This is a genomic window from Roseobacter sp. TSBP12 (assembly GCF_009129705.1).
Lineage (GTDB): Bacteria > Pseudomonadota > Alphaproteobacteria > Rhodobacterales > Rhodobacteraceae > Celeribacter > Celeribacter baekdonensis_A.
On record NZ_PYIB01000001.1, the window covers coordinates 1 to 57671 of the forward strand.

Sequence of the window (57671 nt, forward strand, 5' to 3'; positions counted from 1 at the left end):
GGTGGTAGCTCCACGAAAAAGGGCGGGTGATACCAGCGGCCACGTTTTGGACCGGATCCGTACGATAAAGCGCCTGCCCGCACCAATCCGCGACCAACCGCTCGGCCCCACCGCGGGCCTCGATCACATCCGGCAGCGCAAACTTGGCCGGATCAGAGGAAAACGGCGTCGCCGCATAATCATAGATTAGACCCAGTGCGCCCTCGGGACAGGCCGCAAAGGCCGCATCGACAAGCTGTGGGATCGACGCCATCACTTAGTCCTCCGAGAGCATGTGGCTGTCCACGATGGCGCTGGCCCCGGAGAGATCACCAATCCGCTGTCCCGCCTCAACGCCGGAAATCGTACGTTTGGTCAGCGCCAAAAGGGCGTCTGCCCGTGTCAAACTGTGTTCCAACTCCGTAGCGTGGATCGCCACGACCCCCAAAGCATCGGCGAGGATCGCGTCGCCTGCAAGAATCGGAACACCGCCGACAGACACGGGGCGATTAAGGGCGCCCCCTTGCCCTTGGAGCCGCGTGGTCAGAACCGAGGCCCCGCGACTAAAGACGGGTAAACCTATGGCGGCAAGTTCGTCCGTATCCGTGTGACAACCGTCGATGATCACAGCGGCGGCCCCCGCATTCAGGATCGCCCGTGCCACACCGCCGCCGAGGCAGGCCGCCGAGCGGTCCCCCCGGCGGTCGATCACCAGAATATCGCCGGGACGCAAAAGCCCGGTGGCGTGGTGCAACAAAGTTGAATCCAGCCCCGGCAGGCTCAGGGTGACAGCCGTCCCTGTGACGGTGCCCACGGGGAGCGCAGGTACCACGCCGGGATCAAGCACCCCCCGATCCAAGAAGTGTCCAAAGAGGACAGTCTCAAAGCGTGCGAGCCGCGACAAGAGCGGGCCGGAGACGGGAGTGGGCATGGGGTCGAGAGCATAGGTCATATCAGATTCCAGTTGATTTTTTCTATTACGCAATCGGATAGCCTTGCTCGTCCACCTGATTTACTTGATCATTGTGATAGAAAATCTTAATCACCGGAAACGCACATGCAAACCCACAGCCTTGAGACCTTCTTTTGGGTGTCCCGCCTGTCCAGCTTTCGGCGGGCCGCCGAGAGGCTCAATATTTCGCAACCGACCGTGTCTGCACGCATTCAGGGACTGGAGGAAGAACTGGGCGTGACGCTGCTTCACAGAGACCGAAGCCTGACGCTCACCGAGCAGGGGCACGAACTCTTGGATTATGCCCGCAAGGTTTTGCGTCTGACCGAGGACCTCTCCTTTCACAAAGGGGCGCTGCCTGTTGAGACGCGGCTGAGGATCGGGGCAAACGGGCCCGTGGCCGCGACGTGGTTGATGACGCTGGCGACGCGTCTTGAGCATGCCCAACCGAGCCTGCGCCTCGAAATTGAGGTCAATCAGTCGGCCACGCTGCTGCAACACCTCGCGACAGATCAGCTCGACCTTGCGTTCCTGTCCGAAGACCCGCAAGACCCGCGCCTTCGGCTCGAACGTATCGGCGCGTATAAAATGGTTTGGGTGGCAAAACCGGGTCTGTCGACCACTCGGCTGTCAGACACCGAACTCGGCACCTGTCCCATCATCAGCTATGGATGGCAATCGCCGATCCACGACCACACTCACGCGCCCGCCTTTGGCACCGCGCGGCATCGGCGTTTTCTGCACACCGACAGCCTGTTCATGATGATCCGTCTCGCCATAGAGGGGGCGGGCCTAGCCCTTTTGCCCCACGCTGCGATCTTACGCGAGCTGGCGGAGGGTCAGTTGGTCATCGTAGAGGTGGAAACCAAGGCGATCGACCTGCCCCTCCTCGCCGCCCGCCCCCGATCAAAGCGCAGCGCTCTTGCCGATCAGGCGTTGGCACTGGCCAAGACCCTGATGCCGCTGAATGTGAAAAACTAGGTCGCCACATTCGGCGTCAGCGCTTGTACGGTGACATCAATGCGCGCCGGGCACCGCGTCAAGCAAGGCCCGCGTGTAGGGGTGCGACGGCGCTGAAAACAGATCTCGCGGCTCGGTCTCCTCTACAATCCTACCTGTCTGCACAACACAAATCGAAACGATGTAGGCATGTAAAGGCCATCGTTGATCGCCATGTAGATATTGATGCGCAAGACGCGCTTGGTCGGACCGCATTGCATTCAGCAGCCAAGGTCGGAGCTGATCGATGCTTTGAAGTTCTTCTTGCCGCTGGTGCAAACCCTACACTCCAGATCTTCGCCGGTAAGACGCCAGCTATTTTTGCCGCCGAGTTTGGTTGGGCCACAATCTTCAAGATGTGAGTGGCATGCGCGGCATATGAAATGAACCGAGATGAGCTAACGGGAGCACACAAACTGGCGCAGGACTCAGCAGGAAATTTCAAGGCAAAGCGCAAAGCGCTTTATGCCTCTTGATATCGACGCGCGGCTTTTAACCATTTGGCGTTTATGCCTAATCGTACTTGGGTGGTAGGTTGAAGAGCGAGATGAACGTGCGAACCATATCCGGGGCACCCGTGATCTGCACGCCCACCGTTTCGGGGGCAGCTCCACCATAGAAGACCGCCGCAAGGGGGGGAGCAGCGGGAGCTTCGAACCGCAAGTCGGGTTCTCTCGCATTACCACGCATTACAGGCATCGCACCGTTGGCGAGCCGGGCGGTGAATTGCGCGGTCCCGATGGTGAAGAGCACCTCCGCCTCCATGTCCCGCGCCGCCTCGGCATCGAGCATCGTTCGCAGCGACAGCATGAAGGAAGCCGGTGACAGGGGAAGTGTCGGATCGTGCAACGGTGAGGCGGCGGCCCACCGGCCCAGTTCCTGAATGACCGGTTCCGCTGCATAGCCCCATTCGGTCAGGCCATAGAGCTGTGCAGGTGCAGGCTCGGGCGCGGTTGAACGCAGGACCACGTCGTTTGCCTCGAGCCCGGCAAGCCGTTCGGTCAGCACCTTGGCACTGATCCCCGGCAGGTTTGTGCGAATGTCGCTGAAGCGCCGCGGCCCGAACATCAATTCGCGCACGATCAGAAGCGACCAGCGTTCTCCCAGAAGCTCAAGGCCGAAAGCCGTGCCGCAGGCATCGCCGTACCAGCGGCCATGGGGGCTTTTCGCCGATTTGGTTTCATTTTGTAACGTCATGGTTGCTTTTTGTAATCTCATTCTCATAGCCTGTCCATATCGACGACGCGACTCAGGAGGAAACGCGATGTCACAGATAATCTTCATAAACCTGCCGGTGGCAGACCTTGAACGTTCCATGGCGTTCTACGAGGCGATCGGTTTCACCAAGGACACCAGGTTTACCAATCACCTCGCTGCGAGCATGGCTTTATCCGACGAGATCCGGGTGATGTTGCTGACCCATGAGTTATGGTCGAGCTTCACCGACCGGCGCCGGGTGGACCCCGCGTCCGAAGCGCAGGTGTTGCTTTGCATCAGCCGTACGGATCGTGAGGCGGTGGATGCCATTACCGCCGCCGCCGTGGCTGCGGGCGGTGCGGGCGATCCCTGCCCGGCGCAGGATCACGGGTTCATGTACGGGCGCAGCTTTGCCGATCCCGACGGTCACATCTGGGAGCCCATGTGGATGAGCGCCGAGGCGGTCGAAAAAGGGCCGGCCGAGATGTCCCATGCCGGTTAAGGCGGACGCCCCGATCACGATCACCGCCTTCGACTGGGTGCCGGATTTCGCCAGGGGGCAGGTGCGTGACCTGCGTGTTCGCTGGGCGCTGGAAGAGGTCGGTCAGGATTACGCCGTTCGCTGTCTTCCGCAGGGGCAGCAGAAGGAGGCAGCACACCGTGCCCTGCAACCGTTCGGGCAGGTGCCAACCTACGAAGAGGGCGACCTGACGCTGTTCGAAAGCGGCGCCATTGTCTGGCATATCGCCGGGCGGTTTCCCGGCCTCATGCCCGAGGACCCCGCCGGTAGGGCGCGGGCGCTCGAATGGCTTTTCGCCGCGTTGAACACGTTGGAGCCGCCAATCATGGATCGCTCCATGGCGACGATCTTCGAGGCCACCGAACCCTGGTCGGCACCGCGTTTGCCGGGGATCGACACGCGGATCGAAGAACGGTTGCAGGAGGCGTCGGATCGGCTCGGGGCGGCGGAGTGGTTCACGGGTCGCTTCAGCGCGGGTGACCTGATGATGGTTAGCGTTCTTCGGATCATCGAAGGCGAAGGGTTGATCGAAACCTTCCCCAATCTCGCCGACTATGTCGCGCGGGGCACCGAACGGCCCGCCTTTCAGAGAGCATTAGCCGCGCAGATGGCGGGTTTCACGGGTAATCCGCCGCCCGGTTTCGACGCATGGATGGCGGAGTTTCAAGCCATACAAGGAGAGACGACATGACCTATATTGCCGGATTCCTCACCCCCGTCCCGAACGGGAACAAGGAGGCTTATATCGAAAGCGCCCGCAAGGCCTGGCCGCTTTTCAGGGAGTACGGAGCCTTGCAGATCATGGAAACCTGGGGCGATCAGATCCCCGAAGGCAAACACACTGATTTCAATCGCGCGGTGGCCCTGAAGGACGGTGAATCGGTCTGCTTTTCGTGGATGATCTGGCCGGACAAGGAAACGCATGACAAATGCGGCGCCAGCATGCAGACCGACCCGCGCTGGCAGGACATGGACATGCCCTTCGATGGCAAGCGCATGATGTGGGGCGGCTTTACCCCGATATTCGAGGACACCGCCTGAACCGTGATCGATGCAAGGGCTGGCGAATTGATGGGCTGGAGTTCTGACAGGGTGTAAAACGGGTCTCGCAGATAGCTGCGTGACACTCCGATGCACTGTCCCGACCGCCCTTTGAAAGGAGAAAGACGATGACGAAACGAAAGGCTGCCGTGTTCCTCTGGTTCGATACCGAGGCCGAAGCGGCGGCGGAGTTCTACGCCGCCACCTTCCGGGACAGCCATGTGGACAATGTGATCCGCGCGCCCGAAGGGACGCCGAGCACGCCAGCCGGGACCGTTCAGGTGGTCGAGATGACCCTTCTCGGCCTGCCTTATGCGCTGCTCAATGCCGGTCCGCATGTGCAGCCCAACGATGCCTATTCGCTGCAGGTCTATACCGAGGACCAGGCCGAGACGGACCGGCTCTGGGATGCCATCGTGGGTAACGGCGGAGAGCCCATCATGTGTGGCTGGTGCAAGGATCGCTGGGGCTATCGTTGGCAGATCACTCCGAGAGTCCTGATGGAGGCGCTGTCGCACCCGGACCGGGCCGCTTCGGCCCGCGCACAGGCCGCGATGATGGAGATGCAGAAGATTGACATCGCGGGCATCGAGGCAGCGTTGCAGGGCGCGACCTGAGAAATGAGGTCACAAATGCCCCGAATTATCCGCAGCCCGGATTGCGGGAACTCTCCGAAGAATGGCTTCGTTGAAGATATCGCGATCGCCCTGGAAACCGGCATATGCGACCCAGAAACCTTCGATCCAGCGGTAACCTGGGAGAGCACATCCACCCGGCAGATCGTGGGGAGAACAGCCGTTCTGGAGGCCCTGTCAACTGAACATGCGCCGGCGAAGGTTATCGTCGAATATGCGATCTCCCACGGTAGGGTTGGCGCTGCGAGCGGAGAGGTGATCCGGGCGAATGGCGAGACGTCCCGCTTCTGTCACGTACTCGAGTTCACGAGCCTCCGAGCCAATCATGTCGCGAGAGTAAAAAGCTATGATTGATTGTCCAGATCTTTGCTTTGTCCCACACGCGGACCTTGGCACTTCCAGTGCATGCTGCACGAGGTCACGGACAACCGCTTCAGGGAAGCCGCATCGCAGCGTTGACCATCCCGGCTAAGGTCAGCTCTGGGTCGATCTCGCCGGAGTTGAGGAGGATGTCGTAAATGGACAGTAGTCTAAGCCAACAGGGTTTCTCAAAACTTCGAAGGATGCCGATGAACTCGTCGCGTGTGCCGAATAGGGCTACCAAGCTTTCGTAGTCCGCCGCGGAGAAGTGGACCAACTGGCCCCGAAGCCAGAGGTCCGGCGTTCCACCGAGAAAATGGTGCCAGCAGCAGCCTTTGGACGCAGCATCGGCCTGCGGGGAGGTGGGACTTTTCTGGCTTTCGTCGAGGATGGTCAAACTCCAGCGCAACTGAGCGCGCATCCACGGACAGGGCAGATGCGCTTCTATCTCTCTCCCGAGAATATCGCCTCATTCCACGCACGTTTCTTGACGACTCAGAGCATCGCTTTGGAAACGGGCCAGCGTCTTAACAGTGTGCTTGCAGCGCTGAAGGCCGTTGGCGTCATACGGAAAAAATGGCGATCCCGGGAGGACTCGAACCCCCAACATCCTGATTAGAAGTCAGGTGCTCTATCCAGTTGAGCTACGGGACCGTGGCTCTTTGATAACGGTTCGAAAAATGGTTCGCAAGCCTGAGCCATCTTCCTATTCAACTGTTATCGTTCGTCTTTTCAAAAGATCAGTGCGACCAAGGCTCGCGGCGGTTGGTTGCGAAGTTTTCGCCATAGCCGCCGGGACGCACCACGGGGGCGCGGGTTTTGGGCTCTTGCACGACATAATCGAGACCATGATGATCGGCATAGGCGACGGCGGCCTCTTTGCTGTCAAAACTCATGCGCACCTGGGCCTGAGTATCATTGGAAGACGTCCAGCCCATCAACGGGTCGATGTCGCGCGCCGATGCGGGCGCGTAGTCGAGAAGCCAATGTTTGGTCTTACCCTGCCCGGATTGCATAGCATTTCGGGCGGGCTGATAGATACGAGCGCGCATCGGGAGACTCCTTTTTGCCTTGCTGCCTTATCCCCGTTTCCGTGCGCCGTTTCAAGCCCTTCGCACATCTGCCGCCACGGGAACGAATAGGTAGCGCGGCTCAGGCGAGAGCGGTTGCACACAAACCAAGCAAAACCCGCCCACTTAAAGACAAGAGGGCGGGCTTGGAGGGGGTGACTGCCCAGCCAAGGGTGGAGAGCGAGGGGTGGGGTGGGTGGTGCACCCAAGGCCGGGACAGTCTGTTCTGCTGCTTGCACAATCAGACTAGGAGCCACACCGGCCATACGCAAGGACTAATATCCTTAGGGTTGTTTTTAATCTCATAAAAATCTCCTTAAAGTGGTAACTTTTTTATTAACCCTTCCGTAGTGCCCCCACGGAGCCGCACAAAACCCACCGTTCTGCCGAGCGAGGCTTGAAAGGTGAACAAAAAGGGATCATTTATGCACCTTAACGCATCTCGAAAACGCATCTCGAAAGAGGCCTTGCCGCAGCTTGCTTTTGAAATGCTCACGAAACGGAATGGACGCCAAGGAGTTCCGCCCAATGCCAATGGACACGCCAATCCTGCACAGCCCGAACCCGGAACTAAAACTGCGCCCGAAATTGGAAGGCGGCAAACGGTTTGTGTTGCACAGCGATTTTGAGCCCTCGGGGGACCAACCGACGGCAATCAAAGAGCTGTCAAACGGGTTGGATGCGGGCGACCGTGATCAGGTGCTGTTGGGCGCGACGGGCACGGGCAAGACCTTTACCATGGCAAAGGTGATCGAGGCAACGCAACGCCCGGCGATCATCCTGGCCCCGAACAAAACCCTCGCCGCCCAGCTTTATGGCGAATTCAAAGGGTTTTTCCCGGAAAATGCCGTCGAATATTTCGTCTCCTACTATGACTATTACCAACCCGAAGCCTATGTCGCGCGCTCCGATACGTTCATCGAAAAAGAAAGCCAGATCAACGAACAGATCGACCGGATGCGCCACGCCGCAACGCGCGCGCTTTTGGAGCGCGACGACGTGATCATCGTGGCCTCCGTGTCCTGCATTTACGGTCTGGGGTCGCCCGAGCTTTACATGGCGATGACGATGGATTTGGAGGTCGGCAAGGAGTACGACCAGCGTCAGATCATGGGCGATTTGGTCGAACAACAATACCGCCGCAACGATCAGGCGTTTGAGCGTGGCTCGTTTCGGGTGCGTGGTGACAGTCTTGAGATTTGGCCCGCTCACCTGGATGACCGGGCGTGGAAACTATCGTTTTTTGGCGAAGAATTGGAGGCGATCACCGAATTTGATCCGCTCACCGGCAAGAAAACCGACACATTCGACCAAATCCGCGTCTATGCCAATTCGCATTATGTGACGCCGAAAAAGACGATCAAACAGGCGATCCAAGGCATCAAGAAAGAGCTGCGGCTGCGGCTCGACCAGTTCAACAATGAGGGCAAACTTTTGGAAGCGCAGCGGTTGGAGCAGCGTACCAATTTCGATCTTGAAATGTTGGAGGCCTCGGGGTTTTGCAACGGGATCGAGAACTATTCACGTTATCTGACGGGCCGCGCGCCGGGTGAGCCGCCCCCGACCCTGTTCGAATTTATCCCCGACAACGCCATTGTGTTTGCTGATGAGTCCCATGTCTCCGTGCCGCAAATCGGCGGCATGTATCGCGGTGACTATCGACGCAAATTTACGCTTGCGGAACATGGGTTTCGCTTGCCGTCCTGTATGGACAACCGGCCCTTGAAATTCGAGGAATGGGACGCGATGCGACCTCAATCGGTGTTTGTGTCCGCAACCCCGAAAGACTGGGAATTGGAACAGTCGGGCGGCGTGTTTGTCGAACAAATCATCCGCCCCACCGGGCTTTTGGACCCGGTGATCGAAATCCGTCCGGTGGACACGCAGGTCGATGATCTGATGCATGAGGCCAAACGCCAAGCGGCCAAGGGCAACCGGGTTTTGGTCACGACGCTGACCAAACGCATGGCCGAAGACCTGACCGAATACCTCCACGAACAGGGCGTGCGGGTGCGCTATATGCACTCCGATATTGATACGATCGAGCGGATCGAAATCCTGCGCGATCTGCGGCTTGGGGCGTTTGACGTGCTCGTCGGGATCAACCTGTTGCGCGAGGGGTTGGACATCCCGGAATGCGGGCTTGTGGCGATTTTGGACGCCGACAAAGAGGGCTTTTTGCGCTCTGAAACCTCGCTGATCCAAACCATCGGCCGCGCCGCGCGCAACGTCGAGGGCCGGGTGATTTTATACGCCGATAAAATCACCGGCTCGATGGAACGCGCCATGGGGGAAACCGAACGGCGCCGCGACAAACAGATCGCCTATAACAAGGCCCACGGCATCACCCCCGCGACGGTCAAAAAGAACGTAGAGGATATTTTGGCCGGTCTGTACAAAGGCGACGTGGACATGAACCGCGTCACCGCGACGGTCGACAAAGCGCAGGCCGGACAGAATTTGCAAGCCGTGTTGGACGGGCTGAAATCCGACATGCGCAAGGCGGCGGAGAATTTGGAATTCGAAGAAGCGGCCCGCCTGCGCGACGAAATCAAACGACTGGAAACTGTCGATCTGGTGCTGCACGACGACCCCATGGCGCGGCAAACTGCAGTGGACCAAGCGGTCGAAGGCGCGAAGGCCGCGAGTGGTCGGAGTACCGCTGGTCGTGGCGGGATGCGTGGGGGGAATGCTGGACGGCGGGGGAAGAGGTGAGAGACTAAGTTGCAAAGCTTGCGCGTTTAACGCAAATATACCCGCATTTGATGAAACGGGGGCTTTATGCGTTATCTACCTATTCTCGCTCTAACAATACTCACCGCCTGTAGTGGTACAATGACTGGCCAAGTGCGCGGCACTGGGGAGAAAGTTCAAATAAACTTCGAAGAGACATGGGTTTTACCAGTTACACCACTCAAATCGGTACTGAAAACTTCTCTGGGAAAGCTGTTCCAGATGGAGCCACTACGTATACTGCATGGGGCCCAGATATGACTCCGATTTACGGCAGCGGCGGCACGAATAAAGTCATAGCAGTATTACTTGGCGACCAAGGTAGCTCATTGAATTGTCAGATGCGCTACGCAGATTCTATGCTCATCACAGCATCAGGGGGCGTCGGCGTGTGCAAGCACTCTAACGGTCAAACCATAGATATCGTCTGGTAAACCAAAGCACCCGGCCCGAGGGCTGGTGCGTGAAACGCGCCCACCGTCACGCCAAGGCGTGCTTTCAGCACTAAGGGGCGGGTCGGGCGCGTTCGGACACGCCAAAGCATGTCCGATTGGCCGAACTCTACAGGTAGCACTTACCCGCCCGTCACCGTCAGCCCGAGCATCCGCCAGACCTGCATGCCGCCGCGGTAGTAGAAAATCTTCTCCGCCGGGAAACCTGCTTCGATCATGCGGCGTGCGGCGGTGGGCGACTGGCCGCACCATGGGCCGTTGCAATAGAGCGCAACGGTTTTGACCTGATCGCCCTCGCAGATGAAGCCTTCGAAATCCGGTTCACAGCCCAACTCGCCCAGCCGATCCGCCGCCTCCGTGTAGGGCATATGCACTGCGCCCGGAATGGCGCCGCCGTCGAAATCCGGTTTGACCCGGCTGTCGAGCACCATGGCATTCGGGTCCTGCAACATCGCCATGAGTTCCAATTCGCCAATGGTGGTCACACCCGGCGCTGGATTCATCGGTTGAATGCAGAAATTCGGACAAGGCCGGGAGGTCTGCGCCCATGTGCCGGAGAGTTCATTGGCATTGTCCTGAATGCGCGAAATCTCCATTGGACCGGAGGGGGTTTCGACCGTGATCGCCATCGTGTCGGGGGTGATCCCGACAGGCTCCGCGAACGCTGCCCCAGCCATGAGGCTCATAATGATCGCCAAACGCATTAATACACTCCTTCTACTTCATACATGACGGGTTCAAATGTCTTGCACATGCCATTGATCACCCGGTTGCGTTTGCGCATCTCGTCGGTGCGCAACATCGCCTGATAATCCTCGCGCTTGGTCCATTGTGAATAATTGGCGATCCGGGTTTGGGCGTCATTGATATGAAGCGCCGCCGAAATGAACCCCGGCTGTTTGGAAATCACCTCCGCATAGGCGGATTGAAGCGCTTCCATCAGGTCATGCGCTGAACCGGGCGTGGTTTCAAATGTGGTTATGACGGTTTGACAGGCGTTGTCTTTGGAAATCGTTGGCATTGGATCCTCCCTGATCTGTCGCTGCGATCTGATATAGCCTAACACGAATATATCAGGTTTTAGCAACAGAGCTGTGGAGAATCATGACGCACAGGGGCGAAACTGAAACTGCGGGCATGGCATTTTGCGACGCCAGTTAGGCCCGGTTAACCACGGTTTTTGGACCATTCTCCCCATAGCTTCCCCCCTCTCGCCCCACCTCTGCCGCATTCCATGATATGCGCCGTGTTTTTTCGGATTTTCTTTTCTTTTCAGTCATTAACCATAACAAATCCTTGCCAAAGCCCCATCCAAATTAGCTAAAATTCAATCAACCTCACAACAGCGCGGCCAAAAGCCCGCGACAGTCGTCCAGAACGGACCCATCTGCGCCCCCGAATGCCAAAGGGCGGCGAACAACAAAAGGGTCGAATATGCGTGTACTTCTCTCTGAAACGAACTGGAATTCCATGGCGGCCGCAGCTGGTCTCGTTGACGCCGGTCTTTTGGTGACGCGGGTCAATGACGGGCGCGAAATGATAGATTTTGCCGAATTTGGCGAACAAAGCGCCATCGTGCTTGATCTCGACATGCCGGACATGGACGGGTGCAAATTGATCGAACATATGCGTCAGCGCAACTCTTTGATCCCGATTTATGTTTTGAGCGAAACCGAGCGTTGGGACGTACGCAAAAAGGCCTATGCCATGGGGGCCGACGATGTGATTTACGGCCCGGTCAATGCCGCGGCCCTTGCCGCACAAATCAAAGCCGCCGTACGCCGCACGGCGGGCTATTCAAGCAAAGACCTGACCATTGGGCCGCTGATCCTCGACACCCATCACGGCATCGCAACCCTGAATGGGCGGGCGCTGCATTTGACGCGCAAGGAGTATGAAATCCTTGAAATGCTGTCGCTGCATCGCGAACGGTTGGTGACGCGTGAGGCCTTTATGAACCACCTCTATGCTTGGGATGATGAACCCGATGCGCGGATCATCAACGTCTATCTCAGCCGCATTCGCCAACAGATTGAGCTGAGCGGCGGCGAACCGGATATGGTGCAAACGGTTTGGGGGCTGGGGTACCGGATCGTCTCGGAACCTGCCACTCGACAGGCCGCCTAGGGGCTGACATCTCCCTCTTGAGAACAACCGCCGCGCCGCCATATTCAAGATTGGCGGCGCGGCGGTTAGAGGCTAGACAGGGGTATGACACAAGATGCCCCCTCCCCTTTTCGTGACACAGATGATGCGGCCCGGCGCTTGGCACAGGACGTGATTGGCGCGGCACGGCTCGCCGCCCTGGCTGTGCTTGACCCAACCACCGGTGCGCCGCATGTCACGCGCATCGCCTTTGGCTTGGCGCAGGATGGCACTTGGATGACATTGATCTCGGAGTTGTCGGCTCACACCCAGGCGCTCAGGACCGACATCCGCGCCGGGCTTTTGCTTGGCGAAGCGCCGAGCAAAGGCGATCCTTTGGCCTTCCCGCGTCTTTCTGTCTGTGTCGATGCTCATTTTGTGTCCCGAGACGATCTGCGTCATCGCGACCTGCGCGCTGCCTGGCTTGGCCATCACCCAAAGTCAGCGCTCTATGTCGATTTTGCCGATTTTTCCTTTGTCACCTTCACACCGCTCTCTGCGGATTTGAATGGCGGTTTTGGCAAAGCATATCGGTTGAGCGCCGCCGATCTCACACCGGTTCAAACATAAAATACCGGGCAGCCACAACCGCCCGGTCCATTTCTTTATACCACACACTGCTGGAATCGGGACTTAAACCGGGGCTTAAATCGGGCGATCCATACGTGAAATCATGTTCACCGTGCCCTTCGTCGCCTCAGGGAAGGTCAGGCGGATCTGATTTGACGACGCGCCATAATTGACCGTCACATAGGGGGTGTGGAACACGGTTTCGCCCGTCGCATTCGTCACCGCATTGCGGAACACAAGGCTTTCCACCCCGCGCGCCCAGCCATCAAATGGCAAATAGGCAGACGGGTCCAAAACCCAATTGGTTGCTGCTGTGCCTTGCGTAAACTCAAGCGCCGCCGGGTTGATGGTGTTCTGGCTGACGCCGTTGAAGGTGTTGGCCTCAAAGGTGATGTTGCGCATCATGTTATAGTCCAAAGTCGCAAAGGTCGTATCGACTTTATCCACCCGGTCGATATAGCCATTGATCGACTTGAAACTGTTGTTCTGAACCGACAGGCCCTGGATGAAATGCCCCGGACCATAGGGTTTGACCACGATCCACGAGAACCAGCTTGCACAGTCGCTCGCGGTGAAAATATTGCCCGTGATCGTCAAGCCACCAAAGGAGAACTCGGAATTGAAATCCGGGGTTGCATCATGCTCGTTGGTCATTTCGATAAACGAGTTATCAACGTAGTTGCCGGTGACGATCGAGTTCACATTCGGATAGGTAAAAACCAAGCCGGCCTTGCGTGGGCTGTCTGAGTCATTGTCGCCTTGGAACCAATGGTTGCCGACAAACATATGACCAGTGCCGTAACAAATCGCGGTATGGCCAAAGCGCTGAAACCGGCTGTCGCGAATTTTCGAGTCATTGGCATTTACGTTGAAGGCAATCGACTGACGATCCTCTGCGCGCAGCGCTTGTTCGTTAGACACAAAGGAACAGCGGTCAATATGCAAATCCTGACAGCCCTCCCCAATCGAGGTCACGCCCCGGTTCAGCGGCGATTTGACATGGCAATCTTTGAGTTGGAAATTGTTGCCCGACGGCGCCAGCATCACCGCAGAAGAATGACCGTTGCACAGGAATTCCACATCAGAAATCTGAAACTGGGACAGTTTCGACAGACCGGAAAAATCCAGCGCATATTTGAACCGCGTGAACGTATAGGTCTGGGTCGCATTCGGCGCATAAAGCGGTTGGCTCAAGGTCAAGGTCTGCGCCCCAACATTGACCGCTTGAACGTAAACTTCGCGGCCAACCCCTGTCCCGGTCACAAGGCTGCCGACCTTGATGTTGGCGATGTTTGTCACATTGGACATCTGGCGCGGCGAGGCGGCATTGTAGCTGCCCGCTGAGGTCATCACCTCAACGTCCCAATTGCTTGAGGCTTGGATGTTGATTTGACCGTTGCGGATCACCCGGCGCACCTCCAAAGTGCTCGCCCCGGAAACCACGGCCACATCAATCGGTTCGTCGATTTCAATCCGACGACCGCACAGATCGAGGCTGTCGTGATCCGAGTAGTAAAACAGTGCCTGAATCGCCTTTTTAAACCCCAAAACTTCGTCGCCAAACGCATCAATATAGGTGTTGAGGTGAAACCCATGGCGCAGCGTCAAACGTGCTGTGTCTGGCATCGTGACCGTGCCATCAAACACCACTTCATTGATCATGGAAACCGTATCGGAGATGTAATACACCCCCTCCGGCACAAGAATCTGACGCCCATCCGCCGCCGCATTCGCCGCATTAAAGGCGGCTTTGCAATCGGTCACACCGTCGCCCACCGCGCCAAAATCGCGAATGTCGATGCGCCCGGAACTGTCGCCGAGGAAATAGGAGGTGACATCCTCGATCACGATGTCCTCGATCCGAACTGTGCCGCCATTGGCCCCCGTCAAATCCAAACCAAAATGACCGTAAACCGCATCAAGCCCCCAAGGCATGTCTACGCCGCCACGCGCACCAGAGCCGACAATGGCCGTCACTTCGACCACCTCACCATAGGCCGTCAGCGCCACAGTGGACCCGACCTCCGTCAGTCCCGCCACATGGGCAAAGCTGCTGTCCCCGGCCCAGCCCGCAATCCGCACAGAGGGCAAATTGCCCGAAATCGCCTTCACTTTTGCGGTGATCTGTAGATACATCCCCGGCAAAAGCGGCGTTTCGCCCATAAAACGCAATTTCGTCGTCGTGGTGTTTTTGACGATTTCCAGACAGCCGCCGAAATCCGCATCCGCTGCGACCAGAGCCGCGTTTGCAGCCCCGTCATAGGTCGCCGAGCCCGGCGTGCCGTTCTCGCTGGACCAAACGTTTAAACCGTTCGCAAAAGCTGGCGGCATCAGCGCCAGCCCGTCAGTAATGGCCTTGTTCATCCGAACCCCTTTCACATCATTCAATACATGCGCGACCGGTGCCCGCCGCACCCTCACGGTGCGCCACGCCTCTCATGGTCTCTCGTCATGGAAAGTCCGGGCGCATGACCCGAGATGTGAAAGCTCTACAGCAGCGAAGTTAACCCCGCTGTTAACCCTGCGCACGGCTCAATTTGCCCCCGCGCAACGCACGTCCTCTCTCAAACGGCAACATCGGCCACGTCAATCGGGCGCACCCCGTTCACCTTCCAACCGGCGTCCGTTTCAATCATGTCGTATTCATAGCCCTGCGTTTGACCCGTCTGATCGGTGACAATCACCGTCTGAATCACCCGCCCGTCTTGCACCATGTTCATGCCAAACCGCACCGTGGCGTTGTTCCAAATCGGGCCGTAGCCCTGTTCTACGATATGGGCAAAACTGCGCGGGTCGACAAACTGGCCTTGGATCATTGGGCTGGCATACTCCCACGCCGTCCCGACATCGCGCTTTTGAAACGCCTGTAGTTGATCCGAAATCACATCCGTCATTTCGTCGGCCACAGCTACAAGCGGGGCAAGGCCCAGAACTGTTGCGGTGATCAGTGCTTTAAACATGTAAAACCCTCCGTCTGTCTGCTGATCTTACGCAGCCAAACGAAGGGTTGGATCACATTTACGTCACGTGTCGTGGACTTAGGCCAACTCGCCCGCCAATCCTTTGGCGATCAGATCAATGGTTTCATTGACGCCATAGAGCGCGGCAAAAGAGCCAAAGCGCGGGCCTTCGGACTGACCCAAAAGCACCTCGTAGAGCGCCTTGAACCAGTTGCGCAGGTTGTCAAACTCGTGGTTTTTGCCCACGGCAAAGACCACCGATTGCAGGAAATCCCCATCGGTGAAATCCGCCTCTGGCAGTGGCTCATCCACGCCATCCGCCGCGTTTTTCTTGGCAATCTCGGACAAAGCCAATTCCGCCGACCCAAAGGCCGCCATCAAATCCGTCATCGCCGCCCGCTCTTGCTCGGTCGGCACGCGGAAGGTCTTTTCAGGCTTCACAAAGTCATTGTAGTACCGCACGGCATAGCCCGCCGCCGCATCCAATTGCGGGTGGGTTTCAGCCGTCGCTTCTGGTGCATAGCGTTTGATATAGCCCCAAAGCTGATCCTTGTCCTCGGCCCCCGCCACAGAGGCAAGGTTGAGCAACATGGTGAACGGCACAACCATATCAGAGGCCGGCACATCCGCGCCGTGGATGTGAAACACCGGGTTGTTGGCGCGTTGGGTGACGTCCTGTTTGGCATAGGCGCGAAGCTGTTGGTGATATTCATCCATCGCCCGCGGGATCACATCAAAATGCATACGCTTCGCCGTTTTGGGCTTTTGATACATGAAATAGGACAGGCTTTCAGTCGAGGCATAGGTCAGCCATTCGTCGATGGTCAAACCATTGCCCGACGATTTCGAAATTTTCTGACCGCTCGAATCCAGGAACAATTCGTAGGTGAAATGCTCCGGCTTTTTCCCGCCCAGAATTTCACAAATCCGGTCATAGATCGGCGTGTTGGTGCTGTGGTCCTTGCCATACATTTCAAAGTCCACACCCAGCGCCGCCCAGCGCGCGCCAAAGTCCGGTTTCCACTGCAGTTTCACGTTGCCGCCCGTGACCGGAAGGGTCCATTCACGACCCTCTTCATCGTCAAAGGTGATGGTGTAGTCGTCGCGATTGACCGATTTCATCGGCACATAAAGCACCCGCCCCGTTTCCGGGTGGATCGGCAGGAAAATCGAATAGCTCGCCGCGCGTTCGTCGCGCAGCGATTTCAACATCACCGCCATCACCTCATCATACTTGTCGACGGCGCGTTTGAGCACCTCGTCAAACCGACCCGATTTGTAAAACTCCGTGGCCGAATAAAACTCATATTCAAAGCCAAACGTGTCAAGGAACCGCCGCAGCATCGCATTGTTGTGATGACCAAAGCTCTCAAACTCGCCAAACGGATCGGGTACAGAGGTCAGCGGACGCTGCGCGTTCTCTTTCAACATCTCTTGGTTCGGCACATTGCCCGGCACTTTGCGCATCCCGTCCATATCATCGGAGAAACAAATCAGCCGGGTCGGGATGTCGGAAATCACCTCAAAGGCGCGGCGGATCATCGTTGTGCGCAAGACCTCGCCAAAAGTGCCGATATGCGGCAAACCAGACGGCCCATAGCCGGTCTCAAACAGCACAAATCCCTTCTTGTCCTTGGACTGCTCATAGCGCTTGAGTACCTTGCGCGCCTCTTCAAAGGGCCAGGCTTTCGAACTCATACCAGCGTCACGCAGGTCAGACATGGGGACAATCCTTATATCATTTGACAGCAGGCATCGGCGCAGAGGCCGCCCGCAAACTCGTCGTCTATTGCCAGTCGCGCCAAGGGTCAAGAATTACTGGGCAATGCGCGGCGTAATCCTCTGCATTTTCCCACCGCCACGCCCCGCCCGATCAGAACAAGACTTGCCCCCACCCACGCCCCGCCTATCCTTCCTCCAACTGCCTTTGGCCCCCTATGAAAAGACCGTTCGATGACCGATATGCCCCATTCCCTTACACCGCAGGACTGCCTCGTCGCGGTCATGATCGCGCAATCCATGTCTGACGAAAACATCCGCACGGCGGAATTGATCACGATCGAGAATATCGTCAACCACCTGCCAATCTTTGCCGATTATGATCCAGACCGGATCAAACTGGTCTCCTCAACCGTCTTCGACCTCTTCTCCGAAGAAGACGGCCTTGACGCGCTTTTCGGCCTGATCCGCGATAACCTTCCGGGCTATCTGTTTGAAACCGCTTATGCCTTGGCCTGTGATGTGGCCGCCGCAGACGGCCACACCTATGAGGCCGAGTTGCGCTTGTTGGAAGAGATCCGCTACGAACTCACCATCGACCGCCTCCATGCCGCCGCCATCGAACGCGGTGCCCGGGCGCGCTATGCTGTGGTTCACGAAACAGAAAACGCCTGAGCTGCGTCTTTTCAAACCCGCTTTACAACAGCCTAGCTCTGATACGCCGCTGCCCAGCGCGCAATCAGCGCCTGTTGTAGTTTCTTTGCACCTGCATTGAAGCTCCTCGCCCCCCGCGGCACGTCCTGACCCGACAGTTTCGCGGCCTCGCGCTTTGGCACATCTGCGGCAAAAATCGCAAAGGCCATCCGCTTGCCCCCCGGTGCCTCAAGATACCCGGCCAATGTGGACACAAAATCCAGAGTCCCGGTTTTGGCGACCACTGACGCCGGCGCATCCTTGATCACCTCACCCTGCGCATTCTTCATCGGAATCGGTTTCAAAAGCGGCGCAAGTGTTGCCTCAACGCCGGGCGTCGTCAACATATGTACCATGTCAGACGCGGATATCTGTGACGCCCCACCGAGGCCGGAATGATCCACAAAAGACATATGCCGCAAGCCGAACCGTGCCTGCGCCCATTCGGTCATCGCCTGCGCCGAGGCCTGCAAAGACACCGGCTTTACCCCTCGTGCCTGTGTGGTCAAAAGCCCCAAAACCTCTGCGGTCAAATTGGTCGAATATTTCAACATATCCTTTACAATCAAACTCATAGGGGCACTCTCAAGGCGAGAAATCTCGGCAGCCTCAGGGACGACATTTGCCCGCTGCGCCTGTGGCAATCGCAGGCCCAGCTGCGCAGCAACCGTCTGAAACACTTCGCCCGCATAGAGCGTAGGCAAACGCACCGGCAACCACCGCGCCCCGCCGGTGCCAAGTGCGGAACGCGCCACCGTCCATTCGTCCCGCCCCTGCCCCGGCTCGTGATCAAACACCGGCTGGTCGCGCTGCGCGACCCGCATCTGGGCAATGCGCACATCAGGGGCAAATTTTGCGGCGCGCGCGTCCATTTTAAGGCTGTAATCCTCGCCCTGACGCCGCCATTCGAAATGCACCCGATTGTAATTCAGGTTCAGCCCGGTGATCGCCGGATTATAGCCCGCATATTCGGTCTGCGCCCCGTCGATCTGTTCAATCCGCGGCAGGGCACCATCATGGACCAAAAACCGCCCAGACACGCCCGAAATTCCAGCCTCGCGAAGCTGGGTCGCCAACCGTGCCAGCGCATCCGTGTCGAGGGTCGGATCGCCGCTGCCGATCAAAATCAAATCGCCCTGCACCACGCCATTGCTGATCGGGCCTGTCGCCAAAACCCTCGTAATAAACCGAAAGTCAGGCCCCAAATGTTCAAGCGCATATAGGCTCGTCACCGTTTTCGCCACCGAAGCCGGCGGCAGTCGCAACAGCGGACCGCGCGCCTCCAGCATCTCGCTTTGCGCCACATGCGCCACGGCAAAGGCGACCTCCCCCGACAGGCCCGCCCGCTCGACAAGCGCATCCCCCGTTGGAAGCCCCTGCTTATGGAGATCAAGCGGACGCGGCTTCGGAATCGGCGAGACCATCGTCTCTTGCCCAAACGCCCCTCCGGCCACACCGCCCAAAAGCAGCCCAAGTATCGCACGTCTGTTCAGACTCATACCCCAATCTCCCCTGATAAACCGGAGTTAACCCTGTGGCAGAGATCCGAGCAAGACGGGAAAACGTGACCCGGGTCAGGCGTTGCAAAATCGCCCGCATAAAGTCATTGCCAGCAAGCGCTCAGGCCCCGCCCCACTCGCCATTTGCCCGGATTTCGCTTGAGGACGCATCTGACATCGGCACATTGATAAAACACCAACTGGGGGCACCACGTCGCCCCAAAAGCCGTGAAGCCCGCGCCGGAAGCTTTGCATAGTCAAAGGTTTGGGCCGCCACCGAATTGCGCGCTGCCCCGCGCGTGCCGGGTCGGGCGATCACCCCCACAGGCGTTGTCGCCATAATGCCTTGCCAATCTTGCCAAAGATGAAACTGGGCGAGGTTATCCGCCCCCATCAGCCAGACAAAGGTCACACCGGGATAGAGCGCTTTCACCGCATCCAGCGTGGCCGCCGTATAGCGGGTTTTGGTGTGACTCTCGAGATCGGTGATCACGACACGCGGGTGATCCATTATGGCACGGGCATGGGCCAACCGCTTGTCCATCGCCGCCGGACCTTTTGATTTCAATGGGTTGCCGGGACTGACCAGCCACCACACCCGATCCAAGTCGAACCGTTTGAGCGCCATTTTGGTAATATGCACATGGCCCTCATGCGCGGGATCAAACGATCCCCCGAGCAGGCCAATCACTTGACCCGGACGAGCATATGGCAGGTCATACCGCATGACGTCCTGAATGGCGGTAAGGTAGGCGGCTGTCAATCTGTCTGACTTGACAGACGAAATTACCTGACTAAAGTCAGAAAAAATATCAGACCAAGGTCAGCTTTTAAAATGCCTCTCACTCCCGTTGCCCGCATCCGCCGTCTTAACCGCGCCGTTACCACCGAAACCGGGGCGTTGGACCATAGCTTTCTGGGACGCGGACGTCCGCTTGGCGCCGCGCGCGTGCTCAATGCCATTGGCCCAATGGGCCGATCCATCTCAGACATTCGCGATTTTTTAGGCCTCGACACCGGCCTTTTAAGCCGCCTTTTGCGTGGTCTTGAGGACGAAGGCCTGATCCATGTCTCTGAGGACAAACACGATAAACGCCGCCGTTTCGCGGTTTTCACCCCCAAAGGCCACGCCGAATACGAGGCCTATGAAACCCTCTCCAATGATCGCGCCCAAGCCCTCATCGACCGTCATCCCAACCCAGAGGCCCTTTTGGCCGCGATGGATTTAGTCGCCTCCGCCTTGGGCCGAGACCGGATCGAAATCGTTGAAATCGACCCGGAGCACCCTATCGCATTCCATTGCCTGCACTCTTATTACAGCGAATTGGCCGCGCGGTTTTCCATGGGATTTGACCCGTCCGAAGCCGCCCCTTTGGATGCCTCTGACATGCGCCCACCACGCGGCATATTCTTGGTCGCGACATCCGACGGTCTGCCCTCCGGCTGTGTCGGCCTCAAAGGCACCGACAAAGGATATGCGGAAATCAAACGCCTCTGGGTCGCCCCTTCCGCGCGCGGACTTGGATTGGCCAAACGCCTGATGAGCGAGGCAGAATCCCACGCACGCGCCTTGGGCATCACTACACTGCGCCTCGACACCAACTCCGCTCTGCCAGAAGCCACCAACCTCTACCACCGCACCGGCTGGACCGAGATTGAGCGGTTCAACGACGATCCCTACCCGGATTTGTTCTTTGAAAAGCGGGTGTGAGGCTGGACCTCTCTTTATGAGTTCCCATAGACTACATCCGATATTTCGAGCATCGGAGCATTTTCTATGAGTGGTCAGCGCCTAACCGTCCCGGAACCAAAAATTGAGCTTTACACGGATGGCTTTGAAGCTGCCTCAGATCTAGGCCGAACTACGGATGGCAAGAAACTCTCTGATCTTGTTGAGAAAATTGAAGAGCCGATGGTCATCGCAGTTGATGCCCCATGGGGAGCAGGAAAATCGGTGTTTTTGAAATGCTGGGTGGGCGCACATGTGAGGGACAACGGCGGCTCGGCAAACACCGTCTATTTTGATGCGTTCAAAGAGGACTATCTGGATGACCCTCTAGTATCGCTTGTCCGGACAGTTTCAAAGCGCATTGAAGGTCTTACGCCTGACGACGACAACGACGAGAGTGAGAAAACGCGGGTTCAAAAGCTCAAAGAGAGCGTAAGAAAAGCCAAGGTGTTCGCCCCGGCTCTCGGACGCGCAGCACTGCGCCTTGGTGTTGCAGCAGGAACCGCAGGGCTTATTCGAAACATCAACGACATCGCAGAGTCGGTTCTTGACGAAGCGGCCAAACAAGGCGCGAAGGAACTCGACAATGCAATCGGCACATTCTGGCAAGCTGAGGAGGCCAGAGCCGACGCAATGGAAGGGTTTCGCACCTACCTAACCGACCTCGCCGCCGAGCAAAAACTCATCATTGTCGTGGACGAGTTGGACCGCTGTCGGCCGGATTACGCTCTGAACCTGCTGGAAGTGATCAAACATTTCTTCAACGTCCCGAACGTGCATTTCGTATTGGGTGTGAACCTGACGGAATTACAGAACTCCGTACGGGCGCGGTATGGAGCGGGCGTGAATGCGGGGCTGTATTTGCAAAAGTTTGTGACAGTGACTATGCGTCTGCACGATCAAGAAAGTACTCTCTCCTTAAAGAAAAGCTACTTTGAGAAACTTTGTAACCAATTCGGAATGCAACAAAACGGACCATTTCACATCGCAAGCACCTACCTAAACCTTGCCTCTGACTCCAGTTCCACGACCCTGCGCGGCTTACAGCATTTCACCCGATCTCTCATCATTAGTCCATCATGTTGGGATGAGTGGGGCGACAGGAAAATCAACAGAAACAAAGAAATACTGCGTGTCGGCCTCCTGTTCCTAAACGCATTTTATCCTCAACTCATATCCCGCCTCAAACAAGAACAACTAACCTACGAAGATGTAGCTAAGGTTCTTCATCTGCCCGATCCTCGTGAAGCAAACGGCTCAAAAGAACAGACAACGGTCGCTTGGATGCTTTGTTTCCAATCCCAAGGAGATTTGGGATTCTTTGAAGAATACTATCAAAGCAATACGAATACTATGCTGGGAAGTTTCGACTATTCGACCCTAATTTACCTATGGGACAACTACGCCAGCGCTTTCCAGTTGAGCCGATAGCCCCTTCCCATCCCCCCCTCTCCCACGCTAAACCACCCCAAACCTATTCCCTCCCAAAGGAGCCCGCACAATGGCAGCCTATCAATACGTCTATTTCATGGACGGCGTGTCCAAGACCTATCCCGGCGGCAAGAAGGTGTTTGAAAACATCCGCCTGAACTTCCTCCCCGGCGTAAAAATCGGTGTGGTCGGCGTCAACGGCACTGGTAAATCCACCCTCATGCGCATCATGGCGGGCCAAGACAAAGACTTCCAAGGCGAAGCTTGGGCCGCTGAGGGCGCCAAAGTCGGCTATCTGCCGCAGGAGCCGGAACTTGATCCGTCGCTCGACGTGCGCGGCAACGTGATGCTGGGCGTGGCAGAGAAAAAGGCCATTCTGGATCGCTACAACGAATTGGCGATGAACTATTCGGACGAGACCGCCGACGAGATGGCCAAGCTGCAAGACGAGATCGACGCGCAGAACCTGTGGGACCTCGACAGCCAGATCGACATCTCGCTTGAGGCCCTGCGCTGCCCGCCCGATGACGCCGATGTCACGACACTGTCCGGTGGTGAAAAACGCCGCGTGGCCCTGTGCAAACTGCTTCTTGAAGCCCCCGACATGTTGCTCCTTGACGAACCGACCAACCACCTGGACGCCGAAACCATCGCCTGGCTGCAACAGCACCTGATTGATTACAAAGGCACAATCCTCATCGTCACCCACGATCGCTATTTCCTGGATGACATCACCGGATGGATTCTCGAACTCGACCGTGGCGCGGGCATCCCCTACGAGGGCAACTATTCTGCGTGGCTTGAACAAAAGGCCAAACGCCTGTCGCAAGAGGCCCGCGAGGACAAATCCAAGCAAAAGACGCTTGAGCGCGAACTCGAATGGATTCGCCAAGGCGCCAAAGCCCGCCAAGCCAAACAAAAGGCCCGGATCAACGCCTATAACGAACTCGCCAGTCAATCCGAGCGCGAAAAAGTCGGCCGCGCCCAGATCGTCATCCCCAACGGTCCGCGCCTTGGCTCCAAGGTGATCGAGGTCAACGGGCTGAAAAAACACATGGGCGACAAGCTTTTGATCGAAGACCTGTCCTTCTCCCTGCCGCCCGGCGGCATCGTCGGCGTCATCGGTCCCAACGGCGCGGGTAAAACGACGCTGTTCAAAATGCTCACCGGCCAGGAACAGCCGGACGAGGGTACGGTCGAATATGGCGACACGGTCAAACTGTCCTACGTCGATCAGAACCGCGACGATTTGGACCCGAAAGCCAACGTGTTTGAAGCCATCGCCGACGGTCAAGACATCATCAAACTCGGCGACGCCGAAGTGAACGGCCGCGCCTATTGTTCGACCTTCAACTTCAAAGGCGGCGATCAACAGAAAAAGGTCGGCATCCTCTCGGGCGGCGAACGCAACCGCGTCCACCTCGCCCGCCTGCTCAAATCCGGTGGCAACGTCTTGCTCCTCGATGAGCCGACCAACGATTTGGACGTCGAGACCCTCCGCGCTTTGGAGGACGCGCTCACGGATTTCGCGGGCTGCGCCGTGGTCATCTCCCACGACCGTTTCTTCCTCGACCGCATTTGCACGCATATTCTGGCGTTCGAAGGCGATGCCCATGTCGAATGGTTCGAAGGCAACTTCGAGGATTACGAAGAAGACAAGAAGCGGCGGTTGGGGGCTGAGGCGCTTGAGCCGAAGCGGATGAAGTATAAGAAGTTTAGTCGGTGAGTTTTACAAAGGCGCCTTCGGGCGCCTTTGTTTATCCACGTGCGCGAGACAGCGGGTTTACTCAGCAAACCCGCTGTCTCGCGCTCCCTTCGCCTCTAAAGGAGCAAGAAGAGAGCAATCCAATTGCGGCTTATGAACCTTAGCACTTAAGATAAGTTTGAGCAGCGCTTATCGCGGCGAAATTTCGAGGCTGGAGGATGTCATGCTTGATCCAAGAAAATGGACCTCTCGCGAAGACGTTCTGAGTTGCTTCAATGACAATCCTGAGGAGTTCGAAGTCGTTTTGGCAATGGCAAAAGTGGGGTGGGCGTTTTGTCAAATCCATGCCTTTGAGGGATTGGTTCAAGGTCTTCTTTTTATTGCGTCAAAAGTCAGAATTGGAAAACCTGAGCACTATGAGGCACTTGATGCAGGCGGCAGAATGTTACTTAAGCATGAAAAACTTAGCCGCTCGATGCTTGGCCAAATGACGGGTCATTTAAAAAAGCAGGCCTATCTCAACGTGATGCGCTCTACTTAGAACTCTTGGTCCATTTGCGAAACGATTTTATACATCGCTTTTCGCATCAAGTGCCTCTACCTGGAGACTGGGAAAGATTCAATTTTTCGGCACGTGATTTTGCAACCTACCCGCAACTGTAGGTAAGAGATTTGAAATAGCTCAACACTTTTTTACAAAAATTCTGCTCAAATCAGGTCTTCTAGCTGGTCAATCCTTTGAGGATGGTATGCTTCTTTGGGATTCAAATGACATGCCGGAATGGGACGATCAAAATGAATTCCCCCGCGCCTGACCCCAAGGAGGGGACGTAAAACGCGCCCTCCCATGGGGGAGGGTCAGGCGGCTTCTCGCACATTGCTTTGCAATATGCTGCCAGCCCCGTCCTCGCTTCGCCGAAGACTTGCGTTACAGATGCAAGCATCTGTGATTGGTCTCAATACGAGAGCTTCCACTCCACTCAAATCCCCCTCAAACATTCCCCTATGCAAGCGCATAGAATCCTGTCATAAGGGCCTCGCTACGTTACCTCTATCGACCCTTCTGTTCTCCTTCATCGGCTACAGTCTTCGATCGATCCCTGACTACGCCGGGTTGCCGCACTTAAGCGGGCAACATCTAAACTAGGAGACACACGATGGCTAATGGCACCGTGAAATGGTTCAACTCTACCAAAGGTTTTGGCTTTATTGAGCCTGAAGGCGGCAAAAAAGACGTGTTCGTGCACATCTCTGCTGTCGAACGTTCTGGCCTGTCCGGTCTTGCCGATGGCGCGAAAGTGACTTTCGACATCGAAGCTGGTCGTGACGGCCGCGAAAGCGCAGTCAACATCGAAATGGCGTAAGCCTGTTTCGAACAGAATTCTAAAACGCCCGCAGATTAAGTTCTGCGGGCGTTTTTCATTTTAGGCACTGTTTTTTGAATTAACGCTTCTTCACGAACTCGGTCAGGATCACGATCCGCTGACCTTCCACCCGGCCTTCGATATGCCCGGCGTTGTCTTGCACCAATGAAATCCCACGCACAGCCGTGCCACGTTTGGCGGTAAAGCCGCCGCCTTTGACCGGAAGGTCCTTGATCAACACAACCGTATCGCCAGACGACAAAACCGCGCCCAAACTGTCGCGATGAATGACCTCAGGACCGGCCGCCTTGGCCCACTCTTCGACCTCGGGTTCAAGGTAGAGCATCTCAAGCGCATCTGCCGCCCAAGCCTCTGATCCAAAACGATTAAGCAACCGCCAGGACAGCACTTTGATCGCATCGTTTTCCGACCACATCGACGTGGTCAACGCCTGCCAATGCCCCTCGGGCACCGCCTCCCCCTTGATCCCGCCCGCACAGGTCTCGCACAGATGCGCCACCTCCGTTTTGGGCGCAACGGTCACATCCACCAATGCCGCATCCGCACCACATATTTCACATTCGGCCATACTGCCCTCCTTTTATTCCCGCGGACCCTAGGCCTCGCCCCCAAACCACGCAAGCAACAAACCGCCACCTCATCACAGCCGCGTGAAAAGACTCGTGCGGACACTGGAAACAATGCTGGGAACACCGCATAGTTGCTTTATGTAGAGGGCGAGTGACCACGTCAAAGAGGAAGGCCGAGCGGTGCTTAGAGGGATTATGTTTGTGGCGGTAGCCTTGCTTTACGCAGGGACCTCGAATGCCTTTGAGGCCACGCTTGAAACCACGGCCGAGGGCGAGGTCAAAACCCGGCTGGAAAGCGCCTCTGCCATCTTGGAAGCCGCCAAAAACGACGTCACAACCCCCGAAGAAATCATCGCCGCCGTTCAGTCCGATTACCGCGCTCTGATCGGTGCGCTCTACCGAGAGGGCTATTATGGGCCCAGTATTTCAATCCGCGTAGACGGGCGCGAAGGGGCGGATATGTCCCTGATTTCATTGCCATCGACGATCGACGCAGTGGTGATCACCGTCACCCCCGGCCCAAGGTTCCGATTTGGCAGCGCCACCGTTACCCCGCTCGCCCCCGACACGCAATTGCCCGAAGATTTCACATCCGGCGCGGTGGCCAAATCCGGTCTGGTTGGCGAGGCAAAAGACGTGGCCATCGAGGCATGGCGGCAGGCATCGCACGCCAAAGCGGCCCTGTCAGATCAACAAATTATCGCAGATCACAACAGCAAAACACTCGATGTCGCCCTCGCCATCGATCCCGGCCCCGCCGTTGCCTTTGGCCGCCTGAAATTTGCAGGCGACACCCGCGTGCGCGAAGATCGCCTGTCGCGTATCGCCAACTTGCCAACGGGGAGCGCCTATGATCCCGACACGCTTGATCTGGTGACCCGGCGCCTGCAAAAAACCGGCACTTTCCGCTCGATCACCCTGCGAGAGGCCGACGCTCTGAATGCGGATGGAACCCTGGACATCACCGCAACGCTGGTGGACGAAAAAAAGCGTCGCCTTGGCTTTGGCGCGGAACTGTCATCGCTCGAAGGCGGCACGATTTCGGCCTACTGGATGCATCGCAACCTCACCAAAAACGCCGACAGATTGCGCTTTGACGCCGAAATCGGCGGTCTCGGCGGCACCACAGGCGTGGATTACACCCTTGGCGCAACCTACCGCCGCCCCGCCACGATTACCCGCAAAACAACCCTCGTCCTTGGCGCTGAAATCGAACATCTGGACGAACCGGATTACCTTTCGGACCGTGGCGAATTCACCATAAGCGCCGATGTGGAAACCTCTAAGAACTCGACGTTTTCCTTTGGCTTCGGCTACCGCTATTCCGAGGTCGAGGACTCGCTTGGCTCGCGCTCTTTTTCGCATGTGATTTTCCCGATCAACGGCAGCCGCGATGGGCGTGACAATGCGCTCAATCCGAAATCCGGCACCTATTTCAACGCCGACATCCTGCCCTTTGTGGGCGTGAGCGGATCGGCCTCCGGCGTGCGCATCTCTGCCGATGGTCGCGGCTATCTCTCTTTTGGGGACGATGATCGGTTTACCTTGGCTGGGCGGCTGCAACTGGGGTCCATCTCCGGGGCGGACTATACCGAGGTGCCCCCCGATCTGCTGTTTTACTCCGGCGGCGGCGGCACCGTACGCGGGCAACCATACCAATCCCTCGACGTCGATTTGGGCGGCGGCAATGCCACAGGCGGCTCAAGCTTCCTTGGCCTCTCAACCGAATTGCGCGCCTTGGTCACGGGTAAAATTTCCGTCGTGGGCTTTTATGACCTCGGCGGCATCGGCACATCGGCTTTGCCGGGCGACGCCGCCGAATGGCATTCGGGCGCAGGCCTTGGGCTGCGTTATGACACCGGCTTTGGCCCGATCCGCCTTGACCTTGCCGGACCTGTGACGGGCGACACGGGTGACGGCATCCAAATTTACATCGGCATAGGGCAAGCGTTTTGAACAAATTTCTTCCGGTCATGACCGCCATCTGCATCCCTCTGACGCTGATGGCGCAGGACAGCCCCGACACAGCACAAACAGACACGGCACAAACCGCCCGGGACCGCTCTGTGATTGTTGGCTTTTTGGAAGACAACCTGTCGGGTGCGGGCCGCGATATTCGCATCGAAGGCTTCAAAGGCCTGTTGTCCTCCAAGGCCACACTCGACGCGTTGACCATCGCCGATGACACTGGCGTGTGGTTCACCCTGCGCGATGTCGAGCTGGACTGGAGCCGGGCTGCGCTTTTTTCCGGTCGGGTCGAGATCAACCGCATCACGGCGGGTGAAATCCTGTTTGACCGCCTGCCCGTGGCAGAGGCCACGACCGCGCTCCCCGCGCCCGAAGCCACACCCTTTTCCTTGCCGGATTTGCCCGTGTCGATCAATATCGGCACAATTGAGGCCAAGCGTGTCCATCTTGGAGCCCCGGTGTTGAAACTGGGCGAAGCGGTGGATCTGAGCCTCGCTGGCAGCGCCAATTTGGCCGGTGGTTCGGGTGCCGCGACGTTGGGCATTCAACGTCTGGATGCAGCAGAAGGCGCTTTCACCGTAGGTGTATCCTTTGATGGTACAACCGAGGTGTTGGATCTTGATCTGGCCCTCACGGAAGGCGCGGGCGGCCTGATCTCCACGCTTGCCAACCTACCCGGTGCGCCTGAGCTGTCTCTGACGGCCAAGGGCGCGGGTCCTTTGGATGATTTCACCGCCGATATCGCCTTGGCAACGCAGGGAAAAGACCGCCTCACCGGCACAGTGGCCCTCAAAGCCGAAGCCGACCCAAACGCACCGGACGCCCCTGCCCCACGGGCGTTTACGGCTGATCTCTCCGGCGATCTCACCCCGTTGTTCAGCGCCGAATATGCGCGGTTCTTTGGCTCCTCCTCAACACTACAAGCGCGTGGCCAATCCTTCCCTGCGGGCGGGTTTGAGCTTGAGCAATTCACCCTCTCTACCCAAGCAGTCTCGATGGTCGGTGCGGCCAAGATTGGCGCCGATGGCCTGCCACACTCCTTCGCCCTCTCCGGGTCGCTCAAAAGCCCTGACGGCCGCCCGACGCTGCTGCCTTTTGGCTCTGCGCGCAGCATGGTCGATAAAGCCCTGATCATTGCCAATTACGATGCCGAACAAGGCGACGGTTGGACCGCGCTGATTGATGTCGATGGCTATACGCAGGACGGGTTGAGCCTTGGCAAAGCGGCGATCAATGCGGGTGGCACCATCGCGCGATTGACGGATAACAATGGCCTGACCACATTGGGCGCGGTGAGCGCCAAGATTGACGCCACCGTGATCGGCCTCGTCTCTGATGATCCCGCCCTTCAAGACGCCATTGGCGCAAATCCCAGCCTGCTGACCCAACTGACATGGCAAGAGGGGCAGGACATCGTTTTCGAGACAGTCGAACTCAAAACCGGCGCGACCACCGTCGCCGTCAAAGGTCGGCTGGCCGGGCTTGACGCGGGGCTTGAATTCACTGGCGACATGCGCCTCGACACCCCGCGTCTGGCACGATTTGCCCGCCTGTCCGGCCTTGGCCTTGCGGGGGCGGTTCAGGCAACAGGCTCGGGCAGCTACGCGCCCCTCAGTGGGATGTTCGATCTGACCGCCGAGGCCAAAGGCACCAATCTGCGCTTTGGCATCGCGCAAGTGGACGCGCTGACCAATGGCTCCAGCACGGTGAGCCTCTCTGCCAAACGCGACGAAACCGGGCTGATCCTGCGCGCGGCGGATATGACGACGGGGGCCGTAACCGCCTCCGCCAAGGGCACGCTGTCGTCTGAGGCCGGGGCGCTGACGCTCTCCGCCCGCCTCGACGACGTGGCGCGCCTCGGTTTTGGCCTTTCCGGACCATTGACCCTTGCCGCCGATGTCTCCCGCGCGAGCGTCACAGCGCCGTGGCAAACCGAGGCCAATATGACCGGCCCCGGCGGATCGACTGCGCGTGTCACCGGTACCCTCGCCCAAGACGCGAGCCGAGCCAACCTGTCGCTGACCGGCACCGCCCCTTTGGGCCTGTCCAACCGTTTCACCACCGCCGCGCTAACCCAAGGTAACGCTGGCTTTGACCTCGCACTCAACGGCCCGCTCGCCCTCTCGTCGCTGTCGGGACAAGTTCAAGTCACCCCCGGCGCCCGAGTGGTGGTCTCAGACGCAGGGCTGGCTTTGACGGTGGAGCGTGGCACGATCACGCTTTCGGGCGAACGCGCCCAAATCGACGTGGTCACCAATGCCGACACCGGCGGCGGCATCTCTGCCTCTGGTCAAATTGGCCTCACCGGCGCAGTTCCCGCCGATGTGACGATGGCTTTCAATGGTTTGACCTTGGTGGACCCGACACTCTACAGCACTTCTTTGAATGGCAATTTGGCCATCACTGGTCCGCTGTCTGGGGGGGCTGCCATCGCGGGCGATCTCACATTGGGCCGCACCGACATCACTGTGTCCGCCTCTGGTCTTGGCGGTAGCGGCGACATCCCCGAGATCACCCACACCGGCCAAACCGGCGCTGTGCTCACCACCCGCAAGCGCGCGGGACTTGTGATCACTGATAGCAATGGCGGACCGGGGGCTTCCTATGGTCTCAATGTCACTATCGCCGCCCCGAACCAGATTTTCATTCGCGGTCGTGGCTTGGATGCGGAACTCGGCGGGCGGCTGCGCCTGCGCGGCACGACGCAGGATGTGATCCCGGTGGGGCAATTCTCGCTGATCCGCGGGCGCTTGTCGCTTTTGGGTAAACGCATTGTGATGAAAGAGGGCACTTTGACCCTGCAGGGCGAGTTGGACCCCGTGGTGCGGCTTGTCGCGGAAACGCAGACGCCTGACTTGAACGTGCAACTGGTCACCGAAGGGCCGCTGAGTGCGCTGGCCTTGACGCTCAGCTCCTCCCCCACCTTGCCGCAAGAAGAAATCCTTTCTCAACTGTTGTTCGGTCGCGGTCTGAGCCAAATTTCCGCTCTGCAAGCGGCGCAAATGGCCTCGGCTGTGGCGACCTTAACCGGCGGCGGTGGTGGGCTTGTCGGTTCGATCCGCAACAGTTTTGGCCTCGACGATCTTGACCTGCAAACCTCCGATGAGGGCGGCAGCTCGTTGAAACTCGGCAAATATATTTCGGATAAAATCTACACGGATGTGACCATCGACAGTGATGGCAAATCGGTGATCAACCTCAACCTTGACGCCACCGACAAGGTGACCGTCAAAGGGTCCGTCTCCTCTACCGGCGACACCGGCGTTGGGGTTTATTTTGAAAAGGATTATTGAGCCGCCATTGTGCCAAAATCGAGGCTGCCCCCCCTCTTTCGGTAATCCCGCCATTTTGAATGGGGTTCAGCCGTAGAATTCGCCCGGCTGTTTTCAATTTCATGGCGGGTGTCATGCCGCCGATGCCCATGTTGGGTCGCTTGTTGTTGTAAGTCCAGCGCCGTTCAGTTGCTTGATCTTGTGCCTCCTCAATCGTCTCAAAGATGTATTGGCCAGCCATTCGCCGCGAACCGTGCGATTGTAACGCTCGATATAGGCGTTTTGTTGCGGCTTGCCCGGCTGGATGTATGCGAGCCGGATGTTGCGTTTCTCGGCCCAAGCCATCAGCTTTCCACTGATGTATTCCGGGCCGTAACACCTTTGGAATGACGCTGATTGAGAGGCTATAGCCATCTGCGCAGCCCTCAAATAGCGCAGTAGGTGGTCATAGCCGGGTCTCAGGCCCCTAAAGTGGTTTTTGCACGAACCACATCGTAAAGGAGACCGACTATGACCAAGATTATTGTTGCCCGGAAGTGAATGGTCAAAAATCTTTTCTCGTGAAATACATGTAAGCACTGATTATCGCGAGCGTGCCATACCCAGCTGCAAGATAGCTTGTGAACATCCAGAATAGCGAAACTCCAAGATACGCCGAAACACAAAGCGTGACTAAGGCAATGATGCCCGCAAACATTACAGTAATACTACGCATGATCTTACATCCCGCTCGAAAACAGTCATGGGAAAATCTTACCAGTGGGCAACTCGTGAGTGAGGTGGGCATTCAGCGAGCCGAGTGTGCGAAAGCGTCTCTGAGTGCAAAAGTTTCTCCGACAATCTTCATCCTTCGCGTCGCAAGATGTCGCCAAGCTTGCCAAAGAGTTCATGCCGTGCCGATCCGGGGCGCCATGCGAGGACCACGTGACGGGGGCAAGCGTCGGGGAGTGGTGTCAGTTGAATCTTTTGCAAGCCGACCACCCCGGCCTCAATCGCGAGATTTGGCAAAAGCGTGATCCCCAACCCTTCTGACACCATTGCGATCAATGTCGTGAGACTGGTCGCGGCAAAGCTGTCCTGCGCCGCGAAGATGCGGCCGGGATAGGCCGCGAGTGCATGACGTTGCAGGCAATGACCTTTTTCAAGCAGCATGAGGTGCCCGCTTTGGGTGAGGGCCTCGGCTCCGTTGGGCACCGGCCAATCTGCAGGGGTGGCCAGTTGATACCCGTCGACAAACAGCGGTAAAGTTTCCAGTGCCCCCGTTTCAAACGGCAGCGCGATCAGGATCAGATCAAGACGCCCTGCATTGAGGCCCTCAATTAGGCTCTCGGTCATCTCCTCGCGCAGGTAGACGCGCAATTCGGGAAAGGCGTCGCGGATTGCAGGCAGGGCCGGTGGCAACAGATAGGGCCCAATCGTCGGGATCGATCCAAGTTTGAGATCGCCCTTGAATGGATTTTGATGTGCACGCGCCAGCGTTTCGATCTCGGTGGCATCCAAAAGCAGACGCCGTGCTCTGTCGGCGATCTCTTCGCCCAGCGGGGTCAACATCACGCTGCGCCGGGTGCGTTCAATCAACGGCACGCCCAAACGGTCTTCGAGTTCTTTGATCCCCGCGCTGAGCGTGGGCTGCGTGACAAAACACAGATCGGCCGCACGCGAGAAATTCAGCGTCTCGGCGACGGCGGTCAGAAAGCGCAATTGGCGAAGAGTTGGCATTGATAGAAGAATCCTATGACAGATGTAGTTATATTCGATTTCCCCTATATCTGTCCATTCTCTATCTCTGTGTCATCAAGACGATACACAGAAGGACTGCAAAAATGACCGACCAAATCCAATACCCCGGCGCACGTTTGAACGAACCCGCACCGGCCTTTGACGCCCCCACCACGCACGGCCGCAAAACGCTTGCGGATTATCGCGGCAAGTGGCTGGTGCTGTTCTCGCACCCGGCCGATTTCACCCCGGTCTGCACCACCGAATTCATCGCGTTCGCCAAGAAGCATGATGATTTTGCCGCGCGCAATACCGAACTTTTGGGCCTGTCCATCGACAGCCATTACAGCCACATCGCCTGGATGCTGAACATCAAGGAAAAATTTGGTGTTGAGATCAAATTCCCCATCATCGCGGATTTGAACATGGCGGTGGCGCAAGCCTACGGCATGATCCAGCCCGGAGCGTCCGACACAGCCGCCGTGCGTGCAACCTTCCTGATTGACCCAGAAGGCGTGCTGCGGGCGATGGTCTATTACCCGATGAATGCCGGGCGCTCGGTGGACGAAATCTATCGCTTGTTGGTGGCGATGCAGACCGCAGACGAACACAAATGCGCGATGCCCGAAAACTGGACCCCCGGCAAGCCGGTGATCGTGCCGACCCCGGCAACACCCGAGGCGGCCATGGCCCGCGCCAGCGAAGGCTATGAGACGGTCGACTGGTATTTCTCGACCCGCACACTTTAACGTAACAGGCGGGCTGTTGCGGCCCGCCGCTCTCGCCCGTTCACACCAGATCCATAGAGGAGAGGGCCGATGAGCAATCCCATTGTCAAAGGCCATGGGACCAACCCACCCGGACGCTGGCAATATGTTTTCACGATCCCAATAAATGAAAGGTGCGATTGTTGGACTATGTGATCAACACCGGGATCGGCCTTGAACGGAATCTCGACACGCCCCTCCCCTGCCACTCACTTTTCGTTGGTGCAGTGGCGCAAGACACAAACGGACACGCCACGCGCCCTCATCCCTGTCTCCGGATGAAACAGGCAACTGAGGCCGCGTTCGCCCAACCCGACATGTGCCGCAAGGCGGAACGGGCCAGGGGATGGGCCCTTCAAGGCGTTATTCAAACTGGGACAGGGCTTCGCGGGCCGCATCGCTGCCATGTTCGACGGCTCGTTTGAGCCAGAGACGGGCGGCGGCATGGTCTTTGGTGGTGCCGCTTCCTGTGAACAGCGCCATGCCGTAGTGATATTCAGCAAGGGAATATCCGGTCTGGGCGGCTTCATGCAGCCAATAGGTTGCTTGTGTCAGGTCTTTTTCCACCCCGAGACCATTTTCATAAGCATGGGCCAGCATGATCATCGAGGGAGCATTCCCGTTTTTCGCGCAGGTTGTCATTACTTCTGCTGCGGGTTTTGACTCTTTTCCGCCCCCCTTTTGAATCTCATAGGCGATCCAGCACAGCATCCCGATGCGATCCGGGTGCAAGGCGATGTTTGCCTCCAGACTGTTCAATCCGCCCTCTTCGGGGTTGAGCGTGCCAAGGTTGTCGGCCTGAATGGGATGGGCCAAACCACAGGCCAGTGTCAAAACAGTTGCGAAACGCATTGGGGAACCTCCTCTTGCTTGATCATGCCAGATTAAAGCGGGCCCGCGCCGCTTGGTCATGGTCCTGCAAGAAGTTTGTAAGATTCCGCGTCAGCGCGGGTATCGGTAGCCGATCCCACGCACTGTTTCGATGATGCGAGGCTGCCTTGGCTGTCGCTCAATGCGCTGACGCAAGGCAGAGATATATTGATCCAGCGCGCGGCTGTTGGGGAAATAATCGCGGCCCCAACATTCATCAAAAAGCGTGTTGCGACTGACCGGGATGCCAGCGTGCCGGTAGAGTAGGCGCAAAACGGCGAGCTCGCGCGGATTAAGCGGAATGTTGTCCTCGCCAGAACGGCGCGCGGTAAGGCGCAGTGGGTCGATCCACAGATCATCCATCTGAAACTGTGTTTCTCCGATCGGAGGCCCGCCTGCCCGCCGTGCCATCCCCTTGATGCGGGCGCGCAGCTCTGCCGGATCAAAGGGTTTGGCGACATAGTCATCCGCACCCAATTCCAAACCCAAAGCCCTGTCAAAGCATTCGCCTCGGGCACTGAGGATCAGGATCTGGCAGTGGGGGGCAGTGCTGCGGATGTGGCGACACAGGCTGAGCCCATCCATCCCCGGCATCACCACATCCAAAATCACCACAGGAAAAGGCGCGGCATCAAACAGCGCGCGGGCGGTCAGACCGTCAGCGGCGGGATGACAGTCATGACCATCCCCGGCCAGCAAATCGCACAGGCCCTCCCGCAGGGCGTTGTTATCTTCGGCAATCAGGATACGCATTGCGCCTCGGCAAAGTCGGGATGGAGTGGCAGTTCAAGGGTGAAACGGCTGCCCTTTGGTGTAATCTGCGGGCGAAAGCGCCCGCCGGCCTGTTCGGCCATGGTGTGGCAGGCGTTTAAGCCCAACCCAAACCCGGTCATATTCTCATGGTGCGGCGTACGCTTTGGGCCCGTGTCACAAATTGGGCCAGTGTCACAAATGTCCAGCACCAGCCTATCCGCAGTGAGCCGAGTGGTAATGCGCAGTTCTGTGCCGGGCACGTGTTTGCGGGCATTGTCCAGCACATTCACCAACACCCGCTCAAAGGTATCCCGATCAAAGCGCATCGCTTTGGCGGCTTGCAGGTCCAGATGTGGTGGGGTCTGTGCAATCAGGCTCGGGCCGTACCGGTCCAAGACGGCGGCAACCACTTGATCCGCTTTTGCAACGATGGGCGCGCGGCAGGGAGAACCGCCCCTGACCGTGACAATCAAGGTGTTATCAACGATGTCGGACAGATGCGTGGCTTCTTGCGCGATGACCCGTGCATAGCGGCGGACCCGGACCACATCCTCGCTGTGGCGCGTCAACATGTCGGAATAAAGCCGCAGATTTGCAAGCGGTGTGCGCAATTCATGCGACATCTCGGCAAGCAGACGCCGCCTGCGCCGTTCGCTGCCAAGGACGGCCCGCTGTGCCAGAACCAAAAGCCAGGCCGCGAGACCGGTTCCCAACACGGTGGGGCCAAGCATCAGGGCCAGCCCGCGCCAGCCGCGACTTGGAATGGGCCGATAATCCACCGCCACGGCAAAGCCGGAATATGGCTCCGCGAGGGGCGCGCGCACCCTTGCCATCCCCTCTGGCGGGGTGGTTTCGGTCCCAAGAGTTTCGAGCGGTTCAGAGGCGGCGATTTTCAGCAAAGGCGCAGTATGGAGCAACAGGCAAACCGTGATACCATCTTGCACTTGGCACGCCACAATTGGCGTTTCAACGTCTGACAAGGCGCCAACCCAGACAATATGATCTTTGTGATCCTTCGCCTTTGTTTGTGCCTCGGCAAGCCGGGTCCGCCCGAGGCGCAGGTAATGCGCCTCGGCAAACAGCGGCACTTCTTGCGTTTCGGGAAAGACCCGTGTGCCTGCCGCATCAAAAACAACCACCAATGCCAGTTCCGGCTGTGACAGATACAGATTGCGCAGGCCTTGCGGGCCATCTGTCGCAAACCGGGTCCGGGCAGAGCCGATCAATGCGTCAGCCCGCGCGGTGGCATGGGAGACGATCCCCTGCGCCAGCGCATCGGCGCTCACCTGCTGTTGTGCCCGCTGCACCTCGGCGACCGCCGCCTTATCCGCTTCGACATAGCGCAATCCCAACAAGGCCAGCGCAATCATCGGCAAAAGGATGAGCAACCCCACCGGTGCAAGCAAGGGGGATGTGCGGCGGAATTGCTGCGGATTGGGGATCTGAACCATGCTCAGAAATCTAACCGTGCCCCAAAATGAAAGAAGTTGGACGTTGGTCTTGGTCACCGGGTCCGATCTTACAGAGTTCTTACACGCGCATGACCCGCCCTCGGTTTCGGGGCGATAGCAGGGACCGACAAACCCCAAAGGAGGAGAGAGAAATGCCTTGTGCTTGTCATGGATTGGACCTTTCGCGCCGAGCCATATTGCGTGGCCTAGGAGCGTCAACTTTTGTCGCGGGCACCGGTGGCCTGAGCGCATCGGCATGGGCGGACCGTTACAGCGACGGCGATTTTGCGCGGCGGATGCTGGCGCTGGTCGAGGCCGCAGGTGGCGAGGCCATTGCCGAGGCCACGCCCTTTGTCCTGACCGGGACGACAGTGCCTTGGGACACCAAACTCATGGATGTGCGCGCCGGACAGGCGGTGACATTCTTGCTGAGTGGGCGATGGTATCTGGCGCGTGATCTTGATCTGTGGCTGGAACCGGGATTTGTCTTTTTCGCGCGCAGCCCAGGGGGCGCGCTGTTCAACCCGATGGAAAATGTCGGCACGATGATTGCCGATCAGGACGGGCCATTGGAAATCGCCCGCTCAGCGGGTGAACTTGCCGATGCCACTGGCGCGCTTGCGATCCCGCTTGAGGCCTATTCCGCCGCCGATGGTCGGGTCGAGGGCATTGCGATTGCATGGAAAACCGATCCGGTTGCGGGGCTGCGACGGCTGATGGCCCAAGGCGATGTGGATGGCACTGTGCAACACGCGCTTCAGCGCGCCGAATTCCCGGATGTGACCCCGGCCAATTGGCACAATCATTTCCATTTTGGAGAAGCGGGGGTGTTCCGTCAGGACGGTGACGAAATGGCCTGCCACACCCACAAGACCGTTTCCATTTTGCAACGCGATGTGAACATGGATCTGGTGGAGGGGCTAAAGCTCGATTGGGATTGGCTGGTGGACGAACTGCCCTCGCGTTTGGCCGAAGATCAGATGACGACCCATGATTACCTGTCTATCGGGGTCGAGTTTGATGATGGTCAGGATTTGACCTATCTGTGGAGCGCGCAACTGCCTGTCGGTCATGTGTTTCGCTGTCCCTTGCCGGGGTGGGATGCGATTGAAACACATCTGGTGCAACGCAGCGGCCTTGCCGATTTGGGCGAATGGCAGAGTGAAAGCCGCGATGTGACGGCGGATTATCATGCCCATATTGGCGGCCCGGCCAAGCGGGCCGTGCGGGTTTGGCTGCTGGGCGTGTCGGTGTTTCAGCGCCAGACCGGCATGTGTCGCTACCGCAATGTCAGCATTGGACGTGAGTCATCGGAAAGCCGCATGTCTCTGGTGTGAGTTTGTCTGCTCATCCGTTTCACTCCATTTGGGTCGTCCAGATCACAAAAGGTGCTCTCCCAAAAGACCTTCACCTTCCGAATGCGGAATTATCAGGGAATTATGCATGGATTGCATGCGCGTCTAAGGAGCACGCGACTATCCCCGACGCCCCTCCCCGACGTCGATGTACTGTGGTACATCTCGGCATGAATGCACCTTTTGGGCCGATAACGTACAGGGCAGCTCAGACACATTAAAAGGCTTGCGGTATCGAGGCTGGATGGTGCCATGCTCCCAAACTGTTCTGGGGCATGGCACACAATCTTTTCGGTCGGTGGACGAGTAGATGCTGTGGCTGCACCATGCCATATGCTCAGCACCCCAGTAATTTGTGTCGAAAGTTGATCTAGGAACCAATGTTATTTAGCCATTTGGTTAATATGCCTTGCCTCTCCTCAAGCTCTGAACGCGGCCTCATAAATTGCCGATATAAGCCTTTACGATCATTGGGTTGAGTGAAACTTGCAGGTTTTAAAGCACTCAAAGGGCTGAAACGTTGCGCCTAAAGATGCGAATAAATGCCAAAAACAAGTTGTTCTTTTGTGCAGGTGATAGGGTTTTCAATTGCTTGACATAGATTAATGACAGTCAATTTTCTGCTAACTATGGTGTACTAACATGGGTGTCCAGCGATATGCGGCGTTTGGTTTTAGGGGGCGGCCGCCTGTACAGTTGGAGAAATAGTAGGGGAGGTTGAAATGTACGAACCGAATGGAGCTGATCAGGACGTCGCGCAAGTCGTTGTGCAGTCAAACATGTGCCAAAAAGATTTATTCACATTCATAGGGTCGCAAAGGTTATTTTCAGAGGTTGTCCTCAGGACAATTGAAACGGAGTTTGAGGAAGTTCGGGCGTCTCGCTTTCCTGATATAGAGACTTGGGATCTGGTCTTTGCACATCCTGTTCAGCCCAAACAGCAAATGACACGCCTTTTGATCGTAGATGAACGTCATGCGGAGAAACTCATGGCGTTTCTGGACCGTCAAGGCCGTCAGACACCAGGGATTAGACTGGCCATTGCAGTGCGCAATGATGTGAGTGCCACAGATGTGGTGGGACGGTGGGGCGAGCGCCTATCAAAATACGCGATAAGTGTTTTGCCTATGAATCTGAATCTGACAGCTTGGGTTCAGTTGATCCGTCTGATTGATTGCGGTGCGCATTACCTGCCTGTTTGCGCGTTGAGGGCAATGCACTCAATCAACGGGGAAAGCGGGGTATCGCAGCACTATATCGAGGAACATCAAAACGACGTTTCACCTGATGGCCTACGCGATGTTGTGTGCGCCCGAGGGGTTGCAAAACTGACTCCGCGGGAACGCGAAGTCCTCAAATTGGTTGCGTCGGGGCACCCCAATAAAATGATCGCCAATGAACTTTCCGTCTCGGCTCATACGATCAAACTACATCTTCACCGCATCATGGGTAAGCTCGGCGTTACGAACCGGACTGAGGCCGCAATCTGTTTTCACAGTCAAAAAGGTTAATCCAACTCACCTGCGCCAGATTGGGCGGGCGCGCTTCGCATGACATTGTCTGTGATCGTCAAGGTGAGATCTAAATAATTTCTACGACAATATCGGTCACATGGCGACCGGAATTGGTCAAAGCACTTAGTCACTGTATGGAAATCCTGAACTGACGTGCGTCCAGGAGAAAAGCTTCATTCGCAGGATGTAAAATGCATCGGGACAGGATGAGCGAAAAGCGCAAAAGACGATTTATATCGCCGCTTGCCGTGGCCGAGTTGAATGCAAGCGTCGCCTTTATAAGGTGCCGCTGGAAATCGGGGGGGGGGATGAACTATTCAAACGCAATCACCATACGTCAACTGGAGGTCATGAATGCAATTGCGATCTCTGGATCAATACGCAAAGCTGCAAAGCTTCTGGGGTTGTCGCAGCCGACAGTTTCGGCCCAGCTTGCAAAACTGGAAGAGGACCTAGGGACACAGTTGGTGCATCGAGATCGCCAGAGATCAGAGGTTCTGACAGGGGCTGGCGAACTCTGGGCAAGCACTGCCCGCACTGTTTTGTCCGATCTCGAAGAGGGCAGAGGTCGTCATTGTGAACAGTTTGGACAGAAACAATGCAAAATAAGCTTCGCAACCATCCCATCGCACGCCGGGCGCATATGGGGATTGGCTGCGGCCCAAGCACATGCTGATCCGAGGATATCGGAGTTTTCGATAGAACTCGCTGACTCCAGCACCACCCTTCTCGAATATCTCGCGATTCGAAAAGCCAGCATTGGGCTTATGGTGATGACGGAAGGTTTGAGAGAAACAACATCCCTCAAATACGAAACGCTCTATGAAGACCGTATTTTGTGGGCCGTACCGAAAAGTGTGGACCCGAAACTTGCCATCGACATTATCAACTCAAACAGCATCTCTGCGCCCTTGCCGCAAGCCCTAAAGAAACGCGTCGCCGTCAGAGCGCCACATGAATGGTCTGCAAAAAGCAATGCATGGTACAAATCGCGATTGGCATCAGCTGCGCCCTATTTTACCAGTGATCTGCATGTGGGCGCGATCGAAATCGTCGCCGCGAATCTTGGAACGTGTCATCTGTCCATGACGTTACACAGCAATCTGCCAGACCGCCTTCATAAGGATGTGGCCTTCTATGATACAGGCTGCGTTGCACAGAAGATGGTGTTGGCTATGCCGCGCCATCTCATGATGGTGCCAACATTTGCCAGCTATTTCGAACGTCTCGCCGAGGCTGTACGCGACGATTACACGCGGTATTTTCTCGCTCATGCGGTGGATTTCCGTGATGTCGAGACCTGATGTTCGGACGGTCATCCTAAGAGACCCACAAGGGATTTAATCCGTCACACCTGTGGCCTGATATTCGCTATCGGCCAGACATCTGCGCCGTTGCAACGGTGCTGCGCTTCGCAAAAAACAGTGGGAAAGGCGTGTCTGCGGAACATCTTAACGCATCCCACGACCGACCCGAATGAATGTCATGAATGTTTGCGGAAGTATTTTGAACCAAAGCGGGTGCCCTGCCGCGAGTTGGTCGAGGCAGGGCCAGATTTCAAAGTCGCATATGCCGCAAATTCAGTTTATCTGACTGCGGCAGTATGCAGCCACCTGTTCGTTCGTGTAGGGAGCGCCCATTTGTTTTCGGGCGAGAATTTTACCATCCGAGCGTTTTGAACATGACACATAGCGCGAGATCGGTGCCGGGGTCGTGCGTGTTGTCGCCTGCTGATTCATTGTGGAAACCGTCGTGCGCCGTGCTTGAACCGTGGAACGGCGGTCAGACGCGGAACACACACTGCCGGCTGGAATGGTCCCAACCTGTCGGAGTGCAAAACAGGCTTCGGAGTCTCGGCGTGCAATCATAATCAAAGCGGCCTGACCCTGTCCCATCTGGGCCAAGAGGCAGGCTTCGTCGACACGACTTAACCCACCCGCGGCTCCGCCACCGATGAGGGATATTCCGATGCTGTTGGATAAGGCGCAGGGATGACCCGACCCCATTGAGGGGGGTTGCACAGCTGGTGCGGAGCGCACCGTATACGACCCGCTGTAGGCGTTTTGGGTGCTGATCGTGCCCGGTGTACTTTGATCCAGATAAATCTGGGCATTGGAGTTGCCGCTTGTTACGGTTGCTGACGCATTGCTGTCCACCTGCGCTGAACTCGACGAACTTGACGTCGACGAGCTTGTGCTGGACTGGCTGGCTGCAGAGGTTGCCCACAGCACTGACATGGAAATTATGGCGACCTTTGCCAATGTTTCGATGGATGTTTCCTTCTTTGCATAAGACATGAGATTTCTCCTCTCCGAACGCAGAGGGTTTAATATGAGGCCGAAGCGGAACGTTCGGATATCCACTTCGGCCGCCTGAAACCGCAGTGAGCGGTCAGGCTTTGACACCAAGTATCAGAACATGGTGCCAAATCCGCCAAAGGCACCGCTGGAGCTGCCATTGGAGCCCGTGTAGCCGCCAGATGCGTTCGCGCCACCGAACCCGATCGAACCGCTGGTGGACGTGTTGTTCACGGAGCCAACTGCCGTGGTGCTAGAAGCCGAACCCGACCCTGCGCTCCCAAAGCCCAGTCCGGTATAGCCAACCGCTTGACCGGTCGAGGACAGGCCCATCGAGGAACTGTTGGAGGCTGCTGCGATGCCACCGAATGTGCCTGCACCAGAGGAGCCCGAAACGGCTGCGCCGCTTTCGGACCCGGACCAAGACCCCGTCCCCAGAACGGTATCGGCCGAAGCGGCCCCTACGGCCAAAGCTGCTGTTGAAGCGAGAATAAGAAAGAGTTTCATTTTTTATTTCCTCCTATTGGGTTTCCAAACGAGGCCATCAGTTACCCAGTTGCTATGAGTGTGCTGATTGCCTCGACATCAATGTATGGGGACCTTGGGAGACACGACAGTTGGACTGATGTCTATCGGAAAAATTAGTAGATATTTTGGTAACTTACCAAGAAGTATGCCCCCCCGATACCCACTGCTTTGGATGTCTGAAGCCTAGCCAATTGGAGGCACAAGATAGCCCGTTAGATTAAATGGAAAGCACATACCAAGGCACATTGGCCGTGATGCCAATTCTGTTGGGACTACTGTGTGCCGGATTGCATGCGTGGACGGATTGCCTTGGGAAATCTGGTGCAGATCGCGACGAAGGTCCGTTTCCCGTCCGTTGTCTGGTGCTCTGCCCGCGAAATTTCAGGACAGAACCGTTCGCCGAGGCGCTCTCGCTAGTCGACCGGGGCTACCATGTCTGAATCAAAGAACGCGGTCCCACCGATAGAGCCGTACCCTGTCGGCACCGACGCGGCGCAGACAAGCCACACGACTTCAAAGCCTTTTGAAATTTTTATCAACGCTGGCTAAAGCCGTCTCGAGTGTGACGAAATTCATAACGCCGGGGCAAATCTTATTGCCTGAAATCGCGCCGGCAAGCATCCCGTTCGACACATCTGCACTTATATAAGTCGTTGCTTGCGTGGCTATGTCTTCTTCCTCTGTCGCAAAATGAAACCTGCCGTAAGGCTATCAATATACTGGCTGATCTTTCATCCGTGGGCCGATGAAAAAGATACGCAACCTAACGATTATTTGTCATTCACGCGCCACAAGGCCATCTACAAACCATACAAGGAGACCTCCAAACCTCCCACCAAAAGTGCGCAAATCGCACCAATTGCAGAGCTGTGCCACCAAGTTTTTTGGCCAGGGCTGCTGAAGATGGTCACAGAAAAGAACACGGCAGGCGCGGCGCCGATAAAGACGCTCATGGCAACGAACGCCAACAAAAGCAGAAGAATCTTGGCGTCAGCTTGAAGTGCCTTTGGCAATTGCGATACCGGTGCGGTCCCGGAGTAAACGGCGGACTTAGCCAGGGTCAGAGTAACAACAAAAAGACCCCCGGCGGTCACTATAGGAAAGACCGCAGCCTGCATTTTAAAACTGTATGAGCCGACAGCGACAAGAGCGACCAGAGCAAACGAAAGGGCAATGAGAGCCCACTGTAAGGGGGCCCCTTCGGGGCGCGAAGCCTCTCGAAGGGGTTTGTGCGCGTATTTCCTTCGCATAAAGAGAACAGCGATCAAGACGACCACCGCGCAGATGATGCTGGGGCGTAGAAGCCAGTGATAGCCATTCAACTGCGTTGCCAGCATAAAGTTTTTCTCAAGGATTGGGCCAAGCACCAATCCGAGGACAAAAGAAGGCCTAGACCAGCCCTGTTGCCTCATCAGGATGCCAAGGGTCCCAAAGATGACCAGTACAAGCACAACTGGCAATGTCGGTGTTGGCAAAGTAACCGATAACGAAACCGCCATGACCGTAATAGCCACGACAATATTCGCGCGCAGCAGCGCGATGCGGACAAGCAGCGGCGTCAAGGCCAAGCTCATCACTGATCCAATCGTATTTGCCAGTAAAAGCGCAATTACGATTGCTACGACAAGTTCTCTGTGCTGGGCGATCAAAACTGGGCCCGGCTCGATGCCTTGAATAATTAAGGCACTCAGGATCAGTGTCATAGAAGCGCTGCCGGGCAAGCCCAACGCCAAAGTCGGGATCAAGGTCCCCCCCTCCGTGGCATTGGCCGCACTTTCGGGCGCGATCACCCCTCTTATGTTGCCCTGGCCAAAATCCGGACCGTCTCCCCGATGACGGGAGGCAATCCCGTAGACAAGCCAGGAAATCACCGACAGGCCGATCCCTGGGATCATACCTACGATGCAGGCCAGCGCGCTCGACTTCACCACAAGTCCCTTTTCACGCCAAACATCACGCATGCCCAAGATGATGTCCTCTTTCCGAAAGCCAACATCACGTGCCGAGATGCGCCCGCGAACCAGAAGCGGGCCTATCTCCGGCAGAGCAAACATGCTGAGCAATACAATGGAAATGGGCAATCCATCCCACAGATATAACGAGCCGAAGGTCCAGCGCTCCTCCCCGGTGAAACTGTCTAAACCAACAAACGAAAAGGTCACCCCCATGAGGGCAGAAGCAAGCCCTTCTCTTGGTTTCATTCCGTTCAGAATGACCACACAGGAGAGACCCAGCATGGCGACAGCAAAATAATCGGGGATTTTGAGCCAACTTGCCGCTACGGTCATAAACGGGATCGCGGCCAGAAGAACCAACGCACCGAATATTCCTCCGAAAAAAGCTGATGTATAGGCGGCAATGAATGCTCTGCCCGCTTGACCTTGCTTGGCAAGAGCATGACCGTCCAAGGCCGTAGGGCTGGCCCCTGCCGAGCCGGGAACCCCAATAAGAATTGCTGGAATCGTATCGGAGATCGTGACGGCAGCGGCCAGTCCCATCAAAAGGCTGATCGCGCTTTCCGGTCCCATGCCAAAGGTCAGAGGGACGAGGATCGACAGGCCAAACACGCCTCCCAGTCCCGGGATGACCCCAATGAGCAAGCCTGCCGACACTCCTAGCATGAGCATAGTGAAAGCGTCGGCCGTGAGTAAGGTCATGACATCCATCTGGGATCTCTCATCTGGTCAGACCGGGCGGCGCGCGCGAGATACCTCAGTCAAGCATTGCGCCCGCCCGTGCGAGAACCTCTAAGGGTGTTTTCTGAATGCGATCCAGATGATCTTCAAGTTCAGCTCCGGTGATCGGGCTCGGCTGCATGCGCAACTTTTCTGCCTCAGCGAGGAACTCGGGATCCTGCACCATGGCATCAAAGGCCTGTCGATACACGGTTAGAATATCCTCGGGCGTGCCGGGCGGTAGGGCAAAACTATATTGAAACAGCTCATGCGACAAAATAAAATCAACAATTTCAACATCTTCAGGCGCTTCAACGAGATCGCGAAGAAGCGGATAAGGTAGGTCAAGGTTCGGGCGGTAGGAGGCCTGCAAAATCGGTGTCATCGTTCCGGGTTCGAACACCTTTTCAAGATCACGTACCCGCAACGAACAATACCCATCCAATTCGCCGCGAATGATCGCCGCTCGTACTGGTGCCGTACCTGAAAATCCCCTAACGATTTCAAAATCAGCATGCAGCGTGTTTTGGACCAAGCGGGTGATAACATCGGTGGTTCCAGAGGTGGTTGCACCAAGTTGGAAAGTTTGTTCCGCAAAGTCCGAGATGTCCGCAATTCCAAGACTGGACGAGACTGCACAAAGGCGTTCTTGCGTCGTTCCGATCCCACCGATCCAGCTGAGCTGGGAAAAGTCGAGTCCAACCAAGGCTGGATCAAAGGTCGCACCGACAGGAAACCATGAGGATATCGAGCCGATGACGGTACCATCAGCGGGCTCTTTGGCGAGCATCATTTTTGCGAGCCTCAAAGACCCCGCGCCATCAACATTTTCAACGTAGATCGACCCAGCCTCTGGCAGGAAACGACCAAGATGGTTTGCCATCAAGCGAGCATTTACATCATATCCACCACCAACGGCAAAACCGACCTTGATGACAATATCCGCATAGGCGCTTATCGGAGCGAAAATCGCCGCGCCCGCCAAAATTACAGCCCGGCCCGTCTTCTTGTTGATCATGTTATCTCCTTTGGATCTTGTTTGGTTGGATCTACGAGCGAACGGCTGAGATTCTGATGGTTTCGTTGTCAGGCATATGCGAGGGGACTTCCCCTCTTCGGCTGTAAGTATGGGTCCCAAGGATGCGAAATGCGGCCGCCTCCAACAGCGTGATCACTTCGTCTTTTGAACGAAAATACCACATCTTCGAGGTCTCCAGAGCTTCCCTGAAGAGGCCGGCCAACAGCTCTGGCGGAATAAGATCGCGATATGGGGAGATCGATTGCAGGTCCAAAATCCTTTGGACCATCTCATCATGAACGGCCAATGGAAATCGTGGTGCGCCATAGGCGGCCATTGGTTTGATCCGGTTCACGGCGCATAGCAATCCACCCGAACTGAGAGCATCAGCCCAAGCCTGCACCACCACCTGTTTATCTTCGGGAGATGAAAAAGGCAGAAGATTGTGAGCAACAATCACATCTGCTTTCACGTTCAACCCAGCCCGAAGGTCTGCTTTGGCTATGGAAAGATTGACTCCAAGCCGCTTTGCAGTCCGCACATTTGCTTTAAGAGGAGTGTCGCATAGATCAATGACATGCACCGCCAAATCTGACGGTGGCGACGGCAATTTAGAGAGCATTGCCTTTAGAATGCCATCGTCGGCAGCGCCTGAAATAACCAATTTGCGCGCGCCGGCCCCAACGGCGGCTGCGGTCTGATCTGCGATGAACTCTTTGTCACGCAATGTGGTGGGGAGGAGATTGAAAAGCTGTGTAAACGGCCACGATCCGTGAAACCCTTTACAGTCTTGCGCGCACCCATTTAGCGCATCTTGCAGGATGTCCTGCGCTGTTTCCGCCAGAGCCTGCAGAGTCTCGCCTGTAAACAATGCGCGTTCGTCTCTGACACTCATGACTGAAAGATCCTTTCGACGGGCTCTTCGCCGATGTCCGCGCCGGATCGCCAGTTTTTGGGGGTCGCAAAATGTTCCTCCAGAGCACGCACAATCGGATGTTGAAGGCGCGTCGCCCTCGCCTGCGAGCGCTCATCAGCGCCTGTGGCAAAGAAAATAGACATCGCAGCGTTGGCTTCGAAAAGTATCGCCCGCCGATTTTCAAGATCGACACCAATGTCTAGGCCAAAAAAATCCAGTTTCACACGAACTGGCACCTCGCTGAGCATGTTGTGAAAAACAGGATCACTCATCAATTGCTCTGAGATCGAGGCCTCCCACGCTTCATCCGCTGTTTTGCTGGATGCGGTCTGGTTGTGGATGCGCCAGTTTTCCGCACGCTTTACATGTCGCACAAACATGCGCTCGCCGACATAAACAATCCGAGACTTAATGAAGTCCCCAGATGTGTTTGAGTAATCGACGTATTGGGTCATGAAGTGGGACTTACCTTGCCAATGCGTCTTGTAAACTTTTGGCCAGTCGAACGGATTGTCGATTTTGACTAGATCGCGGCCAGTTTGAGATTTAGCCGGACGCACGAGCACCGGGTAATTGAACCCGTTTGCTTCAAAAGCTCTCTGAAAACTGTTGTTCTCATCAGCCATAAAACGCACACATTTAGGAACGACCAGGTTGGGTATCCCTGCCAAACGTTTTGCGCTGAGATCTCGACGTGTCATCGCCACAGCCCGAGGATGATTAAATATAGGGATTTTGTCTCCAAAGGCCCGGTCAAGACCAATGAGTGCATTGCGATATTCGTCTGCGTCCGCACACATGTTTACAATCCAGCTGCCACCTTTGTATTCAACCGGAGTCTGCGGTGGGTAGAGGAAGGGAACAGACTGTTTTTTAATCTTCGGCAGGAGACTTTCTGGAAATCCAAGGCGGTTAGGCCAAATGTAAAGTGGGCGCCCATGTGGCGCGACCTTCACCATAACTTGGCCACTGTCAGGCACCGCATCAAACAAGATACCTTTTCCTTTTTTGATCTTTACGGACATAGTGAAACTCTTGGAACCTCTTGTTGATTTCATGGGCGCAGTTTTCAGAACCGCTCGACTTGCATCACGTTTTCAACGGCCCCCGATCTTGCATGGACATGCCTTTGAGCCGTAGCGTTAGGTGTGGTTCCCGATCAAAGCACCTGTGATCTCCGCGTATTAGGCGCCCCCCACGAAGGTCGACTTGGGACCACAGCGAATACTCAATATTTTCGTCCCCTGATTAAAAAAAACCACGCCAAATTGGCGTGGAGAAGGTGTTGAGCTGTGAGGTCGAGCACAGCAAATTTAAACTCGCTGGACACGCTTTCATTCAAATCACTTGGTGCCCTTCAAATCAAATTCTCTTTAGTACATGCCTATCCCCTTTAGAGAAACGCTATGAGGAAATGGAAACTTTTGCGCATACATCAACTCAAAGGCGCATCACATCGTCCAACTTGAATAATGATTTTAACGCTATGCTTGCCCACCCCGGCACTCATCATCGCATTTACGCCGGTCTTTTTCTGTGACCATGCAGCACGTCCAACCAGACTTGGCCCTGAACTATTCTCACCCTTTCAGAAACTTGCGCAGGCACCTGATCAGACGCTCAGGGTGGCGCGGGAGGACCGTTCGGCAGGTCGGACGATCTCTTTACCGACGTCGATCAGGCGCAACCGCAAACCTGCTTCGGCTGGACCAGCGTGCCGAGGTCGTGGAACCCGAATGCAACTTTCGATCCCGCGCCAATCGAAAGACACTTTGGAATCGCGCGCAAACCACCTCATATTTGCTGAGATACCGCCCGTATCACACACGAGACTTCGGGTAGGCGCTGTGCTTATCACCCCCCCGAGACCGCGCAGCAAATACATATCTCGTGTTGCCTGCCCGATCAGAATGCATCACCGGCAAATGTCCCAATGCTGGCTACACATACTGGTCGGGCAAAACCTTGTGGGCTGACCGTTTTGTTTGCGATGAGTGAAGTGGTCCTCTCTTTTGAGACAGGTTCGCAATGCCGCCAAAGCAACCTTGTCTTAAACCGACCTGCAAAATTTCCGCGCTTTGCCGCCTGTAATGCCTTCAAAAATTTAGGATGCGGCATAGGCCACTGTCCGATTTTCCGGGACCCTCTTTAGTGAAGGCGATCATTGGAGTGGCCGAACAACTAAAGAGAATCTCATTCACCTTTCGGGCGAACACTACAGGGATCAATCCGCTGTAAGTGTGAGGGAACAAAGATTTAAATTCAAATGCAGGTGGCAAATCATGTTCAGTATCTTCGACGGAATGGATGCAAAATGTCTGTTCCTGAGCCAATCGAAAGTTCTGGCGCACACCTTGCCAATTATGCTGGTGGAAAACGACGCAACCGTGACCTGTTGCGAAGATTACAGCGAGTTCATGCGGTGTCTCGACGCCATTCCTGAGATCAATTTTGCGTTCATCGACGTCGACAGTTTCGGCGGCATCGCCGCTCAGTATGACAGGATTAGGGAAATGCGGGGGCGGTTCCCGGACGTGGCGACAATTCTGGTATCTTCAGATTTCAGCACAGATGAATTCGGAACGCACAGATTATTTCTCGCAGATGTTTCTCTCCGACTGCCTGTTACCTACTCCTGCCTTGAACTCGCACTGCTGCAAGCGCCCGTGAACAATCGCGTTTGGGTTCAACGCCTCAACTCTGCACTTACACACGCGCCCACACGATCGGTTGTGCAATCCTTAAAGCGTGGACAACGCGATTTCCGAAGTCACCCGTAAGATTGGTTCGTAACGAAATAGAAGACGTGAAATATGATATTTTTTGGGATTTTGGCTCTAGTTGCATTCATCTTTACATCCCTCGTGATGATACTCATCGGCCTCAATGTTCTATTTTCGCTTTCATTGGGCCTGCTTATCGCAAATTTGGTCGTGATTATCGTAGCTGCTTGTTTCGAGGCATGTGACAGATATAAATAAGAAATTTACGACTTGTCGTAATAAGTTAAGGGCAATCACTGACCCGTTACTCATCCAGGTGAAAGACATGCCACCAGATCGCTGACAAACGCGACCTCCGGGCGATCTCCGTCATGTCCATTGATCATATGAGCCGATTTGAATAGTCGAAACAATTGATTGTTCTTAGCCCTGCTCACGTTTCAATCGTTATGAGCCCATGTCTTTGCGCAAGGATAGCAGCGTGTGCGCGGTTCTTGGCATCTAGTTTCGTACATATCGACCGCATTTTCATTTTAATTGCGACCTCGCTCGAATTCAGCTCGAACGCAATTTCCTTGTTTGTCTTTCCTTCTGCAACCAGCTTGAGAATGCGCCGCTCTTGCTCATCGGGTCCGTCTGCGCCTTTGGTTGCGTTTTTAACACTTCTCGACAATGACAGTGGGACAAACTCGTTGCCATCGGCGATCAATCTGAGTGTCGCGGCAAAACTGCGAAAAGGTTGCCCTTTGGAGATAAATCCCTTTGCCCCGATCTCAATTGCCTGCCAGACGAAGTCATCGTCAGCCGTTCCAGAAAAAATGACAACAGATCCCTCATGGGTGGCATCTACGACCTGCTTCACAGATCGCAAACCTTCCATTCCCGGCATAGAGATATCAAGCATCACAACATCAAAAGACTTTGGGTGTGCGCGCAGAACGTCGAGGGTGCTTTGCAATGAGACGCTCGTTTCGACGGAAAAATCTCCCTCTTCAACCAGAATAATCTTCAAAGCCTCTGAGATCAGCTTATGATCGTCGGCAATAAGGACGGAAACCATGCGCTGTTGCATCTCTGTGTTCGACTGCCTTTGAGGTTTGTGCATAGGATTTTCTCTATAGGATATACAATTTTTTACTATTTGTATGAATTTTAGCGCCGCCGCCATATGCAGAAACTATTAAGAGCAAATAAATCCTTGGTGGAATAACGTGGAAACTAAAGATGATGCTATTTTACTTTTGCGCAGTGTATAAAAAACTTTTTTGGTGAAAATCTCCCTAAAAGCGTTTTATCTCAAGGAAATGACCATGTTCCCACACAGTTTTACTCTTAAAGCTGCCCAAATGATTGCTTTCGCAGGTTGTTTCGCGCTATCGCCGCAAATGGTCTGTGCTCAGGATGTGCTTCTGACAATTTCTATAGAAGGGACAGATGAACGTTTCGAGATTACGGACGACATGCTTCTGCAGTTGGAACAGCAATCCTTCCAAACATCTTCGCTTTGGACAGAAGGGAGTCCAAGTTATAGTGGCCCTTCTCTTACCAGCGTCCTTTCCATGGTGGGAATCCACGAACAAAATTCAATGACGTTCGTTGGAGCCAATGACTACAAGGTTGATATTAGCCCCGCTTTGATTGATGACACCTATCCAATCATTGCCAACAGGATCGATGGGATGCCGTTTTCTCTCCGGGAGAAAGGCCCTCTGTGGATCATGTATCCCTTCGACAAACGCAAAGAATATCAAACAGAACCTGTGTATGGAGCCGCCGTCTGGCAACTCGTTGAAATTAGGGTTTTAACGTCAGAATGAAACGCCACATTCCGAAATTTCTGAACGTGTCTCCGCATTGGCGCCTGACACGACGGAAAATGTACGTTTCAGTAACGATTTTCAGCTTCGTCCTGCTGATCCTCTTGACCATATCCGTTGACTTGTCCCGCAAAGTTAATTCCTTTTCTTTTGCACGCTCTGACAGCGAAACCTGGAACTTCGTTCAGGTCGAAGTGGAACTGCATCGCCTTCAGCTAGCCCTTGCTCAAGCCTTAATGGAAACGCAAGACGGGTCTCAGATATCCGACGAGACCCATCTCGAAATTGAGACGCGTTTCGACATCTTTTATGCGCGCGTGGACACAGTTGCACAAAGGTTGCGAACATTTCCCGTCGAACAAGATGCCCGTGACGCCCTATCGGAATTGACCACACTGCGTGACAAGGCTGCAATTGAAATAGATGCAGGGCGTTTGAAAACGGTCGATGATGTGCGAGCAATCTTCGATTTAATCGAATATGCCGCAACGCTTAGCCGAATCTTTGCGTTGTCGGCTCTGCAGTCGGCAATCGACTCTCAAGAAGAGAGACGCAGCGTCCTGCATTCATCTTTGAACAACTATCTCTTTTATTCTCTTGTTCTAATCGGTCTACTTCTCCTGAGCTTCATATCCGTGGTGTTTCTTTTGAGGCGGATCGCAACCACCAATCTCACTCAAAAAAAATTGTCATCCTATCTCGCAAAACTACTTGAGGTCTCTCACGATGCAATCATCGTAATGGACTGTGATTTTAAAGTCATAGAGTTCAATGCTGCTGCCGAGGCCATGTTTGGATGTCAACGCAAAGAGGCCTATGGACAATCCGTTTTAAAGCACCTGACACCCAAAAAAAGCTGGGCACCTTTCGAAAAACAACTCCGCATCATGTTTGCCTGCAAAGAAAGCGGCAACAACGCCTTACATCGTTCAAATGTAAGGGCCCGTCGCTTCAATGGAGAAACATTTCCCGCATCTCTTAGCATCGTAAGAGAGACGGGAATAGACGGGCAACCGGTCTTAATCGGCTTCGTGCGTGACACTTCTCAAGAATGGAATGCACGCCTAAAAGCACGCACAGCGTTGGCCCGCGCACGCAGTGATGCGTCTGCAAAGAGCCGTTTTCTCGCGACGATGAGTCACGAAATGCGGACGCCTCTGCATGGCGTTGTCGCGGCTCTTGATCTCGCAGAAACCGAGAAGGAACCAATAAAACGTCGCGAATATATTCAGATATCACGCGATGCCGCGGCAACAGCTCTTGAGCAGATTGACGATGTTCTCGACATTGCGCGGCACGATGCCATGTCATCTCAGCTCACCCCGCAGCCTTATAACCCTCGCAACACAGTACAGCAGATATGTGAGCAGCTCGAGGCATTGGCCAAATCAAAGGGCAACGCCCTGACACTCAACTGGCGGGGTCCGGATGAAAACATCGGATACCGGCGCGCGTTTTCAAATGCGATCTACAACCTCATTTCCAATGCCATCAAGTTTACAAATGCTGGCTCGATCACTGTGCTCGGCACAAACTCGTTGGTAAATAGTGCATGGGAAACACGTATCGAGGTGATTGATACGGGCATTGGCATAAGCCAGGCAGATCAAGCGCGCATCTTCGAAGATTTCTATTCTCTATCCGACGAAGTTGCACCGGTTTTGCCCGGCACCGGTCTAGGCCTCGGAATTGTCCAGAGATCCGTGGAATTCATGGGCGGGACAATCACATTGGAAAGTACTCTGGGAAGTGGCAGTCGGTTTTGTTTCACGATCCCCTCTTTTGTACACGATGAGCAGAATGACGCGATCCGGGTGCCATCTTCCGCGAAACAGGAACAATCCGAAGACGACATGCCCACGAATATCCCATTGGGGAAAATGTCTGGGCGCTCCGATCGGACGCCAAATAGCACGCCAGCCCCAGACACAACCTCACGCGAGGATGTGAAACATACCGGCGCACCAAAAGGACATGTCTTGTTGGTCGAAGATCACCCCACCAATAGAACATTGCTCAAGGCAATGGCCGAACAAATCAGCTATGATGTGGACACCGCCATTGATGGGTTTGAAGCGGTTCAAAAGGCCTGTGAGACAGCCTACGATCTTATCTTGACCGATCTGAATATGCCGAACATGTCAGGCTTAGATGCCTCATCCATCATACGACTGGGGTCAAGATCCTCGAAAGCCTGCATTATTGCCGTGACGGCGCAGGCGAGCATGAAGATGGAAGAGACACTTGAGCTGTTTGAAAGCGGCATCGACTCTATTCTCCACAAACCGTTCACCATGCATCAGCTTCGGTCGCACATTGAAAAAGTCATTTCAGAACGCGACGCGATGGACGATGTCGAGCAGCAAGAGGAGTTCGAGTTCGAACGACTTTCCAACCCGCTCCCGAGTTTTGAGGAAAATCCCAATTTGGTCGAACTGACCCATCGCGCCAAAACAGAGGTGGAAACACTTGGAGACATGCTACGGGGCATGCTGCAAAATGACCCGGGGGCAAAAGACCTTGATGAGATTGCGCAATTTTCGCACTTTGTTGCGGGGAGTTTGCTGTTTCTTGGTTACCCGAAACTCGGCCGCCTTTTGGGTGAGATCGAAAAATGCTGCCGCAAAGCAGAAATTGTGCGCCTACAAGGGCTTGCACAATTGCTATTGTCAAAGTGTTTATAACCAATCGGCCTGAAGACTCGCCCTAGTTCGTATTCGAGATAATCCCGCTGTTCACAGCACCGATTGCCGTCGTGACAACCTTGAGGCTGCGCCCGATTGATCAGACACCCGCAGACGGATGCTACCGATTATATCCATATCATTCGACGCCAAATTCATCAAAACACTGGGACCCGTCGTGACAACCTGCACCAGATGCACCGCCTCGACCTGATCCGTAGCCGCCTGCATATAACTCATGTTGGCACCACGCGAGACTTTTGCGGCGATAATATCCGTTGGGACCAAAACATCCGTGCCATAATTGGCAACGACGTTTGTGACAGCGATCCCGTTGTTCACTGCGCCAAGTACCGTCGTTTGAAGCGCATCAATTTGAGTGATGGCACGCAAGGCACTGTTTTGTCCTGCAACCAACGCCAGGTCCCCAAATTCGGCAAATCTTGGGGAAAGTCCGATAACCGTCAGGATCTGGCCATCAATCCGCGTCGAAACAAGTTCGCGCGCTGTTGCAATCGCCTGCCCATCCCGGTCCGCTTCGTACAGGGACAGCTGAGCACCTGTCGGAATGGAAAAAAGCCCGCTGCCGGTCGGATAGAAACCAGGCGGAAGACCACGCTCAAGCTCCAAAGCCTGCGCCGCGGTCACAGTCACGCCAAAATCGTCGGATTGCGCGATGACGGGCGCACCCACGGTGTCATATCCGATGACGACAGTTTGTCCGGATTTGAGACGCGCCGGTTGGCTCATAAAACTTGACGTGTTTTCGGCAACATTGACCATAAACAAGACGTCAGCACCAAACGCTGTTTCTGCCAAAGCGGCAAAAATACGTTCAAGACGAGTCTCTGCTGACGCAGGGTCCGCAAGCGACAGTCCTGAAAGGACGCAGATCACAATGCCGCACAGGTTTGGAAACCTCTCAAAGGGGTATCTGCTTCGTTTCAAAGCAACTCTGGGTAGGCTGTGGCTCAGACGGCGCGACAGGCCGCGACATATTCTGTGCAAGAAACGAGAGACAAAACTGCGAAAACTATGCAAGATTTCAACTCCTTCGCTCTGCATCTCATGAGGGATTTCTCGATGAACCCAAACGCCAAAGGCGTCAGCGGTTCCCAAGACCGCAGTGCCGGACGTGCCATGTCCGATGGTCGCACGGTCACCAGTTGCCAACGTTCTGTTCTGAGTGTTTGGATTGCTTATGTTTTCAGCAATGTTTGCAGATATATTGGACGCTTCGATATGGGGATATGCTACATCCAATAACGGAAGCACGCGTTCTAGGATAGATGCTGATACGCTATACGGAACAGACGCCAAAAGAATTTTCGCCACAACTGTAGGAACTCTGGATAGACTTTTCATTGGTTCCCCCTTCCGCTCACAATTCCTGTAAAACTGATCCTCTAGTGCTTGCGATCCATCTCAAGTTTGGTAAGTTTTTCAAAAAATTCGGAAAAGTATGGTTCATAATTCTTCCAACTATTAGAACTACCGCCATAAATTCCCTTGCGGACCTGATCCACAGAGGCGGTGAACGTGACCTTGCCTTTCTTATGAAAATCTAAATAATTTTCATTAAACTCTAAACCGCAGTATTGAAACACTTGGGGTAAATATGAAGCAGGATCTGCAACCATTTTATCATAATCAACCTCCAAAAAGTCCTGTGCATGCAACTCTGCCCACCTATCCATAACAGACATATAGAACTCAAAGTGCTCTACTATAGAACCTTCATTGTAAGTGTATGCCAGTCCATCCGAACTGAATTTACTTTTAAATTGCGACCAGGCAATCGCACGAAGGTCACGCTTCATGTAGATGATCTTACCTTCCGGAAAGGCACGTTTTATAGCGCCAATCGATAAGAAGTTATGAGGCATTTTATCAACAACAAATCTATCTTTTGCCAGTATATGAACATCACGGGAATAGTTTGCCCTGATCATTGATAGTCGCTCAGACAATACTCCTTTGCCATCAGAAGCGTGCTGATTTCTCGTAAAATAAGGCAACTCTCCAGCGCCAGTGACATCTTTCGCCTCGGATAGGAGTTGTTCCATCAATGAAGTTCCGGACCTGGGCAGTCCGACAACAAAAATAGGTGTAAAGGGGATTTCAGAGTCTACCACGCCACGAAAGGATGCCAGCTCAAGAGAATCCTCAAAACGCTTTCTATAGTGAGGAAGATTGTCTTTTTCTGGATCAAACTGTAATGCCGCGCCTTTCTTTAGGTAAGCAGCACTCTCAGCATAGTCTCCACTTCTTTCACTTAGTTTTGCTATCAACCAACACAAAGAAACCGAAGTTTTTACACTTTTTTCGGCATTAAGCAGTTCGACTGATACTTTATAGATATCGCTTTGCTTATCTAGTTTTTCGATTTCCGCGAGTCTTACGAGAGATGGAACATCATTAGGCATTTTGGACAGTAGAAACTCAAGGTCTTTTTTTTCAGCAGACTTGTCGCCAGTGCCGGAATGAAGTTTCTGCAAAGTCCTTCTTATTTCGACGGAGTCACCCCAAATATCCAATATTTTTTGCGCATAAGTAGCAGAAGCAACTACGTTTTGCGTTTCGACCAAGCAAGTTAATAAATTAAGCGACGCACTCTTATTATAAGGATTCAATTCAATAGCACGAACAAGCGCAAACTCTGCAAGTTTGTAACTATGTACTATTAATAATGCTTCACCTAGACAGGCCCAAGCACTCCACATATGAGGATATTTTTTTTTCATTTCAGTGCAGCACTTAAGTGCTTCTGAATTACGTTCATCCTTTAGAAAGGAGCGATAAGATCGAAATAGTTCTGCAAACCCTGCATTCGCAGCATCTCTCTTCTTTTCTAACTTTGACTTCATTATGCGCGCGGTTTGGCATAATCTCCCATTTTTAATTACCTCTGCGCACACTAATTCCGCGCCGAAGATGTCATTCCTCGCCACACAGTCTTTTATGATCGTCTTGAACTGATTATTTGTAATTTTCATGTCAT

51 protein-coding genes, 1 tRNA gene and 2 pseudogenes are annotated in these 57671 nt (G+C 55.4%); 25 read left to right on the forward strand and 29 right to left on the reverse strand.

The features are described from left to right. A pseudogene (locus C8029_RS00005) lies at positions 1 to 253 on the reverse strand (helix-turn-helix transcriptional regulator); the annotation flags it as partial. A gap of 3 nt (positions 254 to 256) precedes the next feature. After that, positions 257 to 931, reverse strand: coding sequence for an RraA family protein (locus C8029_RS00010; RefSeq protein WP_009571572.1), 675 nt, complete (start codon positions 929 to 931; stop codon positions 257 to 259). Positions 932 to 1036: 105 nt separating this feature from the next. On the opposite strand from C8029_RS00010, the gene C8029_RS00015 reads away from it, so the two are divergent. After that, the gene (locus tag C8029_RS00015; RefSeq protein WP_009571571.1) at positions 1037 to 1912 is read left to right on the forward strand and encodes a LysR family transcriptional regulator; all 876 of its coding nucleotides are present in this window, start codon (positions 1037 to 1039) and stop codon (positions 1910 to 1912) included. A gap of 36 nt (positions 1913 to 1948) precedes the next feature. Here the strand turns inward: C8029_RS00015 and C8029_RS22850 are convergent, their stop codons facing one another. Further along, positions 1949 to 2056 carry an ABC transporter ATP-binding protein gene (locus tag C8029_RS22850; RefSeq protein WP_349677503.1) on the reverse strand — a complete coding sequence of 36 codons (108 nt, stop codon included), beginning with the start codon at positions 2054 to 2056 and terminating at the stop codon, positions 1949 to 1951. Here C8029_RS22850 and C8029_RS22855 point away from each other — a divergent pair. Then, positions 2047 to 2292: an ankyrin repeat domain-containing protein gene (locus tag C8029_RS22855; RefSeq protein ID WP_349677502.1), complete on the forward strand. Its 246-nt coding sequence runs from the start codon at positions 2047 to 2049 to the stop codon at positions 2290 to 2292. The two genes, C8029_RS22850 and C8029_RS22855, sit on opposite strands and share 10 nt — an antisense overlap. Positions 2293 to 2443: 151 nt before the next feature. Here the strand turns inward: C8029_RS22855 and C8029_RS00025 are convergent, their stop codons facing one another. Beyond that, positions 2444 to 3148, reverse strand: coding sequence for a winged helix-turn-helix transcriptional regulator (locus C8029_RS00025; RefSeq protein WP_226946189.1), 705 nt, complete (start codon positions 3146 to 3148; stop codon positions 2444 to 2446). Positions 3149 to 3194: 46 nt separating this feature from the next. Between C8029_RS00025 and C8029_RS00030 the strand changes: the two genes are divergently transcribed. From C8029_RS00030 to C8029_RS00050, 5 genes are all read left to right on the forward strand, one after another. Further along, positions 3195 to 3629, forward strand: a complete 435-nt coding sequence (locus tag C8029_RS00030) for a VOC family protein (protein WP_009571568.1) — start codon at positions 3195 to 3197, stop codon at positions 3627 to 3629. Continuing rightward, complete coding sequence (locus tag C8029_RS00035) at positions 3619 to 4338, forward strand: glutathione S-transferase family protein (RefSeq protein ID WP_009571567.1); 720 nt, start codon at positions 3619 to 3621, stop codon at positions 4336 to 4338. The genes C8029_RS00030 and C8029_RS00035 overlap by 11 nt, the downstream gene beginning before the upstream one ends. Continuing rightward, entirely contained in the window at positions 4335 to 4688 is a 354-nt protein-coding gene (locus tag C8029_RS00040) for a DUF1428 domain-containing protein (protein WP_009571566.1), read from the forward strand. The genes C8029_RS00035 and C8029_RS00040 overlap by 4 nt, the downstream gene beginning before the upstream one ends. A gap of 128 nt (positions 4689 to 4816) precedes the next feature. Next, a complete protein-coding gene (locus C8029_RS00045) occupies positions 4817 to 5305 on the forward strand; it encodes a VOC family protein (RefSeq protein WP_009571565.1) in 489 nt (162 codons plus the stop codon). A gap of 15 nt (positions 5306 to 5320) precedes the next feature. Continuing rightward, on the forward strand, positions 5321 to 5677 hold the full coding sequence (locus tag C8029_RS00050; RefSeq protein ID WP_152001967.1) for a hypothetical protein: 357 nt from the start codon (positions 5321 to 5323) through the stop codon (positions 5675 to 5677). 79 nt (positions 5678 to 5756) lie between these two features. Here the strand turns inward: C8029_RS00050 and C8029_RS00055 are convergent, their stop codons facing one another. From C8029_RS00055 to C8029_RS00065, 3 genes are all read right to left on the reverse strand, one after another. Then, positions 5757 to 6080 (reverse strand): hypothetical protein, encoded by a 324-nt coding sequence (locus C8029_RS00055; protein WP_152001968.1) that lies wholly within the window; start codon positions 6078 to 6080, stop codon positions 5757 to 5759. Positions 6081 to 6260: 180 nt separating this feature from the next. After that, positions 6261 to 6337 (reverse strand) — tRNA-Arg (locus tag C8029_RS00060). A gap of 86 nt (positions 6338 to 6423) precedes the next feature. After that, positions 6424 to 6735 carry an ETC complex I subunit gene (locus C8029_RS00065; RefSeq protein ID WP_009571562.1) on the reverse strand — a complete coding sequence of 104 codons (312 nt, stop codon included), beginning with the start codon at positions 6733 to 6735 and terminating at the stop codon, positions 6424 to 6426. Positions 6736 to 7281: 546 nt separating this feature from the next. Between C8029_RS00065 and uvrB the strand changes: the two genes are divergently transcribed. Further along, positions 7282 to 9468: an excinuclease ABC subunit UvrB gene (gene uvrB / locus C8029_RS00070; protein ID WP_152001969.1), complete on the forward strand. Its 2187-nt coding sequence runs from the start codon at positions 7282 to 7284 to the stop codon at positions 9466 to 9468. A 592-nt stretch (positions 9469 to 10060) separates the two neighbouring features. Here the strand turns inward: uvrB and C8029_RS00075 are convergent. Both C8029_RS00075 and C8029_RS00080 read right to left on the reverse strand, forming a co-directional pair. Beyond that, entirely contained in the window at positions 10061 to 10642 is a 582-nt protein-coding gene (locus C8029_RS00075) for a rhodanese-like domain-containing protein (RefSeq protein WP_152001970.1), read from the reverse strand. Continuing rightward, positions 10642 to 10959: an antibiotic biosynthesis monooxygenase family protein gene (locus tag C8029_RS00080; protein WP_009571558.1), complete on the reverse strand. Its 318-nt coding sequence runs from the start codon at positions 10957 to 10959 to the stop codon at positions 10642 to 10644. The genes C8029_RS00075 and C8029_RS00080 overlap by 1 nt, the downstream gene beginning before the upstream one ends. A gap of 413 nt (positions 10960 to 11372) precedes the next feature. Between C8029_RS00080 and C8029_RS00085 the strand changes: the two genes are divergently transcribed. Next, on the forward strand, positions 11373 to 12065 hold the full coding sequence (locus tag C8029_RS00085) for a response regulator transcription factor (RefSeq protein WP_152001971.1): 693 nt from the start codon (positions 11373 to 11375) through the stop codon (positions 12063 to 12065). An 84-nt stretch (positions 12066 to 12149) separates the two neighbouring features. Beyond that, positions 12150 to 12653: a pyridoxamine 5-phosphate oxidase gene (locus C8029_RS00090; protein WP_152001972.1), complete on the forward strand. Its 504-nt coding sequence runs from the start codon at positions 12150 to 12152 to the stop codon at positions 12651 to 12653. Between the two features lie 75 nt (positions 12654 to 12728). Here C8029_RS00090 and C8029_RS00095 read toward each other — a convergent pair whose 3' ends face one another. The 3 genes from C8029_RS00095 to C8029_RS00105 all read right to left on the reverse strand — a co-directional run bounded on the left by C8029_RS00095 (position 12729) and on the right by C8029_RS00105 (position 17335). Further along, positions 12729 to 15017: a glycosyl hydrolase family 28-related protein gene (locus C8029_RS00095; RefSeq protein ID WP_152001973.1), complete on the reverse strand. Its 2289-nt coding sequence runs from the start codon at positions 15015 to 15017 to the stop codon at positions 12729 to 12731. 200 nt (positions 15018 to 15217) lie between these two features. Continuing rightward, positions 15218 to 15613, reverse strand: a complete 396-nt coding sequence (locus tag C8029_RS00100; protein ID WP_152001974.1) for a DUF4864 domain-containing protein — start codon at positions 15611 to 15613, stop codon at positions 15218 to 15220. Between the two features lie 78 nt (positions 15614 to 15691). Then, positions 15692 to 17335, reverse strand: coding sequence for a lysine--tRNA ligase (locus tag C8029_RS00105; protein ID WP_152001975.1), 1644 nt, complete (start codon positions 17333 to 17335; stop codon positions 15692 to 15694). Between the two features lie 231 nt (positions 17336 to 17566). On the opposite strand from C8029_RS00105, the gene C8029_RS00110 reads away from it, so the two are divergent. After that, positions 17567 to 18007, forward strand: coding sequence for a tellurite resistance TerB family protein (locus C8029_RS00110; RefSeq protein ID WP_009573521.1), 441 nt, complete (start codon positions 17567 to 17569; stop codon positions 18005 to 18007). 32 nt (positions 18008 to 18039) lie between these two features. On the opposite strand, the gene dacB is transcribed toward C8029_RS00110, so the two are convergent. After that, entirely contained in the window at positions 18040 to 19524 is a 1485-nt protein-coding gene (gene dacB, locus C8029_RS00115; protein ID WP_152001976.1) for a D-alanyl-D-alanine carboxypeptidase/D-alanyl-D-alanine endopeptidase, read from the reverse strand. 121 nt (positions 19525 to 19645) lie between these two features. Continuing rightward, a complete protein-coding gene (locus C8029_RS00120) occupies positions 19646 to 20251 on the reverse strand; it encodes a nicotinate-nucleotide adenylyltransferase (RefSeq protein WP_009573519.1) in 606 nt (201 codons plus the stop codon). A 108-nt stretch (positions 20252 to 20359) separates the two neighbouring features. Here C8029_RS00120 and C8029_RS00125 point away from each other — a divergent pair, with 108 nt between their 5' ends. The 5 genes from C8029_RS00125 (at position 20360) to C8029_RS00145 (ending at position 25753) form a co-directional block, all read left to right on the forward strand. Then, positions 20360 to 21235, forward strand: a complete 876-nt coding sequence (locus C8029_RS00125) for a helix-turn-helix domain-containing GNAT family N-acetyltransferase (protein WP_009573518.1) — start codon at positions 20360 to 20362, stop codon at positions 21233 to 21235. A gap of 66 nt (positions 21236 to 21301) precedes the next feature. After that, a complete protein-coding gene (locus C8029_RS00130) occupies positions 21302 to 22684 on the forward strand; it encodes a KAP family P-loop NTPase fold protein (protein ID WP_152001977.1) in 1383 nt (460 codons plus the stop codon). A gap of 70 nt (positions 22685 to 22754) precedes the next feature. Continuing rightward, positions 22755 to 24410 carry an energy-dependent translational throttle protein EttA gene (gene ettA, locus C8029_RS00135; RefSeq protein ID WP_152001978.1) on the forward strand — a complete coding sequence of 552 codons (1656 nt, stop codon included), beginning with the start codon at positions 22755 to 22757 and terminating at the stop codon, positions 24408 to 24410. Positions 24411 to 24612: 202 nt separating this feature from the next. Beyond that, positions 24613 to 24930, forward strand: coding sequence for a hypothetical protein (locus tag C8029_RS00140; RefSeq protein ID WP_152001979.1), 318 nt, complete (start codon positions 24613 to 24615; stop codon positions 24928 to 24930). A gap of 616 nt (positions 24931 to 25546) precedes the next feature. Then, entirely contained in the window at positions 25547 to 25753 is a 207-nt protein-coding gene (locus C8029_RS00145; RefSeq protein ID WP_009573514.1) for a cold-shock protein, read from the forward strand. Between the two features lie 79 nt (positions 25754 to 25832). Here C8029_RS00145 and C8029_RS00150 read toward each other — a convergent pair whose 3' ends face one another. Beyond that, positions 25833 to 26342, reverse strand: a complete 510-nt coding sequence (locus C8029_RS00150) for a PhnA domain-containing protein (protein WP_152001980.1) — start codon at positions 26340 to 26342, stop codon at positions 25833 to 25835. Positions 26343 to 26538: 196 nt separating this feature from the next. On the opposite strand from C8029_RS00150, the gene C8029_RS00155 reads away from it, so the two are divergent. Both C8029_RS00155 and C8029_RS00160 read left to right on the forward strand, forming a co-directional pair. Beyond that, positions 26539 to 28299, forward strand: coding sequence for an autotransporter assembly complex protein TamA (locus tag C8029_RS00155; protein WP_152001981.1), 1761 nt, complete (start codon positions 26539 to 26541; stop codon positions 28297 to 28299). Further along, complete coding sequence (locus C8029_RS00160; protein WP_152001982.1) at positions 28296 to 31604, forward strand: translocation/assembly module TamB domain-containing protein; 3309 nt, start codon at positions 28296 to 28298, stop codon at positions 31602 to 31604. The genes C8029_RS00155 and C8029_RS00160 overlap by 4 nt, the downstream gene beginning before the upstream one ends. Before the next feature lie 85 nt (positions 31605 to 31689). Here C8029_RS00160 and C8029_RS00165 read toward each other — a convergent pair. Both C8029_RS00165 and C8029_RS00170 read right to left on the reverse strand, forming a co-directional pair. Continuing rightward, positions 31690 to 31955: pseudogene (locus C8029_RS00165) on the reverse strand (integrase core domain-containing protein); the annotation flags it as partial. Between the two features lie 471 nt (positions 31956 to 32426). Then, positions 32427 to 33302, reverse strand: coding sequence for a LysR substrate-binding domain-containing protein (locus C8029_RS00170; RefSeq protein ID WP_009573508.1), 876 nt, complete (start codon positions 33300 to 33302; stop codon positions 32427 to 32429). A 104-nt stretch (positions 33303 to 33406) separates the two neighbouring features. Here C8029_RS00170 and C8029_RS00175 point away from each other — a divergent pair, with 104 nt between their 5' ends. Beyond that, positions 33407 to 34051, forward strand: coding sequence for a peroxiredoxin (locus C8029_RS00175; protein WP_152001983.1), 645 nt, complete (start codon positions 33407 to 33409; stop codon positions 34049 to 34051). Positions 34052 to 34432: 381 nt separating this feature from the next. Here C8029_RS00175 and C8029_RS00180 read toward each other — a convergent pair whose 3' ends face one another. The 3 genes from C8029_RS00180 to C8029_RS00190 form a co-directional block, all read right to left on the reverse strand. Then, positions 34433 to 34921, reverse strand: coding sequence for a tetratricopeptide repeat protein (locus C8029_RS00180; RefSeq protein ID WP_193217547.1), 489 nt, complete (start codon positions 34919 to 34921; stop codon positions 34433 to 34435). A 90-nt stretch (positions 34922 to 35011) separates the two neighbouring features. After that, entirely contained in the window at positions 35012 to 35692 is a 681-nt protein-coding gene (locus tag C8029_RS00185; RefSeq protein ID WP_152001985.1) for a response regulator transcription factor, read from the reverse strand. Beyond that, the gene (locus C8029_RS00190; RefSeq protein ID WP_193217548.1) at positions 35680 to 37143 is read right to left on the reverse strand and encodes a sensor histidine kinase; all 1464 of its coding nucleotides are present in this window, start codon (positions 37141 to 37143) and stop codon (positions 35680 to 35682) included. Before C8029_RS00190 ends, C8029_RS00185 begins: the two co-directional genes overlap by 13 nt. Before the next feature lie 197 nt (positions 37144 to 37340). Between C8029_RS00190 and C8029_RS00195 the strand changes: the two genes are divergently transcribed. From C8029_RS00195 to C8029_RS00205, 3 genes are all read left to right on the forward strand, one after another. Continuing rightward, positions 37341 to 38480: a DUF3047 domain-containing protein gene (locus tag C8029_RS00195; protein WP_198430632.1), complete on the forward strand. Its 1140-nt coding sequence runs from the start codon at positions 37341 to 37343 to the stop codon at positions 38478 to 38480. Positions 38481 to 39220: 740 nt separating this feature from the next. After that, the gene (locus C8029_RS00200; protein WP_152001987.1) at positions 39221 to 40009 is read left to right on the forward strand and encodes a helix-turn-helix transcriptional regulator; all 789 of its coding nucleotides are present in this window, start codon (positions 39221 to 39223) and stop codon (positions 40007 to 40009) included. A gap of 209 nt (positions 40010 to 40218) precedes the next feature. Next, entirely contained in the window at positions 40219 to 41316 is a 1098-nt protein-coding gene (locus C8029_RS00205; protein ID WP_226946190.1) for a LysR family transcriptional regulator, read from the forward strand. 276 nt (positions 41317 to 41592) lie between these two features. Here C8029_RS00205 and C8029_RS00210 read toward each other — a convergent pair whose 3' ends face one another. The 6 genes from C8029_RS00210 to C8029_RS00235 form a co-directional block, all read right to left on the reverse strand. Continuing rightward, a complete protein-coding gene (locus C8029_RS00210) occupies positions 41593 to 42309 on the reverse strand; it encodes a hypothetical protein (RefSeq protein WP_152001988.1) in 717 nt (238 codons plus the stop codon). Positions 42310 to 42423: 114 nt separating this feature from the next. Beyond that, on the reverse strand, positions 42424 to 42816 hold the full coding sequence (locus C8029_RS00215) for a hypothetical protein (protein WP_009573500.1): 393 nt from the start codon (positions 42814 to 42816) through the stop codon (positions 42424 to 42426). An 821-nt stretch (positions 42817 to 43637) separates the two neighbouring features. After that, positions 43638 to 45503 carry a tripartite tricarboxylate transporter permease gene (locus tag C8029_RS00220; protein WP_152001989.1) on the reverse strand — a complete coding sequence of 622 codons (1866 nt, stop codon included), beginning with the start codon at positions 45501 to 45503 and terminating at the stop codon, positions 43638 to 43640. Positions 45504 to 45549: 46 nt separating this feature from the next. Continuing rightward, a complete protein-coding gene (locus tag C8029_RS00225) occupies positions 45550 to 46530 on the reverse strand; it encodes a Bug family tripartite tricarboxylate transporter substrate binding protein (RefSeq protein ID WP_152001990.1) in 981 nt (326 codons plus the stop codon). Between the two features lie 31 nt (positions 46531 to 46561). Further along, on the reverse strand, positions 46562 to 47425 hold the full coding sequence (locus C8029_RS00230; RefSeq protein ID WP_009573497.1) for a class I SAM-dependent methyltransferase: 864 nt from the start codon (positions 47423 to 47425) through the stop codon (positions 46562 to 46564). After that, positions 47422 to 48471 (reverse strand): ATP-grasp domain-containing protein, encoded by a 1050-nt coding sequence (locus C8029_RS00235; protein WP_152001991.1) that lies wholly within the window; start codon positions 48469 to 48471, stop codon positions 47422 to 47424. Before C8029_RS00235 ends, C8029_RS00230 begins: the two co-directional genes overlap by 4 nt. A gap of 1257 nt (positions 48472 to 49728) precedes the next feature. Here C8029_RS00235 and C8029_RS00240 point away from each other — a divergent pair. Continuing rightward, entirely contained in the window at positions 49729 to 50226 is a 498-nt protein-coding gene (locus tag C8029_RS00240; protein ID WP_152001992.1) for a hypothetical protein, read from the forward strand. A gap of 376 nt (positions 50227 to 50602) precedes the next feature. On the opposite strand, the gene C8029_RS00245 is transcribed toward C8029_RS00240, so the two are convergent. Beyond that, positions 50603 to 51274 (reverse strand): response regulator transcription factor, encoded by a 672-nt coding sequence (locus C8029_RS00245; protein WP_159075232.1) that lies wholly within the window; start codon positions 51272 to 51274, stop codon positions 50603 to 50605. 205 nt (positions 51275 to 51479) lie between these two features. On the opposite strand from C8029_RS00245, the gene C8029_RS00250 reads away from it, so the two are divergent. Further along, positions 51480 to 51986: a putative pterin-binding protein gene (locus C8029_RS00250; protein ID WP_107719798.1), complete on the forward strand. Its 507-nt coding sequence runs from the start codon at positions 51480 to 51482 to the stop codon at positions 51984 to 51986. Continuing rightward, positions 51983 to 54670 (forward strand): hybrid sensor histidine kinase/response regulator, encoded by a 2688-nt coding sequence (locus C8029_RS00255; RefSeq protein ID WP_152001993.1) that lies wholly within the window; start codon positions 51983 to 51985, stop codon positions 54668 to 54670. The genes C8029_RS00250 and C8029_RS00255 overlap by 4 nt, the downstream gene beginning before the upstream one ends. A 51-nt stretch (positions 54671 to 54721) precedes the next feature. Here C8029_RS00255 and C8029_RS00260 read toward each other — a convergent pair whose 3' ends face one another. Together C8029_RS00260 and C8029_RS00265 are read right to left on the reverse strand one after the other, a co-directional pair. Next, positions 54722 to 56035: a hypothetical protein gene (locus C8029_RS00260; RefSeq protein ID WP_152001994.1), complete on the reverse strand. Its 1314-nt coding sequence runs from the start codon at positions 56033 to 56035 to the stop codon at positions 54722 to 54724. Between the two features lie 41 nt (positions 56036 to 56076). Then, complete coding sequence (locus C8029_RS00265; protein WP_152001995.1) at positions 56077 to 57666, reverse strand: tetratricopeptide repeat-containing sulfotransferase family protein; 1590 nt, start codon at positions 57664 to 57666, stop codon at positions 56077 to 56079. Positions 57667 to 57671 lie beyond the last annotated feature (5 nt).

Coding starts and splice junctions, on each gene's coding strand:
- C8029_RS00035 (WP_009571567.1), top strand. CDS start 3,619: ATGCCGGTTAAGGCGGACGCCCCGATCACGATCACCGCCTTCGACTGG.
- C8029_RS00210 (WP_152001988.1), bottom strand. CDS start 42,309: ATGTCTTATGCAAAGAAGGAAACATCCATCGAAACATTGGCAAAGGTC.
- C8029_RS00225 (WP_152001990.1), bottom strand. CDS start 46,530: ATGATCAACAAGAAGACGGGCCGGGCTGTAATTTTGGCGGGCGCGGCG.
- C8029_RS00170 (WP_009573508.1), bottom strand. CDS start 33,302: ATGCCAACTCTTCGCCAATTGCGCTTTCTGACCGCCGTCGCCGAGACG.
- dacB (WP_152001976.1), bottom strand. CDS start 19,524: ATGAGTCTGAACAGACGTGCGATACTTGGGCTGCTTTTGGGCGGTGTG.
- C8029_RS00030 (WP_009571568.1), top strand. CDS start 3,195: ATGTCACAGATAATCTTCATAAACCTGCCGGTGGCAGACCTTGAACGT.
- C8029_RS00025 (WP_226946189.1), bottom strand. CDS start 3,148: ATGAGATTACAAAAAGCAACCATGACGTTACAAAATGAAACCAAATCG.
- C8029_RS00215 (WP_009573500.1), bottom strand. CDS start 42,816: ATGAAACTCTTTCTTATTCTCGCTTCAACAGCAGCTTTGGCCGTAGGG.
- C8029_RS00080 (WP_009571558.1), bottom strand. CDS start 10,959: ATGCCAACGATTTCCAAAGACAACGCCTGTCAAACCGTCATAACCACA.
- C8029_RS00105 (WP_152001975.1), bottom strand. CDS start 17,335: ATGTCTGACCTGCGTGACGCTGGTATGAGTTCGAAAGCCTGGCCCTTT.
- C8029_RS00235 (WP_152001991.1), bottom strand. CDS start 48,471: ATGTCCGTAAAGATCAAAAAAGGAAAAGGTATCTTGTTTGATGCGGTG.
- C8029_RS00010 (WP_009571572.1), bottom strand. CDS start 931: ATGACCTATGCTCTCGACCCCATGCCCACTCCCGTCTCCGGCCCGCTC.
- C8029_RS00265 (WP_152001995.1), bottom strand. CDS start 57,666: ATGAAAATTACAAATAATCAGTTCAAGACGATCATAAAAGACTGTGTG.
- C8029_RS00075 (WP_152001970.1), bottom strand. CDS start 10,642: ATGCGTTTGGCGATCATTATGAGCCTCATGGCTGGGGCAGCGTTCGCG.
- C8029_RS00110 (WP_009573521.1), top strand. CDS start 17,567: ATGACCGATATGCCCCATTCCCTTACACCGCAGGACTGCCTCGTCGCG.
- C8029_RS00050 (WP_152001967.1), top strand. CDS start 5,321: ATGCCCCGAATTATCCGCAGCCCGGATTGCGGGAACTCTCCGAAGAAT.
- C8029_RS00185 (WP_152001985.1), bottom strand. CDS start 35,692: ATGCGTATCCTGATTGCCGAAGATAACAACGCCCTGCGGGAGGGCCTG.
- C8029_RS00255 (WP_152001993.1), top strand. CDS start 51,983: ATGAAACGCCACATTCCGAAATTTCTGAACGTGTCTCCGCATTGGCGC.
- C8029_RS00100 (WP_152001974.1), bottom strand. CDS start 15,613: ATGTTTAAAGCACTGATCACCGCAACAGTTCTGGGCCTTGCCCCGCTT.
- C8029_RS00015 (WP_009571571.1), top strand. CDS start 1,037: ATGCAAACCCACAGCCTTGAGACCTTCTTTTGGGTGTCCCGCCTGTCC.
- ettA (WP_152001978.1), top strand. CDS start 22,755: ATGGCAGCCTATCAATACGTCTATTTCATGGACGGCGTGTCCAAGACC.
- C8029_RS00245 (WP_159075232.1), bottom strand. CDS start 51,274: ATGCACAAACCTCAAAGGCAGTCGAACACAGAGATGCAACAGCGCATG.
- C8029_RS00045 (WP_009571565.1), top strand. CDS start 4,817: ATGACGAAACGAAAGGCTGCCGTGTTCCTCTGGTTCGATACCGAGGCC.
- C8029_RS00155 (WP_152001981.1), top strand. CDS start 26,539: ATGTTTGTGGCGGTAGCCTTGCTTTACGCAGGGACCTCGAATGCCTTT.
- C8029_RS00205 (WP_226946190.1), top strand. CDS start 40,219: ATGAGCGAAAAGCGCAAAAGACGATTTATATCGCCGCTTGCCGTGGCC.
- C8029_RS00140 (WP_152001979.1), top strand. CDS start 24,613: ATGCTTGATCCAAGAAAATGGACCTCTCGCGAAGACGTTCTGAGTTGC.
- C8029_RS00240 (WP_152001992.1), top strand. CDS start 49,729: ATGTTCAGTATCTTCGACGGAATGGATGCAAAATGTCTGTTCCTGAGC.
- C8029_RS00175 (WP_152001983.1), top strand. CDS start 33,407: ATGACCGACCAAATCCAATACCCCGGCGCACGTTTGAACGAACCCGCA.
- uvrB (WP_152001969.1), top strand. CDS start 7,282: ATGCCAATGGACACGCCAATCCTGCACAGCCCGAACCCGGAACTAAAA.
- C8029_RS00150 (WP_152001980.1), bottom strand. CDS start 26,342: ATGGCCGAATGTGAAATATGTGGTGCGGATGCGGCATTGGTGGATGTG.
- C8029_RS00220 (WP_152001989.1), bottom strand. CDS start 45,503: ATGGATGTCATGACCTTACTCACGGCCGACGCTTTCACTATGCTCATG.
- C8029_RS00145 (WP_009573514.1), top strand. CDS start 25,547: ATGGCTAATGGCACCGTGAAATGGTTCAACTCTACCAAAGGTTTTGGC.
- C8029_RS00085 (WP_152001971.1), top strand. CDS start 11,373: ATGCGTGTACTTCTCTCTGAAACGAACTGGAATTCCATGGCGGCCGCA.
- C8029_RS00180 (WP_193217547.1), bottom strand. CDS start 34,921: ATGCGTTTCGCAACTGTTTTGACACTGGCCTGTGGTTTGGCCCATCCC.
- C8029_RS00190 (WP_193217548.1), bottom strand. CDS start 37,143: ATGGTTCAGATCCCCAATCCGCAGCAATTCCGCCGCACATCCCCCTTG.
- C8029_RS00250 (WP_107719798.1), top strand. CDS start 51,480: ATGTTCCCACACAGTTTTACTCTTAAAGCTGCCCAAATGATTGCTTTC.
- C8029_RS00130 (WP_152001977.1), top strand. CDS start 21,302: ATGAGTGGTCAGCGCCTAACCGTCCCGGAACCAAAAATTGAGCTTTAC.
- C8029_RS00125 (WP_009573518.1), top strand. CDS start 20,360: ATGCCTCTCACTCCCGTTGCCCGCATCCGCCGTCTTAACCGCGCCGTT.
- C8029_RS00090 (WP_152001972.1), top strand. CDS start 12,150: ATGACACAAGATGCCCCCTCCCCTTTTCGTGACACAGATGATGCGGCC.
- C8029_RS00040 (WP_009571566.1), top strand. CDS start 4,335: ATGACCTATATTGCCGGATTCCTCACCCCCGTCCCGAACGGGAACAAG.
- C8029_RS00065 (WP_009571562.1), bottom strand. CDS start 6,735: ATGCGCGCTCGTATCTATCAGCCCGCCCGAAATGCTATGCAATCCGGG.
- C8029_RS00260 (WP_152001994.1), bottom strand. CDS start 56,035: ATGAAAAGTCTATCCAGAGTTCCTACAGTTGTGGCGAAAATTCTTTTG.
- C8029_RS00200 (WP_152001987.1), top strand. CDS start 39,221: ATGTACGAACCGAATGGAGCTGATCAGGACGTCGCGCAAGTCGTTGTG.
- C8029_RS00120 (WP_009573519.1), bottom strand. CDS start 20,251: ATGCGGTATGACCTGCCATATGCTCGTCCGGGTCAAGTGATTGGCCTG.
- C8029_RS00230 (WP_009573497.1), bottom strand. CDS start 47,425: ATGAGTGTCAGAGACGAACGCGCATTGTTTACAGGCGAGACTCTGCAG.
- C8029_RS00095 (WP_152001973.1), bottom strand. CDS start 15,017: ATGAACAAGGCCATTACTGACGGGCTGGCGCTGATGCCGCCAGCTTTT.